62 protein-coding genes and 1 pseudogene (1 of these 63 running past the window's edge) are annotated in these 57,671 nt (G+C 41.6%); 8 read left to right on the top strand and 55 right to left on the bottom strand.

Annotated elements, in window-relative coordinates; genetic code table 11:
- From HNR44_RS09370 to HNR44_RS09350, 5 genes are all read right to left on the bottom strand, one after another.
- On the bottom strand, nt 1–1,022 hold the 5' portion of the coding sequence (locus tag HNR44_RS09370) for a zinc-binding dehydrogenase (protein WP_184403877.1). 10 nt of this gene lie to the left of the window's left edge; only the first 1,022 of its 1,032 coding nucleotides appear in the window; its start codon is at nt 1,020–1,022; the stop codon falls past the left edge of the window.
- A 36-nt stretch (nt 1,023–1,058) separates the two neighbouring features.
- Nucleotides 1,059–2,318, bottom strand: coding sequence for a galactitol-specific PTS transporter subunit IIC (locus HNR44_RS09365; protein ID WP_184403876.1), 1,260 nt, complete (start codon nt 2,316–2,318; stop codon nt 1,059–1,061).
- Between the two features lie 80 nt (nt 2,319–2,398).
- Nucleotides 2,399–2,683 carry a PTS sugar transporter subunit IIB gene (locus tag HNR44_RS09360; RefSeq protein ID WP_184403875.1) on the bottom strand — a complete coding sequence of 95 codons (285 nt, stop codon included), beginning with the start codon at nt 2,681–2,683 and terminating at the stop codon, nt 2,399–2,401.
- Nucleotides 2,684–2,685: 2 nt separating this feature from the next.
- Nucleotides 2,686–3,168 carry a PTS sugar transporter subunit IIA gene (locus HNR44_RS09355; RefSeq protein WP_184403874.1) on the bottom strand — a complete coding sequence of 161 codons (483 nt, stop codon included), beginning with the start codon at nt 3,166–3,168 and terminating at the stop codon, nt 2,686–2,688.
- 10 nt (nt 3,169–3,178) lie between these two features.
- Nucleotides 3,179–5,239, bottom strand: coding sequence for a BglG family transcription antiterminator (locus tag HNR44_RS09350; RefSeq protein ID WP_184403873.1), 2,061 nt, complete (start codon nt 5,237–5,239; stop codon nt 3,179–3,181).
- A gap of 397 nt (nt 5,240–5,636) precedes the next feature.
- Here HNR44_RS09350 and HNR44_RS09345 point away from each other — a divergent pair, with 397 nt between their 5' ends.
- Entirely contained in the window at nt 5,637–6,524 is an 888-nt protein-coding gene (locus tag HNR44_RS09345; RefSeq protein ID WP_184403872.1) for a fructose bisphosphate aldolase, read from the top strand.
- A gap of 499 nt (nt 6,525–7,023) precedes the next feature.
- Here HNR44_RS09345 and HNR44_RS09340 read toward each other — a convergent pair whose 3' ends face one another.
- The 25 genes from HNR44_RS09340 to phnG form a co-directional block, all read right to left on the bottom strand.
- Nucleotides 7,024–8,397 (bottom strand): GntP family permease, encoded by a 1,374-nt coding sequence (locus HNR44_RS09340; protein ID WP_184403871.1) that lies wholly within the window; start codon nt 8,395–8,397, stop codon nt 7,024–7,026.
- A 6-nt stretch (nt 8,398–8,403) separates the two neighbouring features.
- Nucleotides 8,404–9,423, bottom strand: a complete 1,020-nt coding sequence (gene pdxA, locus HNR44_RS09335) for a 4-hydroxythreonine-4-phosphate dehydrogenase PdxA (protein WP_184403870.1) — start codon at nt 9,421–9,423, stop codon at nt 8,404–8,406.
- Complete coding sequence (locus HNR44_RS09330; RefSeq protein ID WP_184403869.1) at nt 9,413–10,723, bottom strand: four-carbon acid sugar kinase family protein; 1,311 nt, start codon at nt 10,721–10,723, stop codon at nt 9,413–9,415. Before HNR44_RS09330 ends, pdxA begins: the two co-directional genes overlap by 11 nt.
- Complete coding sequence (locus HNR44_RS09325; protein ID WP_221434262.1) at nt 10,720–11,481, bottom strand: DeoR/GlpR family DNA-binding transcription regulator; 762 nt, start codon at nt 11,479–11,481, stop codon at nt 10,720–10,722. Before HNR44_RS09325 ends, HNR44_RS09330 begins: the two co-directional genes overlap by 4 nt.
- Before the next feature lie 1,226 nt (nt 11,482–12,707).
- The gene (locus tag HNR44_RS09320; protein WP_184403867.1) at nt 12,708–13,106 is read right to left on the bottom strand and encodes an ArsI/CadI family heavy metal resistance metalloenzyme; all 399 of its coding nucleotides are present in this window, start codon (nt 13,104–13,106) and stop codon (nt 12,708–12,710) included.
- 157 nt (nt 13,107–13,263) lie between these two features.
- On the bottom strand, nt 13,264–14,397 hold the full coding sequence (locus HNR44_RS09315; RefSeq protein ID WP_184403866.1) for a glycerophosphodiester phosphodiesterase family protein: 1,134 nt from the start codon (nt 14,395–14,397) through the stop codon (nt 13,264–13,266).
- A 133-nt stretch (nt 14,398–14,530) separates the two neighbouring features.
- Entirely contained in the window at nt 14,531–14,872 is a 342-nt protein-coding gene (locus HNR44_RS09310) for a glycerophosphodiester phosphodiesterase family protein (RefSeq protein WP_221434261.1), read from the bottom strand.
- A gap of 101 nt (nt 14,873–14,973) precedes the next feature.
- Nucleotides 14,974–15,168 (bottom strand): glycerophosphodiester phosphodiesterase family protein, encoded by a 195-nt coding sequence (locus tag HNR44_RS17840; RefSeq protein ID WP_184403864.1) that lies wholly within the window; start codon nt 15,166–15,168, stop codon nt 14,974–14,976.
- On the bottom strand, nt 15,165–15,230 hold the full coding sequence (locus tag HNR44_RS18065; RefSeq protein ID WP_221434277.1) for a hypothetical protein: 66 nt from the start codon (nt 15,228–15,230) through the stop codon (nt 15,165–15,167). Before HNR44_RS18065 ends, HNR44_RS17840 begins: the two co-directional genes overlap by 4 nt.
- Before the next feature lie 106 nt (nt 15,231–15,336).
- Entirely contained in the window at nt 15,337–16,194 is an 858-nt protein-coding gene (gene phnD, locus HNR44_RS09295; RefSeq protein WP_184403863.1) for a phosphate/phosphite/phosphonate ABC transporter substrate-binding protein, read from the bottom strand.
- A 272-nt stretch (nt 16,195–16,466) separates the two neighbouring features.
- Nucleotides 16,467–17,444 (bottom strand): phosphate/phosphite/phosphonate ABC transporter substrate-binding protein, encoded by a 978-nt coding sequence (locus HNR44_RS09290; RefSeq protein ID WP_184403862.1) that lies wholly within the window; start codon nt 17,442–17,444, stop codon nt 16,467–16,469.
- A gap of 44 nt (nt 17,445–17,488) precedes the next feature.
- Nucleotides 17,489–18,289 (bottom strand): phosphonate ABC transporter, permease protein PhnE, encoded by an 801-nt coding sequence (gene phnE, locus HNR44_RS09285; RefSeq protein WP_184403861.1) that lies wholly within the window; start codon nt 18,287–18,289, stop codon nt 17,489–17,491.
- Nucleotides 18,286–19,152 (bottom strand): phosphonate ABC transporter, permease protein PhnE, encoded by an 867-nt coding sequence (gene phnE / locus HNR44_RS09280; protein ID WP_184403860.1) that lies wholly within the window; start codon nt 19,150–19,152, stop codon nt 18,286–18,288. The genes phnE (HNR44_RS09285) and phnE (HNR44_RS09280) overlap by 4 nt, the downstream gene beginning before the upstream one ends.
- A 20-nt stretch (nt 19,153–19,172) precedes the next feature.
- A complete protein-coding gene (phnC, locus tag HNR44_RS09275; RefSeq protein WP_184403859.1) occupies nt 19,173–19,919 on the bottom strand; it encodes a phosphonate ABC transporter ATP-binding protein in 747 nt (248 codons plus the stop codon).
- 64 nt (nt 19,920–19,983) lie between these two features.
- Nucleotides 19,984–20,919: a sugar phosphate isomerase/epimerase family protein gene (locus HNR44_RS09270; RefSeq protein ID WP_184403858.1), complete on the bottom strand. Its 936-nt coding sequence runs from the start codon at nt 20,917–20,919 to the stop codon at nt 19,984–19,986.
- A gap of 5 nt (nt 20,920–20,924) precedes the next feature.
- A complete protein-coding gene (locus HNR44_RS09265) occupies nt 20,925–22,118 on the bottom strand; it encodes an alpha-D-ribose 1-methylphosphonate 5-triphosphate diphosphatase (RefSeq protein ID WP_184403857.1) in 1,194 nt (397 codons plus the stop codon).
- Between the two features lie 32 nt (nt 22,119–22,150).
- Nucleotides 22,151–22,837, bottom strand: coding sequence for a phosphonate C-P lyase system protein PhnL (locus HNR44_RS09260; protein WP_184403856.1), 687 nt, complete (start codon nt 22,835–22,837; stop codon nt 22,151–22,153).
- Nucleotides 22,838–22,881: 44 nt separating this feature from the next.
- Nucleotides 22,882–23,736 carry an ATP-binding cassette domain-containing protein gene (locus HNR44_RS09255; protein ID WP_184403855.1) on the bottom strand — a complete coding sequence of 285 codons (855 nt, stop codon included), beginning with the start codon at nt 23,734–23,736 and terminating at the stop codon, nt 22,882–22,884.
- Between the two features lies 1 nt (nt 23,737).
- Nucleotides 23,738–24,601 (bottom strand): alpha-D-ribose 1-methylphosphonate 5-phosphate C-P-lyase PhnJ, encoded by an 864-nt coding sequence (locus HNR44_RS09250; RefSeq protein ID WP_184403854.1) that lies wholly within the window; start codon nt 24,599–24,601, stop codon nt 23,738–23,740.
- A 6-nt stretch (nt 24,602–24,607) separates the two neighbouring features.
- Nucleotides 24,608–25,705 carry a carbon-phosphorus lyase complex subunit PhnI gene (locus HNR44_RS09245; protein ID WP_184403853.1) on the bottom strand — a complete coding sequence of 366 codons (1,098 nt, stop codon included), beginning with the start codon at nt 25,703–25,705 and terminating at the stop codon, nt 24,608–24,610.
- A gap of 34 nt (nt 25,706–25,739) precedes the next feature.
- On the bottom strand, nt 25,740–26,345 hold the full coding sequence (phnH, locus tag HNR44_RS09240) for a phosphonate C-P lyase system protein PhnH (protein ID WP_184403852.1): 606 nt from the start codon (nt 26,343–26,345) through the stop codon (nt 25,740–25,742).
- Between the two features lie 45 nt (nt 26,346–26,390).
- Complete coding sequence (gene phnE / locus HNR44_RS09235) at nt 26,391–27,173, bottom strand: phosphonate ABC transporter, permease protein PhnE (RefSeq protein ID WP_184403851.1); 783 nt, start codon at nt 27,171–27,173, stop codon at nt 26,391–26,393.
- Nucleotides 27,174–27,180: 7 nt separating this feature from the next.
- Nucleotides 27,181–27,975, bottom strand: a complete 795-nt coding sequence (locus HNR44_RS09230) for an ATP-binding cassette domain-containing protein (protein ID WP_184403850.1) — start codon at nt 27,973–27,975, stop codon at nt 27,181–27,183.
- A 20-nt stretch (nt 27,976–27,995) separates the two neighbouring features.
- Complete coding sequence (locus HNR44_RS09225; protein ID WP_184403849.1) at nt 27,996–28,931, bottom strand: PhnD/SsuA/transferrin family substrate-binding protein; 936 nt, start codon at nt 28,929–28,931, stop codon at nt 27,996–27,998.
- A gap of 168 nt (nt 28,932–29,099) precedes the next feature.
- Nucleotides 29,100–29,516 (bottom strand): phosphonate C-P lyase system protein PhnG, encoded by a 417-nt coding sequence (gene phnG, locus HNR44_RS09220; protein WP_184403848.1) that lies wholly within the window; start codon nt 29,514–29,516, stop codon nt 29,100–29,102.
- Between the two features lie 189 nt (nt 29,517–29,705).
- Here phnG and HNR44_RS09215 point away from each other — a divergent pair, with 189 nt between their 5' ends.
- Complete coding sequence (locus HNR44_RS09215) at nt 29,706–30,500, top strand: HAD family hydrolase (RefSeq protein ID WP_184403847.1); 795 nt, start codon at nt 29,706–29,708, stop codon at nt 30,498–30,500.
- An 83-nt stretch (nt 30,501–30,583) separates the two neighbouring features.
- A complete protein-coding gene (chrA, locus tag HNR44_RS09210) occupies nt 30,584–31,759 on the top strand; it encodes a chromate efflux transporter (RefSeq protein WP_184403846.1) in 1,176 nt (391 codons plus the stop codon).
- On the opposite strand, the pseudogene HNR44_RS09205 reads toward chrA, so the two are convergent.
- From HNR44_RS09205 to HNR44_RS09185, 5 genes and pseudogenes are all read right to left on the bottom strand, one after another.
- Nucleotides 31,756–32,627: pseudogene (locus HNR44_RS09205) on the bottom strand (SDR family oxidoreductase). The gene chrA and the pseudogene HNR44_RS09205 overlap by 4 nt on opposite strands.
- Nucleotides 32,560–32,832, bottom strand: a complete 273-nt coding sequence (locus HNR44_RS09200) for a DUF1028 domain-containing protein (RefSeq protein ID WP_184403845.1) — start codon at nt 32,830–32,832, stop codon at nt 32,560–32,562. Before HNR44_RS09200 ends, HNR44_RS09205 begins: the two are co-directional and overlap by 68 nt.
- 46 nt (nt 32,833–32,878) lie before the next feature.
- The gene (locus tag HNR44_RS18060; RefSeq protein WP_425489452.1) at nt 32,879–32,953 is read right to left on the bottom strand and encodes an SEC-C metal-binding domain-containing protein; all 75 of its coding nucleotides are present in this window, start codon (nt 32,951–32,953) and stop codon (nt 32,879–32,881) included.
- Nucleotides 32,954–33,156: 203 nt separating this feature from the next.
- On the bottom strand, nt 33,157–34,041 hold the full coding sequence (locus HNR44_RS09190) for a hypothetical protein (protein WP_184403843.1): 885 nt from the start codon (nt 34,039–34,041) through the stop codon (nt 33,157–33,159).
- Nucleotides 34,042–34,184: 143 nt separating this feature from the next.
- Nucleotides 34,185–34,373 (bottom strand): hypothetical protein, encoded by a 189-nt coding sequence (locus HNR44_RS09185; protein WP_184403842.1) that lies wholly within the window; start codon nt 34,371–34,373, stop codon nt 34,185–34,187.
- 404 nt (nt 34,374–34,777) lie between these two features.
- Here HNR44_RS09185 and HNR44_RS09180 point away from each other — a divergent pair, with 404 nt between their 5' ends.
- Nucleotides 34,778–35,647, top strand: coding sequence for a GNAT family N-acetyltransferase (locus HNR44_RS09180; RefSeq protein WP_184403841.1), 870 nt, complete (start codon nt 34,778–34,780; stop codon nt 35,645–35,647).
- 482 nt (nt 35,648–36,129) lie between these two features.
- Nucleotides 36,130–36,672 carry a sigma-70 family RNA polymerase sigma factor gene (locus tag HNR44_RS09170; protein ID WP_184403839.1) on the top strand — a complete coding sequence of 181 codons (543 nt, stop codon included), beginning with the start codon at nt 36,130–36,132 and terminating at the stop codon, nt 36,670–36,672.
- 348 nt (nt 36,673–37,020) lie between these two features.
- Here HNR44_RS09170 and HNR44_RS09165 read toward each other — a convergent pair whose 3' ends face one another.
- The 20 genes from HNR44_RS09165 to HNR44_RS09075 form a co-directional block, all read right to left on the bottom strand.
- On the bottom strand, nt 37,021–37,671 hold the full coding sequence (locus HNR44_RS09165; protein WP_184404143.1) for a TIR domain-containing protein: 651 nt from the start codon (nt 37,669–37,671) through the stop codon (nt 37,021–37,023).
- On the bottom strand, nt 37,649–38,389 hold the full coding sequence (locus tag HNR44_RS09160; RefSeq protein ID WP_184403838.1) for a hypothetical protein: 741 nt from the start codon (nt 38,387–38,389) through the stop codon (nt 37,649–37,651). Before HNR44_RS09160 ends, HNR44_RS09165 begins: the two co-directional genes overlap by 23 nt.
- Before the next feature lie 287 nt (nt 38,390–38,676).
- A complete protein-coding gene (locus tag HNR44_RS17835) occupies nt 38,677–38,805 on the bottom strand; it encodes a hypothetical protein (protein WP_281381387.1) in 129 nt (42 codons plus the stop codon).
- Between the two features lie 38 nt (nt 38,806–38,843).
- Complete coding sequence (locus HNR44_RS09155; RefSeq protein ID WP_184403837.1) at nt 38,844–39,860, bottom strand: NAD-dependent epimerase; 1,017 nt, start codon at nt 39,858–39,860, stop codon at nt 38,844–38,846.
- Nucleotides 39,861–39,874: 14 nt separating this feature from the next.
- The gene (locus tag HNR44_RS09150; RefSeq protein ID WP_184403836.1) at nt 39,875–40,540 is read right to left on the bottom strand and encodes a sugar transferase; all 666 of its coding nucleotides are present in this window, start codon (nt 40,538–40,540) and stop codon (nt 39,875–39,877) included.
- On the bottom strand, nt 40,476–41,471 hold the full coding sequence (locus HNR44_RS09145; protein ID WP_184403835.1) for an NAD(P)-binding domain-containing protein: 996 nt from the start codon (nt 41,469–41,471) through the stop codon (nt 40,476–40,478). The genes HNR44_RS09150 and HNR44_RS09145 overlap by 65 nt, the downstream gene beginning before the upstream one ends.
- Nucleotides 41,472–41,541: 70 nt before the next feature.
- Nucleotides 41,542–42,315: a glycosyltransferase family 2 protein gene (locus tag HNR44_RS09140; protein WP_184403834.1), complete on the bottom strand. Its 774-nt coding sequence runs from the start codon at nt 42,313–42,315 to the stop codon at nt 41,542–41,544.
- A 175-nt stretch (nt 42,316–42,490) separates the two neighbouring features.
- Nucleotides 42,491–43,525, bottom strand: coding sequence for a glycosyltransferase (locus HNR44_RS09135; RefSeq protein ID WP_184403833.1), 1,035 nt, complete (start codon nt 43,523–43,525; stop codon nt 42,491–42,493).
- Nucleotides 43,526–43,621: 96 nt separating this feature from the next.
- The gene (locus tag HNR44_RS09130) at nt 43,622–44,839 is read right to left on the bottom strand and encodes an O-antigen ligase family protein (RefSeq protein ID WP_184403832.1); all 1,218 of its coding nucleotides are present in this window, start codon (nt 44,837–44,839) and stop codon (nt 43,622–43,624) included.
- Between the two features lie 91 nt (nt 44,840–44,930).
- Nucleotides 44,931–45,227, bottom strand: a complete 297-nt coding sequence (locus HNR44_RS09125) for a glycosyltransferase (RefSeq protein WP_281381386.1) — start codon at nt 45,225–45,227, stop codon at nt 44,931–44,933.
- A complete protein-coding gene (locus HNR44_RS18055; RefSeq protein WP_425489451.1) occupies nt 45,228–45,434 on the bottom strand; it encodes a hypothetical protein in 207 nt (68 codons plus the stop codon). It lies immediately after the preceding gene.
- Complete coding sequence (locus tag HNR44_RS18050) at nt 45,430–45,591, bottom strand: transposase (protein WP_425489450.1); 162 nt, start codon at nt 45,589–45,591, stop codon at nt 45,430–45,432. Before HNR44_RS18050 ends, HNR44_RS18055 begins: the two co-directional genes overlap by 5 nt.
- A 301-nt stretch (nt 45,592–45,892) precedes the next feature.
- A complete protein-coding gene (locus HNR44_RS09110) occupies nt 45,893–46,105 on the bottom strand; it encodes a hypothetical protein (RefSeq protein WP_184403829.1) in 213 nt (70 codons plus the stop codon).
- Between the two features lie 195 nt (nt 46,106–46,300).
- Entirely contained in the window at nt 46,301–47,647 is a 1,347-nt protein-coding gene (locus HNR44_RS09105) for a nucleotide sugar dehydrogenase (protein ID WP_184403828.1), read from the bottom strand.
- A gap of 233 nt (nt 47,648–47,880) precedes the next feature.
- Nucleotides 47,881–48,993, bottom strand: a complete 1,113-nt coding sequence (locus HNR44_RS09100) for a glycosyltransferase (protein ID WP_184403827.1) — start codon at nt 48,991–48,993, stop codon at nt 47,881–47,883.
- A gap of 324 nt (nt 48,994–49,317) precedes the next feature.
- Nucleotides 49,318–50,604 (bottom strand): lipopolysaccharide biosynthesis protein, encoded by a 1,287-nt coding sequence (locus tag HNR44_RS09095; protein ID WP_184403826.1) that lies wholly within the window; start codon nt 50,602–50,604, stop codon nt 49,318–49,320.
- Nucleotides 50,605–50,635: 31 nt separating this feature from the next.
- On the bottom strand, nt 50,636–52,474 hold the full coding sequence (locus HNR44_RS09090; RefSeq protein WP_184403825.1) for a polysaccharide biosynthesis protein: 1,839 nt from the start codon (nt 52,472–52,474) through the stop codon (nt 50,636–50,638).
- 131 nt (nt 52,475–52,605) lie between these two features.
- Nucleotides 52,606–53,373 carry a tyrosine-protein phosphatase gene (locus HNR44_RS09085; protein WP_184403824.1) on the bottom strand — a complete coding sequence of 256 codons (768 nt, stop codon included), beginning with the start codon at nt 53,371–53,373 and terminating at the stop codon, nt 52,606–52,608.
- A gap of 82 nt (nt 53,374–53,455) precedes the next feature.
- Complete coding sequence (locus tag HNR44_RS09080) at nt 53,456–54,145, bottom strand: CpsD/CapB family tyrosine-protein kinase (protein WP_184403823.1); 690 nt, start codon at nt 54,143–54,145, stop codon at nt 53,456–53,458.
- Nucleotides 54,117–54,878: a YveK family protein gene (locus HNR44_RS09075; RefSeq protein ID WP_184403822.1), complete on the bottom strand. Its 762-nt coding sequence runs from the start codon at nt 54,876–54,878 to the stop codon at nt 54,117–54,119. The genes HNR44_RS09080 and HNR44_RS09075 overlap by 29 nt, the downstream gene beginning before the upstream one ends.
- 285 nt (nt 54,879–55,163) lie before the next feature.
- On the opposite strand from HNR44_RS09075, the gene HNR44_RS09070 reads away from it, so the two are divergent.
- The 3 genes from HNR44_RS09070 to HNR44_RS17510 form a co-directional block, all read left to right on the top strand.
- Nucleotides 55,164–56,078 carry an LCP family glycopolymer transferase gene (locus tag HNR44_RS09070; RefSeq protein WP_184403821.1) on the top strand — a complete coding sequence of 305 codons (915 nt, stop codon included), beginning with the start codon at nt 55,164–55,166 and terminating at the stop codon, nt 56,076–56,078.
- Nucleotides 56,079–56,360: 282 nt separating this feature from the next.
- Entirely contained in the window at nt 56,361–57,266 is a 906-nt protein-coding gene (locus tag HNR44_RS09065) for an LCP family glycopolymer transferase (RefSeq protein ID WP_246407221.1), read from the top strand.
- A 188-nt stretch (nt 57,267–57,454) separates the two neighbouring features.
- A partial coding sequence (locus HNR44_RS17510; RefSeq protein WP_221434258.1) for a hypothetical protein occupies nt 57,455–57,671 on the top strand: 217 nt, incomplete at its 3' end.

Genomic DNA, 57,671 nt, shown 5'->3' with positions numbered 1-57,671 from the left:
GGAGTTAGTAAGACTTTAATCGCTTCCCCGTTTTTAATCACCTGATAAGCTTCGTTCCATTGCGTTATATCAAATTCGTGTGTAACCAAGGACTTAGCATTAACGCTTCCCTCATTCATTAAAGCAAGGGACGGCTCCCAATCTGCAGGCTTTTGACTCCTACTGCCAACCAAATGAATTTCTTTTTGGATGACTTTTTCAAAATCGAATTGCACTTCAGGTGAAGCGAAAATTCCCACCTGACTGTATTGCCCTTTTTTACGTAAAAGATCAAGACCTTGTTTGGAAGCGGGAACAGCACCAGAGCATTCGAACAGAACGTCCGCACCGTACCCATCCGTCAACTTATTAACCATCTCCTTGATATCTTCTTCCTCAGTATTCACGGTATAGTCGATGCCTAACTCTTTTGCTTTGTCCAGGCGGATTTTATCATTGGATAAACCAGTTATTAAAACGGTAGCTCCACGACTTTTTGCAACCTGTGCAGTAAGAAGCCCGATCGGGCCCGGCCCAATGACTACTACAACGTCCCCTTCATGAATTTCCGTTTTTTCAACCGCATGATAGGTACATGCCAGAGGTTCAGTCATTGCCGCGGAGTGATCATCGACATTGCTTGGAATTTTATGGACGCTTTGTTTACGTGCGATTAAATACTTTGCAAAAGCTCCATCCTTCTTTGAACCTAAACCCTGGCGATGTTTACATAAATTATAATCACCATTCTTACAATATTTACATTCCCCACAAATATAGAACGTGGTTTCTGAGGTGACGCGGTCGCCCACTTTAACTTCCGAAACACCTTCCCCAACTTCAACAACTTCTCCAGAAAATTCATGGCCTAATGTAACGGGTACACCTACTTTGTAATGTCCTTCATAGGTATGAATATCCGAGCCGCAGATCCCAGCATATTTCACTTTAATCTTTACTTGATCTTTACCAACTTGCGGCTCTTCTTTATTTTGGATTTCTAGATTTCCATAATCAAGCCCCGTTTTGACTAATGCTTTCATTTGAACTCCTCCTGTTGTTTCTACCCATAAACCGGATTAGTTGAACAACTCAAAAAATCGATAGATGAACCAATTAATTAAGTTACCTCCTTGGTCAATGCTAGAAATTTGAGCTGAACCTTCTGGCATATCAAAATTGGCATCAACCGCCATTTGCGTATGAACAGCTGCAAGGTCTGTTGCCATATATAAAGATAAAGCGATCATCAGCGTTCCAACCATTACAGAGTGAATAATATTCCCCCTAGCAGCCCCTACGATAAATGCTACAATGAATGGGATGGTAGCCAAGTCCCCGAATGGCAATACAGCGTTCCCTGGTAAAATGACGGCCATCCCCACTGTAATTGGAACAAGAATAAGCGCAGTAGAAATAACCGCAGGATGCCCCAATAATACGGCTGCATCAAGCCCTATATAAATTTCTTTGTCACCAAATCGCTTAGACAACCATTCCCGTGCTGATTCAGATACAGGCATTAAACCTTCCATAAGAATTTTAACCATACGTGGCATTAACACCATAACTGCAGCCATAGCCATGCCAATTTCGATGATCTCCCCTGTAGAAAAACCTGCCAGAAAACCAATAGTTGCACCCAAAACCAGCCCTATGAACATCGACTCTCCAAAGACGCCGAATCGTTTTTGGATTGTATCGGGGTCAGCACTCCAATTTTTAACTCCTGGGATTTTTTGAAGTAAATGCACCAATGGAATAAATGGCGCATAGGAAACTGTGCTACCGGTAGCAACAGACACTCCTGGTAATTCATAAAATTCACTTACCATTGGAGCAGTCCAATCAGCGATTTTAAGTGTAATTACTTGAAATATTACCGCTGCTATTAGCGCTTGCATAATACTCCCTGAAATCGTATACACTATTGCAGCCGTGAATGTATAATGCCAAAAGTTCCAAATATCAACATTCATGGTCTTCGTTGTTTTTGTTACAAGCATTAATACGTTTACAATTAAACCTAGCGGGATAATAAAAGCTGCAACTACTGAGGCCCAAGAGATAGATGAGGCGGCTGGCCACCCTACATCGATCACGTTCAATTCAACCCCTAAATTTTCAACCATCCCCTGAGCTGCCGGGCCAAGATTATTAACTAGTAGGTCTACAACTAAAAAAATACCAACAAAAGCAACACCGATCGTTAAACCAGAACGAAATGCCTTACCTATTTTTTGTCTAAAGAATAAGCCTAATAGAAAGATGGCTACAGGTAAAATGACTGTAGCTCCTAGATCTAAAAAAGCTTGAATAAAATCCACAAACCCTTCCATGCTTCTCTCACCTCAAATCATAGTAAACCCCGATTCCTCTTCGGATAGAGAAACCGAGATTCTATTCATTTAAACAGCGTTTATTTTTGAAGTTCTTCTAAAATCTCTTTTTTTGTGTCTTCTTTTCCAATCCCTGTCAAGAAAGAACGAGCGTTAATGATTGGAAAAGGGTATTCTTTCTGGACTGATGCAGTAGTCACGAGTAAATCAGCCGTATTTACATAAGATTCGATTTCTGCAATTTTAATTTGAATTAAATCAACCTTAATATCATTTTCTTTTGCCATTTCTTCAATAGTACTGTTCACTACTGTTGATGTAGCAATTCCTGCTCCACATGCGACTAATACCTGTTTCTTTTTCATTATTATTCCTCTCCTTCAAAAGCAAATGCTAATTTGCTTTCCAATAAGTTTTTGATTTTTGTTTTATTATTTTCATTTATCAAGTATTTCAGGGTATCTTCATCTTGGAACATTTCCATGAGTTTTTGTAGAAGTGAAAGTTGTGAATGTTCTTCGTCCATTGCTAATAGAAATACTAGCTTAATGGGTATCGTTGCCTTAGGCTCTCCCATAATTCCAAAATCCACAGGTTCCTTTAGAACTGCCACACTGATTGTCTTTCGATTTACATATTCAACATCTGTGTGTGGAATAGCTACTGAAACACCCTTCGTTGGCAGTCCTGTCGCATATTCACTTTCCCTTTTTATAATTGCATCGATAAACCCCTCCTTCACGAGATTTTTTTCTATTAAGTTATTACCTATTTTTGTTAAAACCTCCTCTTTTGACTTTCCTTCTAGATCAAATAGAATAATAGATTCATCAAAATAGATATCACTCATCTTATCCACCTCATCTATGATTATCATTAGAATATAAATTTATGATTTGATGAACTTCTTTGATTGAATTAGCATGGATCAATTTATTTCGATCGTGCTCCACACTTGCAAGCTTCATTAATTGCATTAATGCATTGATATGTTGTTTTTTATCTACCGCAGCAATGATGATAATTAAATGAATGCCATGCTCAGATGTAAATTGGACTTTTTCTTTCAACCGCAACAGGCTCATTCCGACCTCATTTACCCCTTCTTCCGGAGGAGCATGTGGAATGGCAATGTTAGGACCAATCACAATATAGGGATCATGTTGATGATTGACCATTGCTTCAATATAACCTTTTGTAATGTTTCCACTTTCGATTAATGGTTGGGCACTTATCCGAATGGCTTCTTCCCAAGATTCAACATCATCTCTTAAAGTAATATGATTGGGTGTAATAAAATCAGATAAAATAAAATCGTTCTGCTCATTACGATGCTTAATGTTTGATTCCTCATCTCGATGAATGTAAGCTTGCAAATCTTCGATTAGAGCACTTTCATTTTTGATTGTTGTGTGATGATTTATGATATCTAAGATATGGTGAACATCAATATCAGACGGGATATACCCGTGCAACTCAAGCATAACTTGTTTCCTTAAACGTTGTTTTTCTTCTCGTCCAATGAAAGCTTTCGAAATAAACAATTTTTTATCTGTTTGCAAAAAAGTAGGTGAAAATACAATATCGTAATCCAATTTATAATCGAAGAATTCCCGTACTGACAGAGAATCTAAAAACACAAACTCCGGAAATAATTCTCTTAATTCAGTAAACATCAACCTAGATACCGATATACCCTGAGGACAAACAACAATGGCCTTTACCTTTTTTTCGAAACTTTCTCCTTGTTTTCTCATCCATCCGCCAATGAGCATAGTAATATACCTGGTTTCATGTTCAGGAATATCGCAGCCAATTAATTCTGCCAACGGGCTTAATGATCGTTTAACAAGATGATGTATCCCTATAAATTCTTTTCCTAACGAATTATGGATATCAATGAATTCTGTAAGCTGATACTTAATACGATAATAGGCCGGCTTAATGTGCTGAAGGAGTTTATTTAGTAGTTCTTCTCGGTATTGAAAATAAATACAGGCATTTTTTTCAAACCTTCGTAACATGTGATCAATTGCAGGTGCCAAGTTTGGGATAGCCTCATCCATTGAAGATTCAGACCAATAGACATTTGTTGATAACAGGTGTAGTGTGATGAAAAGGCGTTCCGTAACCGGAATCTCTTGAAGGTCATATAGAATTTCTTCTGTCGCCTGATATTCCTTTGTATCAGATAATTCCTCGTATGCAATAGAAAACGGATTTATTTTATTCTCTTGCTTTATTCTTCGTTTGATTAAAATAAGAATGTACGGCATCGTTTCTATCTTTTCATCCGTAAATTTTAAATATAATTTATTCTCAACGTTTTCTATTCGTTGATGAAATTCATCAACCTGTTCATTTTGAAGGCCGGTGATTTTTTGTATTCTATTTGTTCCATTATTTATCTGTAACACTTGATACGTTACTTTCATTAACAATTTACGAACCTGAAACTCCTGTCCCTCAATTAAATAACCCCAACGCCTCGTATATCGGATACTTAAATCAAAAGCAGATAAAAATGCTTGTGCTTGTTTCAAATCATTTAAAACTGTATTTTTACTAACATCCAATTCACTCGTAAAATGATGAAGTGAAAGTTCTTCTTCAGAACTTATTAGCATAATAAGAATTAGATAAATACGTTGTTCGACTGAGAGGATGTTATTCTCCACAAGTATTTTTTCTTGTCCACTGTCTAGTTTGGTGAATACAGATTGATCAATGATGAAGTAGCCTTTTCTTGTTCTCTCTATTACCGGAAGGTTGTTCGCCATAAGCCAATCATTAATTTGGCGGAAACTATAACCAAGCTGTCTACGCGTTAAGTTATACTTCTTTTCCAGCGTCATGCTGGTAATACTTGGGTTATTAACTAATTCATTTAATATTTGATGATTACGGTCACTGATTGACAATTATAGCCCCCCTTCAACATTCATAGTACCATTGCATACTCCAATTTTGTATACGTTTACATTCCGAATAAACGAACATTTCATGTACAAAATTGTGATCTACAACAGAAATACAATTTTTGGTATGTCCTCTAATTGCTTATCGGAAAAATCGCCATACTTGCCTTTGAGCTAACTAAATTGGCTCAATCCCTGCCATGATGATCAAGACTCTAGGAGCAGCCACATTCCACATACATAACCCGGTTTTGACGCTACATTTCAAATCCGCATGGGCTTCAATTTTATTTTCTAGACTATAACCTTTCCTTCATTAATGATACAATTGAGGCGAACTTTCATATATTTTTTAACCTAAGTTAAAGATTCAACTTATGACCATAAAGGAGTGGAAGGCATGCAAGAGCGTCAATTGGAACAAATGAAAAATGGACAAGGGTTTATCGCAGCGCTGGACCAGAGTGGCGGCAGCACCCCAAAAGCACTGGCCCTATACGGCATTTCGGAAGATGAATATGCAAACAAGGACGAAATGTTCGATTTAGTGCACGAGATGCGATCACGAATTATCACTTCTCCTGCTTTTGATTCCGATCATATCATCGGTGCCATCCTGTTTGAGCAAACAATGGACCGTGAAATCGAAGGAATGTACACAGGCGATTATTTGGCGGAAAAGAAAGGCGTTGTTCCTTTCTTGAAAGTGGATAAAGGACTGGACGAGGAAGCAAATGGCGTACAGCTGATGAAACCAATCTCTGATTTAGAGGACACCCTAAAGCGTGCGAATGAACGAAATATTTTCGGCACCAAGATGCGCTCCGTTATCAAAGAAGCCAACCCTGAAGGCATCAAAGCGGTCGTAGATCAGCAATTTGATATTGGTAAAAAGATTATATCTGCCGGCCTCGTTCCAATTATTGAGCCGGAAGTAGACATTAAAAGTCCAGAAAAAGAAAAATGCGAGGAACTGTTGAAGGCGGAAATTCGCAATCACCTCGATCAATTGGAACAAGGCGAGAATGTGATGTTAAAACTGACGATTCCAACCGTCGCCAACACATACAAAGAGTTGATTGAACATCCGAATGTCGTTCGTGTTGTCGCCCTTTCCGGCGGTTATGCCATTGACGAGGCGAATGAAAAGCTGAGTGAAAATCATGGACTCATCGCCAGTTTCTCCCGAGCGCTTACTCAGGATTTAAACGCCAAACAATCGGATGAAGAATTTAATAACACCCTTGAAAAAGCAGCAACATCCATTTACCGTGCTTCGATTACGTAAATGTCCTGCCTAAACACTGATTCCCGGGAGCAAAGGTACTCCCGGGACTCAGTGTATCTTGAGCGACGTCACCGTCGACCCCTATTTATCTACAGCTATTTCTCTAGCTTTTCCCTCGGTTGGTTCAATATAACCTTCGTTATACTTAACCAGCCCTTATGATGCCCCCCGGGCTACAAATTTCGCTGTCAGTATATTTGCTATGACTTGGACTGGTTCTCGTTCGTCCTGTATATACTTGGGCAAATTGACAGAATTCCATGCCATTTCTTCGCGAGACTTGGCACTGCTCGTTCTAGAGATTGAAAAAGCGAGCCACTTAGGCACGCTTTAAGTCCTCCGCCATCAGCATACATATAATAGAAGAGATCCTTTGCCGCACAACATGAACGGGCATATATTTTACGTTCACGTTCATCGTACTCATTCCATTGCTTTATCGTATTCTGACGACATTTCCCGTGAGTAAAGCCGCATTACGGCGGGCTCTTCATGGTTCCTACCCAAACAGCCCATTCAAAATTAATAACAGTGGCAGTGCCACACCCCAGGCGATCGTTGTCGGAATCGACCATATGAGGAGTTGTTCTTTTACGTTCTTGATACCGAGCATACGGTTAACAACCCAGAACATGCTGTCGTTAAAATAGGAAAAGACCATCGATCCTACCGTTGCAGCCAACGCTGCGAAGATCATGTTTACATCCATCGTGGCGACGATGGGGGCCGAAATCGAGGCGCCAGTGATCATTGCCACTGTGCCGCTTCCCTGGATGAGTCTTACCGCAGTGGCAATGAGGAACGGGATCATAATGGCGGGCAAGGCCGTTTGAGCAATTTGTTCGCCGATCATATCCCCTGTTCCACTTTCCTCCAATACAGAACCGAGAGCGCCACCCGCACCGGTAACGAGTAAAATAATGCCTGCATTTTTGATTCCCTCTTCCATCCGCTCAATGGCCTCGGATTGCCGAACATTATGGAAGAGTCCATAGATGGCAATAATTAAACCGATGGCCACGGCAATGACCGGATCGCCAAAGAATGTGATATATTCCACCGCTAATCCTTCTGCGCCGGTAGCTTCCATCGATGTGTTCATAAAAATTAGAATGATCGGAATGAGAATAGGTGCAATGGATATCAGTAAACCCGGAAGATTCTTCTTTTCTTGCATTTCGTAGTATTCGTTAAGACTTTCCATTGGTTTTTCCGGGCGAACATAATCTAATCCATCCTCGGTCGGCAATTGATAGATTTTCCTTCCAATCCACTTTCCATAAAAGACACCAGCGATGATGACGGGAATCCCAAGTACTAACCCCCAAAGCATCATCATTCCAACGTCAATCCCATAGATTCCGGCTACCCCTAACGGCCCAGGGGTGGGAGGCACCATATGGTGGGTGGCGGTTAACCCAATTCCAAGGGCAATACCGAGAGATACGACGGATTTGCCGGTTTTTGTTGACAGCGCTTTCACAATCGGCATTAAGATGACATAGGCAGAATCGACAAAGATGGGAATGGAGACAAAATATCCAGCTACCGCCATCGCCCACTCTTCTTTCTTTTTACCCAACCACTTGATGAGCGTATAGGCGATGCGCTCTGCTGCACCAGACACTTCAAGCACACGTCCCATCATCACACCAAGGCCGATAACAATACCTATTGTACCTAATGTGCCACCAAAGCCTTCTGAAATGGCCTCAATGACAGCGGAGGGAGCCATCCCTCCAACAATTCCGGTCACCGATGCTGCAATGAGCAATGCTACAAAGACATGAATTTTCGTTTTCAACACTAAAACAATGAGCAGGAAAACCGCGAGAATCAATGCGAATATCATCTGTGCTCCTGACGCTTCCATAAAGGTTCACTCCTCTTCTTGTTCAGTGTTTTGGAAATATACGGCGTATTTTGCGGATAATTTCAGGCATTCTTCCATACTGACGGCACTGGCTTTACCTGTACCTGCAATATCAAATGCGGTTCCATGGTCGACAGAAGTTCGCAGAAAAGGGAGTCCATTCGTGATCGAAATCGTGCGCTCGAAGTCGGTCATTTTCGCCGCAATATGGCCCTGATCATGGTATAAGGAAAGCACAGCATCATATTTTCCTTGCAAAGCTTGGTGAAACACGGAATCAGCCGGGACGGGTCCTACCGCAGTGATCCCTTCTTCTCGTGCTCGTTCAATTCCTGGTGTAATCTCATCGATTTCTTCCCTGCCGAAAAGCCCGTTCTCACCACTGTGGGGATTCAAGCCGGCAACGGCTATGTTGCGTGATTTAACACCGAGCTGTTGCAAAGCTTGATCGCAACGGAAGAGATAGTCTTGTACTCGGTCTGCCGTCATCTGTGCAATTGCGTCTTTTAACGAAAGATGCCTTGTCAGGAAAAAGATTCTTAAGGAGCGAACCTCGAACATCGTTAATGGATCGTTTGTGTCCGTCATAGCTGCGAGCATTTCTGTATGGCCAATATGGGGAACTTCTGCTGCCAGTAATGATTCTTTATTAATCGGGGCGGTGGCGACCACATTGATCTCACCTGCATTGGCCAATTCTACTGCCTTCTTGATGTAGTCATAAGCAGCCTGACCACATTGCGCTTGCACCTCTCCATATCGCAGTGAGGAAGTGTCTACGTTCTCCAGATTCAACACATCAATTTGCCCATACTCAAATTGAGCTTCATTTGGATGATTGATTTTGCGGAGTCTTAGATCAGAATTTGTCACTTCAATTGCTTTCTCGAGAATATCGCTCTGACCAATCACAAAAATATTCCCTAACGCTTGAATTTCTCGATTGGCCATCGCCTTAACAATAATCTCCGGGCCGATTCCCGCCGGATCTCCCATTGTTGCTGCAATGATCGTTTTATCGTGCATAGCAGTCCCCTTCTTTCTTTTTTAATTGTGCTTGTAAGTATTGCACAGACTCGTAAGCGGCTTTTTCATCCCCGGCCAGTCCGCCTTTGGTTATGATCGGTAAGTGGTCACATTGACTACCGCTTAACCTACCGTATGCCAACAGCGGCTGAATTTCCTCGATCAGCTCGATGCCTTGAGCTTTGACTGATCCACACACCGATGCAAGGACTTCACCCCCACTCAAAAATAATCCGACATTTCCATCGAAATGGTTGCTTTCCATCATGGTGGTGAAAATTTCTCCAAGTCCAGCTGCGATGCGACGTCCTAAATCATTCATTGTTCTGCCTTCTTTTTGCGCCTGTTCGTTTAAACAGCTGGGTGGTTGCTCCGGATGATTAGTGGTGATGATGACAACATCGGTATGCCAAAACTGCTCGAGAGCTACTCCCGCCACACGGGAGATTTCCTCTCCCCAGCATTCGCTGAAACTTGCCAACTTGTTCGTATCCGTATATACCGTTCGGACATCAACCTTTGTTTTTAAATATTCAAGCTGTTTGCTAGTATGATCTGTCGTGCTTCCTACGATTAAAAGCACTGGAGTGTCTCTGCTTTGTTGTTTCGCTTGCATATAATAGGAGGTGAGTGGCCCGGGATCAACCGGGATCAGTGAGTGATTTTGAATAGATGCCATCGCGCTTGCAATGGTCTCAATATCGCGGTTGCTGACCGCGTCACAACAAATCATACGTGCACCAGCTTCTATTTTTTGTTTTAAAAGCGCTTGCAAAAAATCAGGTGATTGTCCGCTTATATCGTTTAGCGAAATTGTGCTCGTTGCATGTTGACTTTGCTCCTCCAATAGCGTGCATACGTTGGCGTGTTGAATGGGCTTCACCGGATCTCTCGCTACCTCTGTTTGTTCCAGCGGTACACCATCTACGAAAAGATTGCCGTCGCAGACCGTTCGCTTTGAATCAGGAAAAGCAGGAACGATGATGGCCACAGAATCCGGGATGGTCTTAAGAATGGTATCCAATTCGACACCGATATTTCCGCGAAACGTACTGTCAATGCGTTTAGAAATGATCTCTGCTCCCCACTCGCTAAGGTAAGCGTACGATGCCTTTACTTTTACTGAGGCCTGGAAGGGTTCGACATAGCGGCTGTCCGTATTGAGAACGAGTGCGTTGTATCTCTCCTCAGGATAGACCTCCTGATTGAGAACAGTGAGTGTGCGATGACCCTGCTTCGTTAACCTTACTCCCGTCGCGTTTGCGCCCGTCAGGTCATCCGCAATCACACCTACTTTCATAAGTCTCCTCCCTCCTCCTGCATCTTAGCGACGACCATGTTGTCATGCAGATGCCTCGCGTGCGATTGTTCATCGGTGACGATACCTACTAATTCCTCGAGATGACATACATGCGCAAACGCTTTGTGGCCAATTTTACTGTAATCAGCAAGAACCCACGTTTCGTTGGCGCTGTCAATCATCAGCCGTTTAATTTTTGCTTTTTCGATGGAGGGGGCTCTTACCTGGCCGGCGGTATCTACCGAATGAACTCCAAGAAAGCATTGATCAACATATATAGATTGAAGAAGGCGCTCTGTATGGCTCCCAAACATAGCCCCCACTTCATGCTGAAGCTCGCCTCCCGTCACGATCACATCAACCGAGCTATTTACCAGTTCAGCAGCGATTAACACATCATTCGTAACTACACTTAACCCTTCCCGATCTTTTAAACAACGAGCAAGTTCCAGAGTCGTCGTGCCTGAATCCAAAATAATGGTCGAATGATCAGCAATCAACGAAGCAGCTTCCTGAGCGATCGCTTTTTTCTCAACTACATTGACGTTTTCTTTCACTTGATAAGCCGTTTCGTGCCTCAATGGCTGAGCGGCAACCGCGCCCCCATGAATTCGGATAATTTTCCCCTCTTTTTCTAAAGAGCTTAGGTCCCTCCGAACGGTCATCGTCGATACTTGAAAATGGTTGGTTAAATCAGCGATGTAGACCTTATCGTGCTTTTGAATCAATTCAACGATATGTTCTCTCCGATCATTCATATGCACATAACCACCGATTTCATGTTTGTTCCAAACATAATTTAACTAAATTTTGTTATAAATAAACAACAATGTCAATACTAATACTACATTTTTCGTATGAATGATTGCCTCAACCCTACAATCGTCACCACACCCTTCGGAAAAATGGGCGGAAGAGATGAATCTATCTTTCGTATGAATAAAACGAATTTTCTGATATAAATAAAAACACCCGCAACCTTGCTAAGTGAAAGTACTAGCGAAGTGTTACAGGGGTTCTTTAATTAGAAAAGGTTATACATTTTAAACCATGGCGGGGTTACACCAAGGGTCTTCCAATAGGATGCATCCTACAGTAATAGTCGTTCCCTTTACAGCGAAGTAGTTTAGTTACCCTGAGGTTGGACTCTCAGAGAGTAGCTACTTTTTCTTTCTATTGGAATTTGATGCTATATAATAAACGAGCGTAGACACACAGCTGCGCAGAGCATCAATGCTTCATACACAAAATGAAGGACCATTTCCCTTCTGTCCGTCAGCAACAAACGGCCACGGATACGAAGGTTGATAAATAAACGTTACCCCTGAGACTCTCCTCCTGTTGTATCTTTTAATATAATTTTCTCATAAATTTGTCGCTACCTCATCCATGTTATTTCGGATATTCAATCACAGGTAGAGACGTTCATAGTGTTTGGTTTTGCCATCGCTAAGAAAATGGGTCGTCATGTCAGCACGCTTTCCCGCGAGAAGAAACGGGGAACGGTCCAACAAATAGACACCAACCGAAACTCTTATGAGAAGTATGATCCGGATGCGGGGGGCGCGTGTCTATCAAGGACACCGGAAAAATAGCGGATGTCCATGATCCCTAAATCTTTGGCGTTTCTAGCATTCGCTGAGGAGAAAATCTTGAAAGACAAGTGGTCGCCTGATGCTGTCGTGGGTTACGCCCGTAAATGTCCAGCGTGGCAAGGGTTTTACATTCCCTCCAAAAACCAAGAATAATTTATGCCTTTATTGATGAGCACCGGAGAGAGCATTCGGTGGTGAAGATGTTGCGACATCCTCAACGTATCCAAGAGCGGCTATTACAAATGGCGAAATAACCGTGATCTTGACCCTGATTACGCGGATGATGAGAAAGAGATCCGGCAGAAAATTAAAAAGTCCTTTTATGACAGCGGGGGAACTTACGGGAGTCCTCGCGTTTACGTGTACTACATTTAAAAATGCATTGAACATTAACCTGTGCAACATTTATCATCAATTTCATCTACATCATTCTTTGTATAAAAATATTCCCACTCGTTCCCATCAGGATCCGTGACCCAAAACTTATCTTGTACGGCGTAGCAACATGTAGTATCTATTTCTTCCCGTGCAAAGAATCCAACTTTTTCAAGCCTTTCTTTATGTTTGGTCACTGCATCTTTACTCTTCAATTGCACACCTAAATGGTTAATCTGATTTCCTTCCACTTGTTCTGTTGGTGTTAATGTTAAGTTCAAATTTGGATCAGCCGTTAGGAATTTAATATAATCGTGCTTTTCCTTTTCAGGCGTAACTCCAAGCATATTTTCATAAAAGGTCTTGCTTGCCTCTAAATCTCTTACGTTTAAACCAATGTGCACGGTTGTCATAAAAACCTCTCCTCTTTAATCAATTTTTTGATTTATTGGTTTCAAAAGCTACTGACACTTCGAAAATCCAGGTTTGAACACACCACATAATGCATCCGAGAGTGGTGAGCTGATCTTAGTTGATAGATCATCTCTATTCACTTTTTCTTCATGATTCCTATTTTTCTGTCAATAAATCTGCTTGATACATAAGGCTATCATACGCAGCATCGGTTATCCATCCTTCATTTTTTTGGTAATTAAGCAAAGTCTTAAAGCCTTCCATATGATTAACAACCTTATCTTCTTCTTGATCTTCCAAATGACTGATTGCTGTTAGATGAAGGGTTAAAGCATGGACAGATTCTTCGTTTTCGAATGCGCCTTGCTCATCAAATTGTTCGACTAAGCTTTTGATATAGGACGCACTCTGAAACTCAGCCAAAACATCGTTAAATCGGTCGGGGTAATCTGTAAATAACCCTGTCACTCCCCATTCCAATGCTGTTCTCATTGCACCTTTTGAGTTCACAGTATATGGATGGATGTGTAGGTTATGACTTCTTACGGTTTGAACGTACGCTTCATTGATGTTATTAAAGTTGGGGCCGACGCCTGTCGCATACTGTTTTATTTCTTCAAGCTCCGCTTCTGTCTCCTCTCCCAAAGCCGGTTGACCAAGCAGCTGAACGAGAGGCAAAGATGGATCCATTGAACGAATCAGCTCTAAACTATCTGAAGAGAACGATTGAATAATTGTATTGTTTGAGAGATCGTAATTGTCTAGAAGTCGCAAGAGCTCCTCTTCCATACCTGGATTAAGCTCTGGTGATTTGGTCTCAATGTAATAGTTTGAGTCGGAACCGAATGCTCGAAAAATTTCTTCTAGTGTCGGTACCTCTACTCCAACATACTCGTCCTTCGATTTTTCAGGGTTAGAAGCATTGAACCATGAACCGGCATCCAATTGTTTTATTTCCTCTAACGTCATATTTTCGACTAAGCCAGTCCCATCTGTTGTCCGGTCTACACTTTCATCGTGCATGGCAATGAGCGTGCCATCCGACGTCATTTGCAAATCAATCTCAATGTAATCCCCGTTTAGCTTCTCTCCAAGTACATAAGCGGGAAGTGTATGCTCAGGCGCATGCCCAGAAGCACCACGATGAGCGACATTTACGATTTTTCCCTCCGGATAGTGAAGACTGGTTGGGGTTATTTTTTCTGTAGCCGCTCCGACGTTCGATACACTAACACATGACACTAATGCGACACTCATTAAAGCAACAGCAGATTTAAACAATTTGTTCATCGCCGATATCCACCCTTTGATGATTAAATTTTGTTACCTTGCAAGCGAGTATGTGTAATATGTCGATAAATGTCTTTCTCAAACTCAACTAGTTAAAAGCCTTAATTTATTTATACCCACTTGGGTTTCTTCATTAAGCGTAAGACATCCGTTCACTTTTAATGAAGGCAGCTTTTGCCGGATAATCCGTGATGATTGCATTCACATTCAGATCTAGAAGCTGTTTAATCTCATTGCTTTCATTTACTGTCCAAACGCGTAAATCGCCAAACATGCCTCTCAATTGATGGACATTTGACAATACACTGTTTACATCAAGATGTAAGCCTTCTAACTCCAGGGGTTGTATATAATCACCGGGATGCGAAATCTCTCGAGTAATCAGGGCAATAACTGTCGTTTCTAACCAACGCTTTAAGCCGAAGTAATGTAGGCAGATGAAACGAAGAATAGATGACTTTTCGATCTCCCCCATATTGATGGAAAAGTGCGAGCACTTTTTCTTCAATTCCTGTATAAAACACTCGATCTGTCTTCAATTTAATATTTAATTCGATATCGTATGGCCCTAGCAGTTCAAGGACCCTCTAGCAATGATGGAACGTTCTCAAGATCCCAAGATTCTTCGTAATTTCGAAAGTATGAAAAACGAGAACCGGCACTGTACTGTTTTATTTGTTCAAAGGTTAGATCTTTCACATAACCTTCTCCATTCGTCGTCCGCCCCAGCTGTTCATCATGAATGACGACAATCTCCCCATCAGCAGTCACATATGAACGTCAATTTCCAATCCATAGACATCTTCTTCAATCGCCTTTTGGAAGCTGAGCAGTGTGTTTTCCGGATAGCTTCCTCGTGCTCCAAAGTTTCTCCTCTGTTTTAATCTAATAATTCTTCAGGACTCATCCCCAGATCTCCCGATGTTTGGCGAACGATATCTAGGCTTCGTCATCAATAGGGTAGAAGCCGCTGATGCCTCGTTCCTCAAAAAACTGCTCATCCTCATAATCAAAATAAAAAGCTTCGATTTCTTCTTTAAGGTCTTCTGGAAGTCCCGCTCGATAAGCGTCAGGTCCACGCGGAATATCATCGGAAGCATTAATAATCTTGAAATCCTCCTCGCTCACTTGACCTTGATCAAGCATAGCTTCCATCACATCTGTTGCTATTGCTGCTCCATCTACATCTTCATTTATTACCGATAAAATAGAAGTATCATGACCGCCTGAAAAACTGACATTACCAAAAAAATCTTCTACTTCATCATTTGTGACGCCTATTTCATCGATAACGGCTGAGCGAGGAAAAATATGTCCTGAAGTGGATGCAGGGTCTACAAATGCAAAGTCTTGTCCTTCAAGATCAGCGAGCTCTTCAGCTTCTGAATTTTCCGGCACAATAAATGCACTTTTATAAGTAATATCGTCTTCACCTTCCGCACCGATGGCGAACACTTCAGCATCACTGCGTTCTTCTGCCAAAATATAGGCGAAGGGACCTAAGAATGCGATATCAACATGTTCATTCTCCATTCCTTCAATGATAGCGTTGTAGTCTGTCCCCATAAATACTTCTACATCAATACCCAAATTTTCTCCTAATTCTTCACCAAACGATTCTACACGCTGTGACACTTCCGTCTCTTCTTCAGAAGGGATAACGCCCATTACAAGTTCGTCAGGCCATTCATCAGCACTCTCTTCTACTTCTCCCTCAGCTTCTGCAGCTTCATTTGCTGTTTCACCATTATCAGAATCAGAAGATTCTTCTTCTGCACATGCGACCAGTACCAACATTGTTGATACGCAAAAAGGTAAAAGGACCAGTTTTTTCCGTTTAATTTTTTTAATGATTTTTCTCCTCACTATTTTTACTTTTTCAAAAATTCGTGATTCATATGGCTATAAACCTTTTAATACATGTTTGTTCGTGTGACAGCCAACAGAGTGAACCTCCTCTCATATCCTTATAGGCGCTGTCACTTTCCACTATAAACGCTAAATATTAAGGAGTTATAGAGCCAACGTAAATTATCTACTAAGTTATTTGTCCAAACTTTAATGTTCCCTTATTCCATTAGCGCTTCCGGAGACATCTCCAAAGCGTCAGATGTCTCACGTATGATATCGTAAGTACTGTCCTCTACTTCAATGAATCCTGCTTGGTTATCTCGATCCTCCAAGAAATTTTGCACTTCCGGGTCTTCATCCATTGTTAAAAATGCCTCGACTACCGCGTCTTTTAAACTTTCAGGAAGATCACTTTGAATGGTTTCCGGTCCATGAGGAATTTCATCGGTTTCATCGACAATCTGAACTTGATCAATATTTTCGTGCTCGACATCATCAACGATAAAATCGCCAACACCCGCGGCGTCCACATCTCCATTTAATAGCGCGAGCATGGCTGTATCGTGCCCTCCAGCGAAAGTCACGTTCTCAAACATAGATTCCACTTCTTCCATACTGCTGTCTAATGTATTGACCAAATGGGACATCGGAAATAAATGACCTGACGTAGAAGCTGGATCGACAAAGGCGATGTCACTCCCTTTAAGGTCCTCGACTGATTCAATGTCGCTGTCTTCCAACGTCACAATATTGGATTGATACGTCTCCTCGCCCTCAGCTTCGATCCCCATGGCAAAAGCTTCTCCACCTGAGCGCTCATTGGCAAGCACATAGGAAAATGGCCCATAATGTGCCACGTGGATATGATCATTGGCCATGGCTTCAATCATCGCGTTGTAGTCAGTACCGACGTGAAACTCAACGTCTACACCGAGTTCATCAGATAGATAGCCGGCTAACGGTTCATATTCGTCCGATAATTCCTGCTCATCTTCAGAAGGCAGTATGCCATAGACTAAAGGATCCGGCCAATCATCTTGTTCTGCTGGTCCTTCTCCTTCTTCAGCAGCGGCTTCTTCACTCGACCCTTCCGCTTCTTGGTTGTCTGATTGCTCCCCGCTTGTCTCGGATTCACAAGCTGTGCCCATTAACAAAAGACCGACCAAAGCAAAAGGACGCAAATGAAATTTTTTCACGATAAACCTCCACCTTTATCAGATTTTAATACCATCAACAAGGATTAACTGCTCGCTTTTGCATTGACTTGTATTACACGATCTTTCATGAAACGCGTCAACATCTCTACTGCCAAAATCATCCCGAATATTACGAGTGTGATTGCGAGCATTTGGTCATATGCAAGCATTCTTGATGCCCTCACAAGTTCCCAGCCAATCCCACCTGCGCCAACAACACCAAGAACGGCAGCATAACGAATGTTGATGTCAAAACGGAAGACCGACCAGGAAATAAATGTACTAAGGAGCATCGGCACAACCCCTTGCATAATGACTTGAAATTTGGAAGCCCCGGTCGCTTTGACTGCATCAAGCACACTCTCGTCAATTTCTTCGATCGATTCCGCATATATTTTCACCAACATCCCGATACTGTTAACAGCGAGAGCCAATATCCGGGGTGTTGGGCCAAGCCCAACGGCAACGATGAACAGGAGCGCCCAGATTAATGCAGGAACAGCCCTTACGAATGCCGCAAACGTTTTGACAGCGTAACTTATGGACCAATGAGGCGCTAAATTCCTGGCCGCGAACGCCGCTAGCAATATAGAAAATAGAATGCCAAACACCGTCCCCATAATGGCAACTTGCAACGACTCCACAGCTGCCCCGAAAATATCAATTGGTTCGTCTAAAGTCGGGGGAAACATCGTAGACGTAATGCCTAGCAGACCATCAAAAGATGCCAAAAAAGTTTCTGAAATGACGTCCAGTTGGAACAAACTGAAGAAAAAGAATACAGCTGCCACTGTAATGATCAGATTTTTCGTTGTTCGATTTTTTTCTTGTTTCATTTCACTCATAGTATTCTCTCCCTAATTTTTGCAGTGGTGAACTCTACGAGTAAAATCAAGGCGAAGATCATTAAGATGCCCATCGCCGCTTCTTGGTATTGAAAGAGACTGATGCTTCTTTCCAGGACAATCCCGATTCCCCCGGCGCCAACCATCCCGAGAACGGCAGCCTCACGGATGTTTAAATCAAGCTTGTATAGCGACCAACCTACGAAACCGCTCTTAAACTGCGGCCATACGCTTTGCCCCACGACTTGAAACCAGTTAGCACCTGTCGCTTTCACTGCCCCTACCTGATCCATGTCAATTTCTTCAACAATGTCGGAGAACGCTTTCCCTAAAATACCAACACCTGAGAGCGCAACGGCGACCATTCCGGCAAAAGGACCAAGGCCAATCGCTGAGACAAGAATGATCCCCCACACAAGCGCCGGTACTGCCCGCAAAAACGTAACAATAGAGCGACAGATAAAAGAAATGATGGGGTGGAACTTCATATTGCGGGCGATCAAAAAGGCTAAAATCAAAGAAATGGCCACCGAAATTACCATCCCCGCATAGCTCATATACAATGTTTCCAGTGCAGGGCCTATGAACATGGGGATGCTTGATAAATCAGGCGGGAATAAATCCGTTGCAATAAATGCAGCGATATTGCCGGCACCCGAAATCAAATAAAGAAGGGTAAACTCGGTTGCATACCATGACCAGACGACTGCCAAAAATATAATGCCCAAAATCCACGCGCGATTTTTTCGCACCATCTTCTTTCTGCGTTGCCAATCCTTGTACAGTCCAAGAAGATCTTTATTTTCCGTACGCGGCGGCAATTCCAGTGGCTGTTCTAAAGTACCTTCAACGGATCTGCTCATTCAACCTTGACCTCCTTATCCTAAGTGGTGTAAATCATTTGAGTTTTTCGTTCCGTGAGGTGCGCAGGTGGTCCATCAAAGACAATTTCCCCTGCTTTAACACCGATGATACGATCAGCGAATTCTCTGGCAAAATCAACTTGATGTAAATTCACAATTGTCGTGATTTCATCCTCTTTTGAAATTTGCTTTAAATAATTCATGACATTCCATGAGGAATTTGGATCGAGACTGGCGATCGGCTCGTCCGCCAACAAGATATCAGGATTTTGGGCAATGGCGCGGGCTATACCTACCCGTTGTTGTTGACCGCCACTTAATTCATCCGCCCGCTTGAATGCTTGGTCTTTGAGACCGACTCTTGACAAAACTTCCAAAGCATAGAATGAATCTTCCTTGCTAAAATGCCCAAATCCACCGGATAATGTGTTCATATATCCAAGCCTTCCATGCAACACATTTTGGATCACACTTGATCTTTTGACTAAATTATAACCCTGAAAAATCATCCCCATATGGCGCCGATACTGGCGTAGATCCCTCCTCTTAAAAGATAATATATTTTTACCTTGAAACAGGATTTCCCCTCCAGTAGGATCGTTGAGACGGTTGATCGAACGTAAAAGCGTGCTTTTCCCTGCGCCACTCGAACCAATGATAGAAACCAGTTCACCTTTTTTCACTGTAGATGTAATGCCTTTTAACGCTTCCGTACCATCTGAGAACACTTTCTTTACGTCACGTAATTCCAAAACAGTTTCAGCCAAAATTTTCTCCCCTTTCCATTTAATAATAAAGGACAGATATAAATCTAACGTTTTTTCTGTGTAATCATTGTGTAAATGGCATGCTGTCTTTCGATAATTTCAGTGCTATTTCACTCCACCGATCTTCATAGAGAGGGCGAAGCTCATGGATCATCATCCCGGGATAGGTATCGGGAAGCAAGTCTACTACCAGGTCAAACGGTACACTCCCTGAACCGATAGGCGCGTGCATGTCACCCCTGCCCTGGGGGATAAGTTCGTATTGGTTTTTCTCCGTCGAGAAACAAGCTTTTCCAAAGTTGTCATGAATATGAAGGTGCACGAGGTGAGGAGCCATCAACATCAGTTGTTCTTTGAAGTCAAGGTCGTATATATTCGTTGCTATGTGAAGGTGACCAACGTCTAAAGTCAACCCCACATGAGAATGATTGATCTCTCTAACTTGCTCCACAAGCAAACCGGGGTTCACCGCATAGCAATAGTCTGTACGATCAAGAAACGGACGCATATTTTCCATGCCGATAACAAGGTTGGATTTTTTTGCTTGTTCGCCGGCAGTCGTTAGGATTTGCCGCTCTTCATAAAGCATCTTTTCTTTTTCCGCAGCATTGAACACAGACCAAGAGTGAGGATGCAAAAATTGCTCTTCACCAATAAAGCGGATTGGGTGGTAAACAAGTGTGCGTACCCCGAGTTCTTCCGCGACATCTATGGAAGCAAATAAAATATCCTTTTCTACTCGCGGTTCTGTAGGACGACTGAGATTTAAATAATGTGGAAGGTGCAAGGCATATTGAAGGTCAAATTGGCGGAGTATCTCTTTATATCCGGATAGCCGTTCCCGATTCAACACGCCGTTTTTTAGAAGCTGCAACCCTTGCACGGGGAGTTCAACAGCCTGCAAACCCAGGGATTCAATTTTTTTTAGTTTCAACTGTAATGATCCCATATCAGCCACTTCGCCATAGGAAGAAATGCTTACTCCTACATCCTGAACCATTTTCATTACCCCTTTGTTGGTTGTTTTGTTGGCTGATAAGTCAATTGGCCAACAGTGAATCCTTTTAAAATCGTGCGTTCCACAGCAGGGTATACGCTGTTATCGTTGACGATCAAAATGTCCGCGTCCAAGCCAGGCTTTAAGGCGCCTGTGCTTTCAATGCTTAGTGCTTTTGCGGGATTATAGCTGATCAAATTGATAGATTCAGGGATTGAGAGAAAGCCATGTTTATACAGGTAAAAAGCCGCCTGCAGCATCGCGGGCGGATAGTAATCCGAGCAGAGAACATCTACTGCACCGCTTTTTAGTGCTTCAAGTGCTGATAAATTGTTGTTATGCGAACCTCCAAGAATGATGTTCGGAGCGCCCATGACAACGTACAATCCAGCTTCTTTTGCCGCTTGGGCAATGTCCAAAGTTATGGGAAATTCACTGATCGAAGCATGCCATCTCTTGGCTGTATCAATTTTTTCCAACGTATCATCATCGTGTGATGACAGCGGTATATTTTGACGACGAGCGATATCTGCGATTTCCCGCAAGTGTCGGTGATCTATTCTTTCTAACTCAAGGTACATATCCATCCATTGTACTGCTTCCTGTTCGGTCATCTGTTGGGTGTACATTATATAGTCTTTTAGCTCTTTCCCATTGCGGTATTGCCCTTGACCCGGCGTATGATCCGTAAATGATAGTTGATCCATCTTGCACAATTCCAACCACTCGCGTACGATCGGAATCGCTTTGACATTTGTAACCTCAAAACGGATATGTGTTTTATGGTTGATCAAACGCGAGTGTTGCTTCATTTCATTGATGTCTTCCAGAAGGTTTACAACCGTCTCGTTGCTTCTTTGTTTACCTGATTTATGTTCTCTTAAGCTTAACGAATGGTACATGGTCGTAATGCCTTGGAAAACCAATTTTTTCTCCAGTTCCATAAACGCTTGTTTCGGTGCAAATAAACTACTTGGTCTCGGTTGAATTTCCTTTTCAATCGCGTCACTGTGTGTATCGATAATCCCCGGTATAATCCAGTTGTTTCGGGCATCGATATCGTCAGGTACGAGTGAACGTACGCGGGAGTGTGGCAGAATCTCAGTGATCACTCCGTTTTCCATTTCAATGGAACCCCCGATCAACACCTCGGTTGGAGTGACAATATTACCATTAATAATCCGCCTGGAACCTGTATGCATGTTGCTTTTCTCCTTTCCTGAGTCTCACTGTACTATTGACTGGCCGTAGATGGCGTCATATCCAAAACATGATCAACGATGACGTCCATCGTCTCCCAATCATGGAAAACACCGATCATCGCGGTGCCTTCCTTCTTCATTTCCAGTAACAACTCTACAACTTTCTCTTTCATGTTTTCGTCCAATGAAGCTGTAGGTTCGTCTAGTAACAGCAGGCGTGGTTTTTTAATCAGGGATTTTGCCAAGTTGATTCTTTGTTTTTCCCCTCCGCTAAATGTTGCGGGGTACAGGGTCCATAGTTTTTCAGGGATGCCTAATCTCTGTAAAATATCCTTTGCCTGAATTCTTGCCGCTTCCATATTTTCAATCATTGGAAAAAGCTCACCTGCTACAATGTCTAAACAAGAAACGCGTGGAATGACACGCAAAAATTGACTTACATAACTAACTTCATAGGTACGTATTTCAATAATCTGTCTCTCGCTTGCTTCTGCAAGATTAATCCAGCCATAGAGCATAGAATCATACCATATATTACCTTGCGTGCATAAATACGTTCGATGCAGGCATTTTAAAATCGATGATTTTCCAATCCCGCTGGGACCGGCAATGCCTATGGATGTTGATGGTTCTAATGAAAAATGAAGGTCTTGAATCGGCGCAATGGTTTTTCCATTGCTAATCGAAAATCGTTTGTATAATCCCTCGACCTTAAGCATTCACGTTCAGCCTTTCCCATTTGAAATTTCAGTAAGGATGATGTCTACAACAATGAATGGACGAGAAGTTGCGTGTACGCATGTTGAGGATCTTCCATAATCTGATCTGTCAGTCCGTTTTCCACAATCCGCCCTTGATTCAACACTAAGGTGCGATCGGTTAGCATGCGAATAACTCCAAGATCATGAGAGATTACAATCATGGAAACCTTTAACTCCTGTTGAATCGTGCGGATCAAATCGAGTACACGTGCCTGAACGGAAAGGTCCAATCCGGTGGTAATTTCGCCCAAAAGTAATAAGGGAGGGCGATTGGCCAGCGCTTTTGAAATTTGCACACGTTGTTGCATTCCTCCACTGAATTTCCGGGGAGGTTCATTCATTCGAGCTACCGGAATTTCCACTTTCTCCAGCAACTCTTCTGCACGTTCCACCATTTGCCCCACGTGACTGTAGTCCGCAGCAATCAATTTTTCGGCAATATTCCCACCGCTGGAGTAGTCCATTCTCAAACCATGATAAGGATTTTGATCAACCATCCCCAATTCATGGTTTTGCAAATATCTTTTCGTTTGATGGGAACAATCGAAAACATTTTGCTCTCCATCTCGATAAGATGCTAAATACATCTCTCCATAGGTAGGTTCCTCATTGAAAAACAATGATTTAACCAATGTACTTTTCCCGGAGCCGCTTTCCCCGACAATGCCGAGAATTTCCCCTTGGTATAAATCAAAGTTCAAATTTCTACAAGCCCAGACCGTTCCACATTCAAGGCATCGATTTCCGTCCATATAAGGGTTTTCGGATTCACTGTCCGTTGTGCAAAAAAGGCACCCGTCCCCATACTTTTTATAAAAATTGCGGATGCTCAGCAAAGGGGATTCTACAAGGGACATGCTAACGTCCCCCTTTCTCGTCCAGCACTTTGTTGCAGTAGGCTGTATCTGAACATTGATAATGCACCTCTCCATTCGTTTCATCTGTATTTTCTTCCAGAAAAACATCAGTCGATCCACAGCGAGTGCAAGCTTTACTGTTAAAAGATTCAACTTGAAACGGGTAATCATCAAATTGAAGAGGCTCAACGTCGGTATAGGGTGGTACAGCATAAATTTTTTTCTCACGACCTGCGCCCAGTAAAGTCAAAAACGAAGATTGATGCAACTTGGGGGTATCCCAGCGGGGAATTGGGCTAGGCGCCATCAAGTAGCGTCCGTGAACCATCACAGGGTAGTCCGCATCAAATAAGGCATGGTCCCACTTGACAATGTCTTCGTATAACTCTAACCACATCGCGTTGTAATTTTTTTCTCCGTGCTGTATCCTCGTGCGTTTTTCACTCGATTCTACATTGCGCAACGGTTCCGGTTTAGGCACTTGAAGAACTAAAACTTGTTCGGGTGTCAACGGGACTTCCGGAATGCGATGACGAGACTGGATAATGGTAGCTGCTTCAGTCTGTGTAGTGACAGAGACGTTTGTCGTCTCTTGTACCAAATTTCGTATGCTGACGGCATTCACACTGTCATCGCTTCCTTGATCGATGACTTTGACACAATCGTCATCACCGATAAGCGACAAGGTAAGCTGCAAGCCTCCTGTTCCCCACCCTCTGGCAATCGGTAATTCCCTGGATGCAAAAGGAACTTGATAGCCCGGGATAGCAACCGCTTTTAATGTCTTACGGCGAATTTCCCTTTTTGAAGGTTCATCAAGAAAAGCATAATTGTATGATTGGTTGTGCTCCTGCGCTGTTTTCATTTGGCACTACTCCCCTCCGTTTTGTTTTTCCTTGGTCGCGCGTATTCGATCCAGTTTAGACTGGAAGGTCACGTAATGGGGGAGTTTCAAATGAGAAACAAATCCATTGGCTTCGATGCTGTCGATATGTTCAAGCACAAATTCTTCATCTTCGGCAGGAGCTGTGCCCCCATCGGATATGCTGCGATCCAAGATGGCCATGGAAATTGCTTTAAGTTCATTTTGTCCGAAGCAACAGCCATAACCGAGAAAAAATTCAACTTCTCCGGATTCTTCATTTGTCGCAAATTTGTTGATCGTTTCTACTTCAGTGACGAGCGTTTCTCCTACATAGACACTTTCTCCCTCCTGATATGGATGGGGAATGCACACGGGCGCATACCCGACACGTAGTTCCCCAATGGTTGGATGAACGGCCCCGTATCCTCTCATACTGCTATAAGCCAATGCCATCATCGCCCCGGTTTCCCCTCTCGCTAATGCTTGAAGTCGAGCAGACCGAGGAGCCGGACTGGTATACTTTTCCCTGGTAATGTCAAAAGGAGGTTCCGTATCGGATAAAGCAGGATTTCTTCCCAAAAGTCCCTGATCACGCAAAATGCCGGCCACTTTCGTAAACGTAAGATTTTTATCCCGCCACTCGACCCCATCGGGAAGTGATTCCTCTAATGCAGAAAGATCGTCACGACTCAAATGTTCATCCATGAGATCAAAACGAAGCAACCGATGAGTGAAATCATAGGTAGGACCTAGAACTTGGCCGCCAGGGATATCTTTGAAAGAAGAAGAAATACGACGGATGACACGCATATTTTCCATATCAAGGACATGGCTGTAATGGTTTCTTGGCAAAGTGGATCGATACGCCCGGAGTAGGAAAGCCGCTTCAAATGTATCGCCTTCCGATTGCTTCAGCGCTAGCGATGCCAGCTCAGGTGCGTACAATCCACCTTCGCTCATGATACGGTCCACAAGCAGCCGCATTTGTTTTTGGATCAAGGAAGGATCCAATGGAGGCTGTTGGGGGTCCAAACGATAGGTGTCCGCCAATTTTTTTGCTGCCTCAATAGCTTCTTGACCTCCGGTTACAGTGACATAGGCCATTCACTCTACCCCCTCGTATACAATAAATAAATCGTTACTCTCCCATTTGCTGAATATGCGTTGTCCTCGGAAGTGCACAAATATCTCCGGCGCTTGTAAAAAATACCACGTCCACACCTAATGGATATTCTTGATTCACTTTTTCCCTTAAAATTAGCCATTGCTGGTCTAAACCGGACATAGCGATTTCCACACTTTTATCGATTCCCGGACCAGTCCAACTCATACCCTCGGATTGGAATGCATCGATATGAAGAAAAATCATCGCGCCTTTCTCAGGACTGCTCAATTCTCCTGTTTGAATCGTTCCTTCCAAACTTTCTATGATATTCGTATCTGTTAGCCCCTGAAAAAAAAGGTATTCCGCATTCCCGATGGATGCTTCCTTTGAAAAGGTAGACCGCGCGATCGCTTTCGATAACTCCGGGTTTTCGTGCACATAATAACTGACTTCCTGGTCAAGCAAGGCATGAGCGATGTTTATGTAGATTTTCGTTGCAAAATATTTCTGATTAGATGCATGATAGTGTTGAATACGTTGAATCGTCCCCGGATTCGCCATTGCAGCGAGCAAGGTACGAAAAACACTTTGATCCTGTTCCATCGTGGAAGATTTAGCGATTAACCCGTTTTCAGCCATGGTTATCCTCCTTGGTTTTAAAATTAATTTAATGTTTTATCGGACCTAGGCATTCGCAATGAATTTTTTCCGGATATAGGTGGAGCATTGTTCTACAATAATAACGACGACTAAAATCAACAAAATCATCATCAAGGCTTCATCAAACTGCCGCATCGTCATGGCAACCGACAGCTCAACGCCAATTCCACCTGCACCAACCAGCCCGAGAACCACGGCACCGCGAATGGCTTTCTCCACAGCAAACAAGCTTGTTCCCACAAAGGATGGCACTCCAAGTGGAAGAATAGATCCGAAAATAACACCTGTTTGATTGGAGCCCGTCGATTGCACTGCTTCAATCGGCCCCTTTTCCATTTCTTCGATTCGTTCAGAAAAAAAGCGGCCACAGAAACCAATCGTATCCATCATGATCGTCAGCATGCCCGGGAAAGGTCCCAACCCTACCGAAATAACGAATATTAACGCCCATATTAAATCGGGAACGGTTCGAAGCAGGGATATAAAACCCTTGGCCACATAACCAATGACTGGATGGGGCGTTGTGTTTCTTGAAGCTAGCAATGCAATCGGAAGGCTAAGAAAGACCCCGAACACCGTTCCGACCAACGCGATTTGAAAGGTTTCATACATGGCTACAAGTGCTGTTTGAAATCTTTCCAAATCAGGCGGGAAAGCACCGATGATGAAATGAAACATATTTACAATGCCGGAAAAGAATCGATCGGCACTTATTTCCATAGATCCTAACCCGAGGATAAATAGAATGAGCCCGCCAATGGTGATTATTATCGTTGCAGGGGAAGGCAGCTTGAAACGTTTCGGCATATGGCGGTTATACTCCATATTCCACCAAACCTTCGTTCCATTTCGCTTTTTGTTCTTTCGGACTCATGTATAATTTCTGCAGCTCTGAACGTTGAATATGGGGAACCCCCTTGTCAATCAGGACTTCACCTTGATTCAGCCCAATAATCCGTTCTCCATATTCAAGAGCAATATCCATCTGATGAAGAATGCTTATAAACGTTAGTTGATTTTCCCTGCAGATGGAAACAAGGAGATCCATAATTTCTTTTCCAGCCTTTGGGTCTAGGCTGGCAATGGGTTCATCCGCCATAATCATCCGCGGACGCTGCATGATCATGCGCGCGATGGCTACCCTTTGTTTCTGTCCTCCCGACAATTCATCCGCACCATTGCCTGCTACGCTTTCCATCCCTACACGTTCAAGCGCATTCATCGCTTCCAATCTCAAGGTTGAGGACGCAATAGGTGCACACACTTTCCGAAATGGTTGCCGACCGAGGGCACCAAATAGAACATTTTGCAGCACACTTAGATTATGGGTTAAGTGATAATGTTGGAAAACCAATCCGATATTACGCCGAAATGTACTGCGTTCCTTTCTTTTTTTAAAACTCGCTGGTACTTTTCCACCTATCTCCAAATATCCGCCTGTTATATTTTCAAAATCTGTCATACAGCGGAATAAGGTAGACTTTCCAGACCCATTATGACCCAGAATGACAACATGTTCACCTGGACCAATGTTAAGATCCAACGCTTTAAGCGCTTCGGTTCCATTGGGGTATACTTTGGTTACTTCGCTCATAGTCACTGAAAACACGCAATACTACTCCCTTCTTTTTATTCCTCCGATAAATCAAGTCCCAACTCTTCGTAAGCGTTCCGCATACTGTCGTAATCCTCGTCAGAAGCTTCCGTAAACGTACCCTCAACATATTTATCATTTTCACCTGTTACAAGAATCGAATCCAGCAGTGCTTCATCATTTTCAAGGATGCTTTCCCGCATGTTTTCTATTAAGTCATCAGGAAGCTCCGGGCTTGCAACAAACACATCGTTCGGAAGCGTTTCTCCCTCGGCAATTATCCGAAAACCTTCGTCTTCATGCTCTTCAACCATTTCGTGGTAATCCTTAATTCCGGTAGCCAACACTTCCACATCACGATTTAGAAATGCATCAAAACGGGCATCATCCAACAGTTGAATGTCAACATCTTCATCCACGTCTATTCCTTCGTCGATAAGCATTTCACTCGGTCCTACATGCCCACTCGTTGAGCCGGGGTCTTTCATCGCGATGCTGTGGCCCTCTACATCCGCCAATGTTCCAATATCACTATCTTCATGTGCGATGAAGGCGGCATGGTACTCATCTCTTTCAATACCTGCAAGCAACTCGGTATCCGGTACAACGGACTTAATTTGCGCATACTCCGATGGTCCTGCCAGAAGAACGTCCACTTGATCATATTCCATTGCCGTTGAACCAATCGTGCGATCCGTCACTGCAAAGAACTCAATGTCCATGCCTATCGTTTCTTCCAATTCTTCCTGAAAAGGTTCAAATTGCCGCTGTAACTCTTCCATTCCTTCCACACCTGTATCGGCAAAGCGGATCTCGTCTGGCCAGTCTTCGCGATCTCCTTCTTCCTCCGTTTCCTCGGATTCCGCCTGTTGCGCAGTAGCTTCTTGGTCATCTCCTTCTTGCTCTCCCCCGCAACCTCCAAGCAGAACGACTGTCCCCAAGATTCCGATTAAGCCTTTTGGTTTTAGCACGCGTTTCCTCTCCCTTCATTTTTAACCATTGATAATGATACATAAAAATTATGAATATTATTTATATATAGTGTTAAAGATTTGTAAATAAAATCATCCCTTCGCCTATAATCACTTATGTCACTCTATAAAAACTCCTGATATGTATAAGAGGGGATGCTTGAAGGCCTACTTGGTTTCAAAGCTCACTTTCGTTTTCATTGTGTTTTCGTGATCCTTATAATGTTTAGCGGCAACCTTTTCAAGTTCTTTTTCAATAATTTGCTTCCAATGAAACGTGATGGGAAAAGCACCGGCAATGACGGCATCGATAATAGCGAGATAATAAGCGCGTTTTCCATCACCATTCATAACTGCTCCAAACCCCCATTGATCTTCAATGGATACCGTACATTCGGTGATTTCTGTTTCTCCAAGATTAAAAGCACCTCCCGAAACCGTTTCTTTTGACTGGAGCATGAGCAATGACCTCTGCGGGGGCTTCATTATATGAATGTCATATTGTTCTATAATCGGCGAAACCATATTGTGAATAACTTCCGATTCCGCATCGTTCAATGCTTGAGACCATTTGTTAACTTGCATCTTATTCCTCCTCTTTTGTTTCTTTTCAGTTCTAATCATAAAGTCAGAGTTTAAAGAAGGTTTTAATAGATTCCGTAAAGCATGATGAAGTTCTTGTAAACCCAATTTTTCATGAAATCATTACACACAGTTAATAATCACTTCATCTTCGGATGATATAGTTCATGTATGAGAGGAAGGAGGAACAACATGAATATACGTGCATTGTTCATTGATATGGATGGAACATTGCTGACGTCATCAAATGAGATTTCAAAGCGGAATGTCAAAGCGATCAACCGATTGAAAACACAGGGTGTTAAAGTTTTTCTGGCAACCGGGCGTCAATACGAGATCACAACACCTTACCATAGAATGCTTAGCTTGATGGCACCCATGATCTGTCTGAATGGTGCTGCCATTCACGATGGATTCACGGGCAGGGTTATCCGGATGAATCCGGTTGTGTTGGATGAGGCGCATTTTCATCGAGTCACGAATGAGGCTTCTTGCAATGTGATTGTGCACTCAACTGACGGTCTCTATTGCAAAAGGACATCCAAGGAAGTAGATGAGTGGACCAGGGAAGGGAAGGTGCCACCAAGGTATATCGGCGATTTGCGACATGCAGATTATCGGAGCGTGCTGAAGTACAACGTCAGGACCGGTTCTCATGGCTCTCATATGTCCCATTTGTTCAGCAATTCAGCCGACGTCATTGACTGGGAAAACGGGTTTGAAATAGTGGCTCCCGGTGTTTCCAAATGGGCAGCCATTGAAGTGCTTATTAGAGCATTTGGCATTAAACCTGAGGAAACGGCAGCCATCGGAGATGGCCCAAACGATATCCAGATGCTGCATCATGCCGGTATCAGCGCCGCCATGGGGAATGCCGGCTATGAAGTCAAAACGGCCGCGGATGTTACCACCGGTCACCATGAAGAAGATGGACTGGCAGAATTTATCGAAAAATACCTCGTTCGATCCTTTGAAAAAATAACTTGAATGTAAAAATTTCATCATATATGATTTCGATATCGTAGTTCGATATCATTTTTTGTGTCGTTTGGGGAGTGGGAGGTTTCATAATGCCTTATTTAAAACAGCTTTTAGAAATATTACTTGTTTCCACAAGACTGGGACTGACTTCATTTGGCGGTCCTATCGCCCATCTGGGATATTTTCATGAAGAATATGTTCGCCGAAGGAAATGGATGGATGAAAAAAGTTACGCTGATTTAGTCGCGTTAAGTCAGTTTTTGCCGGGGCCGGCGAGTAGTCAGGTTGGGATTGGTATCGGAGTAATGAGAGGCGGCGTTTTCGGTGGCTTTATTTCTTTTATTGGATTTACATTACCATCCGTAATTGCTCTTATCCTATTCGCATTCATCGTACAGGAGTTCGGTGTAGCAGACGCAGGGTTTATTCAGGGCTTAAAAATTGTAGCCGTTGCCGTGGTAGCCCATGCTATCCTCGGTATGGCTCAGAACTTAACACCGGATTTAACGAGAAAAACCATTGCGCTATTTGCTTTAATCGCAACATTGATGATTCCACATTTTCTTTCGCAAATTGGAGTTATCCTGGTGGCTGGATTATTAGGTTTTTTTATATTTAGAAACAACCAAAACAATGAAAAGCTATCCATGAAATTTCCAATCTCAAAAAGGTTTGGGGCAATTTCCTTAACATTATTTTTCGGACTGTTGGTCGGCCTCCCTATTTTAAGTAATGTTAGTTCAATGACTTGGATTAGCGTACTCGATAGCTTCTATCGCGCAGGTTCTTTAGTATTTGGCGGCGGGCATGTCGTCCTTCCGCTTTTGGAACGAGAGTTTGTTCCTACGGGATTAATTAGTGAAGAATCGTTTCTTGCCGGTTATGGTGCAGCCCAAGCTGTTCCGGGTCCTCTTTTTACGTTTGCTTCCTATATCGGGGCTGATATTGGTGGATGGCCAGGCGGTCTAATGGCAACAATTGCAATTTTCCTTCCCGCGTTCCTTCTCATTTTAGGAACATTGCCGTTTTGGTATTCATTGAGGGCAAACGGTAAGATTAAAGGGGCATTTATGGGGGTTAATGCAGCTGTTGTAGGGATACTCATCTCTGCATTTTACCAACCCATATGGACAAGTGCCATCCTCACCCCAATAGACTTTGCTTTAGCAGCCTTGTTGTTTTTTATGCTCGTTTATTTAAAACTTCCGCCTTGGCTCATTGTTCTTACCGGAGCCGTAGGAGGGTCTCTTATAGCTGTTTTTTAAGACGAGGTGTAATCACCACCGTTAATATGAATCTCCTGACCGTTCATGTAGGATGACTCATCCGAGGCGAGCATTACATATAGCCATGCGTGTTCCGATGGTTGGCCGGGGCGGTTGATTAAGCCGCCTTGACCAAAATCCTCAACGCCATCTTCGTCAAACGAAGACGGGATTAATAGCGTCCATACCGGCCCCGGCCCGGGAGCTACTGAATTCGCACTAATTCCTTTACCGGAAAGGCTTTGAGCGATACTGCGGATAAATGAGGTGAGCGCGCTTTTCGTTGCAGAATAATCCATAAAAATCAGATTACCACGGTAAGCATTAATAGATGAAGTGGCAATAATGGAATCACCTGCTTGCATATGCCGTACTGCAGCTTTCGTCAGATAAAATTGTGAAAAGAAATTCACCCGAAAGACTTCTTCGAACTGCGCGGACGAAATATCAAGCAGATCGACACGCACATATTGGATTACGGCATAATTCACGAGAATATTTATTTTTCCAAACTCATGAACTGTCTTCTCGACAAGCCCCTCGCAATGGGAGTCATTCTTTATATCTCCTGGGAACAGTAAACACTTGACACCCTCTGCTTCCACTATTTTTTCGTTTCTTCCGCGTCTCCATGTTCATCCAAATAGGAAATGGCCACATCAGCGCCTTCTTTGGCATAGAGAATGGCGACAGCACGACCGATTCCGCTGTCTCCTCCCGTAATCAGGGAAGCTTTGCCTTTTAATTTATTCGTCCCTTGGTAATCCGAAGGTTGCGGCGGTCTTGGCTGCATCTTCGATTCAATGCCCGGCTGCTTTTCCTGGTGCTGCCGAGGCGTGCTTCCTACCTGCATCTCTCTGGGATCCATGGCATTTCCCTCCTTCTTCTAAATATTTCAACCCATTTATTCCGATATAAGGATTGACAAATGACTGTGTTGCGATAGCGCCAACGCCGGCTTTAACAAAAGGACAAATGCTTCCAACTGCAGGAACCCTTGTTGACACTGCAACACCGAATTGCCCTTTTTTCTCGCATCTTGCAGTAATTGAAAATGTATTTAGTTTACGCATCTTACAGTACCCTCCCTGGCTTCTTGTCTTTTCAACAAACGTTTATTTAATCACTACAACACTTTTTGTGTTTTTTTCCGCTTCCACAGGGGTACGGTTCGTTACGTCCGACCTTTTCCATTTTTTCAGCCAGATTGATCTTATTGTTTCGTTTTGGCATCGCTTTTTTTCTCTCTTTTTCCACGCTTCTATGTGGTTGCTTAAAAGAAGCCACCAATGCATTTCCCCTATCGTATCTTCAATGTATGAGAAAGAGCGCCTATGCTGCAAGTTCAACTCTTTATATTAGAGTAAAGAGGGGGTGTAAGAGAGCCCCATTCACACCTAGGGAACATACTGTCCACTCAACGGAAAATAGCCATTAGCTTTAGGCGCATAAATATCTATATATTCATACTCCTCGGAAATCGTCATTTCATACGCCACTTCGGATGTCCTCCCATCCTCGTGGTATGTTATAACCACATAGGAATCAACAATAAAATCACCATTAGGCTCCTGTTCAATATCAATTTCAGGAAGCGCCGGATGGTCGAAGGTCACGCTATCGCTTATTTCTGAATAAAAAAGTTCAACTCCCTCTTTGGAAGCATCATAAGCGATCCGATAAGGATCGGTTTCCACTTGTAATTCCGTTTCCCCGTCGTCAGTTTCCCGTGCATCATCTTCTTCGATTTCTCCGAGAATGTATTCCTCAGCAATGTTGTAAAAGGTTTTTTTATGTCGTTCGGTGATATCGATATGAGAACTCAAGTCGGCGAACATTAATACCTCTAATTCCTCTGTTTCGCCAATAGCCGCATATTTTTCAAACTCATCTAATACACGGTGATAAACGGATCTGATTTCTTCAACTTCTGCGTTAGTCGTTGCAGGGAATGCTTCATCGACCATTCTCCCCTGCTCGATTTCTTCAGCGATGTCGTGTACGTTCTGATCAAAATCCGATTCGAATTCTGGATGATATGGACCTGTACCGGCAAGGTTGTGATGTTCCTCGATCATCGGATCAAATTTTTCTATATGATCATGTAAATCAATGACATGGTCTACGTTTGCCACTTCGTCATTTTGGGGAGACGCCTCATCCTGTTTTGCATCAGGTTGACTTTCTCCTTCGTTAACATCTTGATTTATAAAAAAGTTCAGAACAAACCCAATAGTAAGACCCAAAGTAAATATCAAAATATATTTCAACGTTTTATCCATTCATCCCATCCTTTATAAGTTCATGAGAAAAAGACTAACCTATCATCGTTAGTCTATCATTTAGCTCGCTGTCCAAAAGCAAAAATAAGAAGCACTCTTCACAAGAAAAGTGCTTTTACGATTCGCTTAACGGCACGATCTTCTTAATACGGATACGTGATCGCGCCTAATAACACACCAAAAATGGCAGTTCCGATACTCGCAATCATAATAATTGTGCCATGTTGATCGTCATGTTTTTTATAAAGATAGCCCATAATAACTGCTGCGGCACCAAAAAGAATCGGAATAATTAAGAGCGACATTGCAGCGAATGCCCAACCCAACACCATAAAAACCTTACCATCACCTGAATCCTGTTGAGATGTGCTTGTTTGGTTACGTACCGGAGCCTCAGACTTGAGATTATGACCACAATCAGAGCAAAACTTCTTCTCACCTTCCATTGCCGCAGTTCGAACAATACATCAGGTGTCAACCTCCATTCCATTTTTCGAACCCGTCAAACGCCCCAATCAGAACAGAAATGACCATGTTTTAATCATTCATATCCATCGTGAAAAATAAACAAAATCACCAATCATTCTGCAACGTTCTTCATCTTATTCACATTCGATATCGCTTATTCACACCATTTTTTCAAAAAATGTTAGATGTTCTTCAGCCTGTGACCGCATAATTTTTGCTCCACCCTTAAACGCCAGATATAATGAGCGCAGATAGTGAAAATAGGGGGGTGAGCCTTTTGATTCGTCAACTACACGTTGAGGATTTACCACGATTTGAAAACATGGATACAGGGATCGAAGATGACTACATCCTCGATATATTTGATCATTTAGTCACGGGGAATCATAGATTGTATGGTTTATTTGTAGATGGTCAACTCGTAAGTACAGGTGGCTATACTATTTTTGCAAACCACTACGCCATGCTAGGAAGGCTTCGGAGTGACCAATCGTTTCAAGGACGACATCTTTCCACAAAGCTCATGACTTTCGTGATCAGAAAGGCGCTTGAGCATCCGGACATTCAATGGGTTGGAGCGAACACGCAAGAACATAACACCCCTGCGCGGCGCGTGCTTGAAAAACTCAGTTTAAAGCCTCAGGCCACATTATTTAATGCCACGACCAACAATGTGACTGCCTTACATTCAGGCGGTGAACCTTGGAAGCCAATCCATGATTTACAAAGAAAGCGAGAATGGATAGAAAAGACATATATCCGGCCTTCTGCGATTTTCCCTTTGGAATGCTATTATCCTTTTCCTGCTTCTCCATCATTATTTTCAGACGAACATTTACAAAGCTGGTCTTTTTATGAAAATCAAACCCAGACGCGATTCTTCATTGCAAAAACCGATCAGAAAAAATATCATTACTTGCATGTTGTCTACCCATGGAGTGACCTTTGGACCCAAAATGGCTTATGGGAAACCGTTTCCGCTGCATACCGCACATTGCAAGCGCAAACGCGAAGCGACACCTACATATGGATTGATCTAACAAGAGAAGAAGTGAACCTCCTCCCAGAAGATCATTCATTTACGCTCCCCTCCCCCTGGCTTCTTTATGGGATGAACCGGGAAGACTCAGTGAAGTAACACCACGCGGGGTTAATCAGTCGAAAGTATACCATTTTATCAACCATTCCATCGATAAATTAAAAAGGAGCTGCGACGTCCGAACAGCTCCTTTATCTCTCTCCAAACCTAGAATCACTAACCAATAAGTCGTCGTATTTTTGATGAAGTCTTGTATTGCAAGCACAGATGGAAACGCCGGTACCGCTGCTAACAAAACCAGTAAAATGGTGATGACGTTGATAACTGGCGTCACTCTAATGGTCTATTTTCCCAAAATCACCAAACTTGACTATTGCCAAAAATTTGTTATCCATAACATTCTGCCAGTTCAGCCAGGTTCATAAGTACTAGTATTAATACAATTTAATCGATAAGACTCTATTTAAAGATAATTTTTTATTATAATTTTCTTTCAAATACCCCCTTTTTTCCTAGTTATTGCTATATTATAAGTACCTTGGGTAAAAATTTTGAACAGCGCTGTTCCGGAAGGAACATCAATGAGCATTTTTCAGTCACAATCTACTGATCCTGCTGGATTCGAGCAAATTTATCATGACTATACGCCGTTGGTTCGGGGGATGATTCGTCGACTCCGTATTCATAGTAATCACGAGGATTTTCTACAGGCTGGTTATCTCGGTCTTTGGTATGCATACAGAGATTATGATGAAGTGAAAGGATCCTTCTCTTCCTACGCGTTTATACGCGTCAGGGGCGAAATGATGACGATGTTGAGAAAAGATGTTAGACATCAAGATCGCCATGTTTGTTCAACAGAGCTAGAGTCTTTGCAAGATACCTACCTTGAATATTTGGGAACCTCAGATATGGAGGCGTTAGCTCCCTACCTCGATTACTTAACCCGTCGTGAACAGCTATGGGTGGTCGAACATGCCATCCACGATCAGGCCCCGCGCATGATCGCTGCTAAATACAACGTCTCCAACGAAACCGTTAAAGGCTGGAGAAAAAATGCACTCAAGAAACTGAGAAAGCAGTATTCTAAGCAAAATACCGACAGAGAATTTAGGGATTGCTGAACAACTCACCACAAAATGATAATGTTTCATACAGTTATAACAGCTCACAGACGCCAAAATCAAACCGTTTAGCAAACGTTTGATCGTGATCAATATCAATGTGCAAGGTTTTAAAGCAATATATGGGCATAACTCTTGCACTTAACAACGGATACAATAGCATTGAATGCCTACATGGCAAACGTTTCACGCTTTTTCAGCAGCTTCTATTTAATAGTACGCCTATTTTTCTTTCGTTATAGGATTAGGGACTCTTCTCCCCATTACCTCCTTCTATTGTGTACTTGCATGGGTTGCATAAGCCATATGGAGTTCCATAGCGGAATGTAAGCCATAAACATCTGGGTTTTACCTGAATAATGAATCAGAAAGAGAACTAAGTGAATTTCTTTGTATCTTTGGTGTATTACTCGATAGTTTTTTTGCTATTTTATAATTTAGTTCATCCCTTTTATCAAAAGCAGCATTTATATACTGATCAGAATCTTCCATAAAAGTTGAGAAGCTTGTCAAACCACAATACACTTTATAATCGTTATGATGACATGGTGATGAATCAAAGTCCTCATTTCTATTTATATCTCGATTCTTGTAAACTAATTCGGGCAAATAATAACTATGATTTTGAGGTACCCTAACATTATGATTACAGTTCAATCCACTGCAAATTCCTTCACTAAATATTTTGTTATAGAGTTCATCAGTAACAACAGCCAATAAACCATTTGGATTACTTCCCCAAAGTGATGCCTGGATTTCTGAATTGATAAAGGCCCTTTTTGCTGTTTCTTCACCTATAATTACTAACGTAACGGTAGAATCTTTTAAATAGTCATCACGAATAATTCTCATTATAGATTCTTCTGATAAGTCGGTATCAATATCCCCATCATGTACTGATGAATCTATAAAATCTTCTCCACTAAATAAATTAACAATTTGATCTTTTTCCTCTTGTTCATTTTTATGATGATAACTAATGAAAGTTTTGTGTTTCACCAATATAATCACTCTCCCATTTATTAATGTCAACTTTAATAGTTTGATTTACTTCTTGTTTGAAAAAAGTATTTATATCTTTAAATCCTTTCAAGATTTGATTGTAGTCATAGTAGTATTTTTGCAATTCCCCAATCCTCATCATATGCGCCTTTGTTCCTGTATCCTTTTCTTCATTCTCACCCTTAATTAATACTCGGTTCTCTTCAATTGTTTTTTGATACCATCGACGATAATTATTTTGGTTTAAAGTCAAAAATTCATTAAGGTACCTTATTATTTTTGAACTAAGTTCATATAATTTTTTTTGGTCTTCCTTAGTAGTATCAAGTATTGACATTTCATTTTTAAAAAACTGATAAGTGGAAAAATAGGAATCTAATGTCTCATTAAAATTATCTAATTCACCATTGATTTTATAGAGGGTTCTTTTTGTCTCTAAAAAGGCTTTCGCACTATCCAGAAAAAGCTTATCAGGTTTCCGGAACAATAAGTTAATTCCACCGATGTTCATTCGCTCCAATTGAATATACAGGTGTTTCGTTACCCAAGCAGCAAAAATAAGAGACAGCAGAGTAAAAGGTAGAAATAAAGTTATTAAAGCAGACAAGACCAACTGTAAGTTTGTTAAATATGGTAGTTCTTCAGGAATAAAAACTGGAACCATAAACGCAGATATAATTAGTATTACTACTATCGCAACAAACAATTTTTTCATCTAAACTATCATTCCTTTCGATTTGCTCAAGCCGGAGCAAATATTTAATTACAAAGAGGGAGAGGGAGATGATTATATGTGCACGATATTCACTCCTTAACTCCTCTGCATCAATGTACAGGCACTCCATAGGTATTGCAGATGTCCACCAATAGCCACTGATCGGAACGGATTTTCTCCTACCAATTTGTTCTCACTTTGTTGTTTATTTTATTTTCCTTAAGTAAGAAATTTACCTTATATACGTTGCTGGGTAGAGGACCCTTTCTCCTCTTGTATACTTACATTTACACCCGACAATACAAAGCAAAAGCATCAATGTAGAGTGTAGATGGAGATGCAGGCGGATAAATCGTATAGGCAGAACAAACAACATATCCTTTGCCGACGCAAACGCGCTGGTCAAGTACTTCCAATTGCCCCACACCCCACACCGGCGACGAGGAGGTGGTGATTAAACTCCCCCCATCTCAACTCCACTACCATAATACGCCTTATACCATGCCACAAACTGCTCAATACCTTCATCTATACTCGTGCTTGGGCTGAATCCAATCGCATTCTGCAAATCATCAATGTCCGCGTACGTGGCTTCGACATCGCCAGGCTGCATCGGCAAGAATTCCATATTTGCTTCTTTCCCGAGGTGCTTTTCAATCGTACGAATGAAGTCCATGAGTTTCACCGGTTGATTGTTACCGATGTTATAGACTTTGTAAGGAGCATGGCTCTCGCTTGCATCTTCGTAATTCGGATTTCCCACTGGTTGATGATCGAGCAGGCGAACCATTCCTTCAACAATGTCATCAATATATGTAAAATCACGCATCATCTCGCCGTTATTGAATACCTTGATGGGGTTACCTTCCATGATGTTTTTCGTAAAAGAAAAATAAGCCATATCTGGACGTCCCCATGGTCCATATACGGTGAAAAAGCGCAGCCCTGTCGTAGGGAGATTATACAGGTGGCTGTAAGAATGGGCGAGTAATTCATTGGCTTTCTTCGTGGCCGCATATAGACTGACAGGATGATTGACTTCATCAGATGTGGAGAACGGCATTTTCTTATTCGCGCCATACACTGAACTAGATGAAGCATAGATCAGGTGTTCAATCTCATTGTGACGACAGGCTTCCAGAATATTCGTGAAGCCGACAAGGTTCGCATCGACATACGCATGAGGATTTTCCAGACTATAGCGAACACCAGCCTGGGCAGCAAGATTTATGACATGCGTAAAATTCTCTTTCGAAAATAATTCCTGTAAAAAATCACGATCCGCCAAATCGCCCTCGACAAAGCGAAAATGTTCCTCATTCTTTAATCCGTCAACACGATCTTTCTTCAATTGCACATCATAGTAATCGTTAAGGTTGTCTACACCTACAACATCATATCCGTCACTTAAGAGCCTCTTGGCAAAGTGCATGCCTACAAATCCTGCTGTTCCGGTCACCAATACTTTCATATCGTTTTCCTCCTTCAGTATGCCCCTTTGCCAAAGATCGTTTGATAGATGGTAAGAAATAAAATCTTTATATCCATAAAAATGGTGCTGTTTCGAACATAATACAAGTCATATTCAATTTTTTCTCCGTGCGGGATTTCCGCTCGTCCATTTGTTTGAGCATGACCTGTTATCCCCGGTTTAACTAGTAGTCTCTGAGCCTGATAATCATTATAGCATTTAGTTATATCAACGATTTCAGGCCGTGGGCCGACAATACTCATTTGCCCAAATAGAACATTAAAGAATTGGGGAAGCTCATCCAGACTATACTTTCTGAGAAATGCCCCAACCTTTGTAATATTGGGGTTATAGGAAGTTTTAAAAACAAAATCGTCAGGCACACCATTTTCCCAATCATATTTCTTTTTCGATCCCTGTGGATCCTTAACGATCTTCATCGTACGAAACTTCCACATTCTAAACACATTTCCATTCAACCCAGTTCGTTCTTGCTTAAACAAAATAGGTCTACCATCAGAAATTAATATGAGAATTGCAACGATCAATAGGATTGGAGATATTAACACAAGGATAAAAAAACTAACGAGAATATCGAAAATCCGCTTAGCTATTTTATTTGAGGTGCTTTCTGATGGTATGGAGGCTTGATCGATCTCGTTCTGTATATTCGTTTTCATCTTTCAGCCCTCCTGTTCCGTTCGCAATTCCGATAATTTGAGTAGGGTGTTTTATTTGATCCACAATCACGTCGCCTTCCTCACCAATAATACCACCAGCTACAATATTAACTTCTAGAAATTTTCTTTTCCCCTGTACATTAGAGAAAAAGTGTTTTGTCTCAGGGAGAAGCTTGTGTAACGTGTATGGAAACCCTAACCTGACATCAACTCGAATATTTTTAACTCCGGTTTCAGTTGCTTTCTGAATAAAATCAGGTGAAAAATTATTAATACCTCCGTCTACAGCTATAGAACCTTCACCTAGTACGTCGAGGTAGTCCTCTGTTACCACGTTTTTAGCAGAAACAAACGATATCAGGATGTCTTGCTTATTCACTTCACGAACGTTTTTAACCACATGAATCGAAGATGCATGTCTAGGTAAAATATGATTTAAGCCTTTCACCGTTTCAGTTGCTTTATCAAAATTTCTTGCAATAACCGTTACCTGCGCACCCCTTTCTTGTAATCGAAGTGCTAGTTTTCCACCGATGTTCCCCAATCCAACCATCAATATATTTTTATCAAGAAAATGGTCTGCCACATGCTCGCGAACTAATAAGTCAGTCGCTTCTAGGGTGGCATCGTTCGGTTTATAGGCAATTACCTCCGACTTATTCACAACATTTTTCGCTATACGATTCAAATTCAGATCCTTTTTTAGCTCTTGATCGACAAGGATGTAATTTACCCTGCCATCTAAGCATCGTAAACAATCTTCCGCTATCTCTTCATTTGATACAAGAAAGTTTATCGCTAGAAAATGCTCTGTGTATCTTCGTGGCAATACACTAAATGAGTTAGATCGACCTGATGTTGTACTTACCATTGCTAACATGCCTAACTCTTTTTTCTTTGCAAATTCCAGCTCTTTTTCAATTTGATTCATAACATCCATAAAATGGCACAACCCTTTGTCATACTTTACTCCAATGGTTTAGAACTTAGTGATATATTTACTATATTCTTTTTAACAGAGCATTTTTCACATAATGAGAAAAATACCATGAGGATTTAAATATATTTAGACCTTCTAAATCTCGATAAATTTTCCACACCCTTTTTAGTGCTTTAAATTTATTACTGGATATAGAATTATCGACATTCCTGTAATAAGCTAGCTCTTGATTAATTCCATATGCTTTATGACCTTGTTTTAGTATACTTAACCAACAAGCAGTATCTTGCCCTGCCCTAACATCAGGCATCTTTATATCAGGGATTTTATTCTTATCTATCATTACAGTTAGACATCCAATTGCAGTATTTTTTAATAAATCTTTATATGCGATGACTGATGGGGGTTTTACATAATTATAAGTACTATTGCCATCTTCCTTGATTATTCTGTATCCAGTAAAAGTAAATCCAACATCATTTTCCTTCATAAATTGTATTTGTTCTTTTAATTTATTTTCCTCCCATAAATCATCGCTATCTAAAAAAGCCAAAAAGTCGCCTTGACTGTATTGTATTGCAGTATTTCGTGCTACAGCTGCACCACTATTTCTTTTTAATTTATAATAAGAAATCCGCGCATCATTATAGGATTGGATCAGCGATAATGTATTATCTGTTGAACAATCATCTACTATTATCAATTCCCATTTTTGATATGTTTGGTTTAATACACTGTTAATTGTTTCTTGGATAAAATCAGCCGAGTTATAAGTGGGAGTAATGATAGACACCAATGCTTCATCTTCACTCGATATATCTTCTTTAATTGCCATTATTCATCAACTCATCCTTAAGTTTATTGTTTTTGGTTGATTACAAGGAAGAGAAAACCTAAAATTCGGCTCAACACTAAAAGTTAATTGATGCATGCGATCACGTTGCAAAAAGACATCATTTGTTGCTCACAGACTTCTACGGGCTGATGAGCTAATAGATGAATTCAAAACATCAGTCTATAAGAGATAAATAATTTTTCTCATGTATTCCTGCTATGTCGTCCCATGAATAATTCTTTTTTACAAACGAAATTGCATTTTTTTTATATTTGATAATGCTTTCTTTACTTGCGATGTCTAAAATCTTAAGCGCTATTTTATCAGGATCTAAAGGCACTTCCCAACCAGCCTGATTCCTATCAACTTCTTCGGAGATATTGGTTCCAGGCGTAAGTAATGCGGGTACCCCTTTACTAAGCGCTTCTAATACAGACATAGGCAAGCCCTCAAACCTAGATGTATGAATAAATATATCAGTACTATTTAATACTTCTTCTTTTTCTGATCCATACACTGGTGCATTTAAATTTACAAGGTTGTCAATTTGGCTATGTCGTATAAATTCACTTATATACTGCTCACTCGAATTAACGCTAGGGCCGTATAAGTTTAATGTTATGTGATTAAATTCCATATCTTCCTTACGTTTTTTAAAAGCATTTAGCAAAACGTCTAAACCCTTATGATTTATGTCTAAACGCCCAATGAATGAAATGCTAGTTTTAACATTTATTTTTTCCTCTAAAGCTTCAATGGACTCCTCCTTATTTAAAACATCTATACCATTTGGGGCAACAAAATTAATTTTGTTCCATCTATTCGCTTGTTTTTGTTCTGATTCATTTAGAAGGTGTAATGCACTAGCTTTTTTAACCATATAACCAAAACCTAATAAGTTGCCGATTCTCTTTTTATATTTTTTTTGTCTAAGAGCTTCTTCAGTAAGACTACTTCTAGGGGAAATAATGTAAGGTATCCCTTTTTTACGAGCCCACTTAGTTATTTTCAGATATAGCGGTATATACACTCCATTAAATATTATTATATCCGGTGGAGCGCCAATAACTTTCTCTATATTAATTTCATTATTTAATACATATTTATTTTTGTCGATATAGAAAATATCTTTTGGATGTGTATTATCTACTCCTTCCTTGGTCGAGAATAAATATACACTGTGTCCTCTATTTTTTAATGCTTTCAACAAGCTTGGTATTGACTTATTAAAGCCTGTTATCTCATTTCCGGATATTGGAGCAAAATGAATAATGTTAATAGTAACACCTACCTCAATTTTTCATATTTAACGCTGGTTTTGCTGGTTCATTCGTAACAAGCTTTTCAGATAAATGTTGTTATCCTCTTGAAGATTGTTTTTTAGAGGAGGTTCCCTTAACAAGGGAAGTGTTATTAATCCCCACAAAAAGAAATATCGAAAATCAAAAAGTTCACCAGAGAACATTGAAACTAGTAAAATATAGAAAGGCAGAATACATATCACACTGATTTTTAGAAACCTTAACAATACTATACTCATAATGATCAACGGTAGAAACACAAAGAGTCCAATTACCCCAAGTTCTAATAACACTTCAATGATGATATTATGGGGGTAATTTCCTCCAATTTCTACTGCATAGGCGTTTAACCCGTGTCCCCAAACGGGGTTTTCACCAATTGTTGCTATCGAATTTTCCATAATTGTGTCCCGTCCGGCATAATGAAGGTCATCTATAACCAACCCTAAAAATCTACTAGTGTACACTTCTGCTAGGTAATCCCATAAAAAATATACGATAGGTAGGGACATAAAAATCGGTATTAGCAATTTATAATTTATTTTCATGAAATTTTCTTTCTTGATGTTCGCTAGCATTAAAATACCTAAACATATAAATGCACTTATCATCCCCCCTCTTGAACCGACTAAAATAATACTTATAAATAACAGCACACCAATAAGAAAATAAAATGTTTTTTTATAATACATATAAAGGTAAATAGCTGCAATGAGCCCAAAAAATAAAATACGTGTTACCACGTTTGGTCCACCAACACCTATACTCCCTCTAGAATCCCCACCTAAAACTGAGATTAGAACAGGAAGCATGTAAAATAACGACACAACCAAGAATATTTTCATAACTGTAGTGATAAGTTCGTCCATATTATTAAATAATCTAATAGACAAATAAGTTAATCCTATTAAAACAACCAAAAACATGACATGTTCTATTTTGTCAGATGCAACAGTACTGTCATTACTGTTAAAAAAAGAGAGGATCAATAGAAGCAGATATAATAGAGAAGTTATAAAAAAGAAATTCGTTAATTTATTAATTGGTTTGAACTTATCATCACTTTTACAAATAATTAACATAATCAGTATGGTAGCAAATAAAAAGACATACCTTACCTCGAGTTCAATATTAAAAATCCCCAAACGACTTAGGTCAAATTGTCCCGATAGATAAGTTAAAATCAGGAAAAATATAAGTACCTGTTTTGTATTAATTTTCATCACAAACACCATCATATTAATTGGCTTTTTGTTTACCTCAGGGGTATTACATCCCTGTATGGATAGTATAGTACATAGTTAAATCTATAAGTTAATCAAGTTCTTGAAAATATACCTTAGTGATTTTACTAATATCAAAATCATTGTGCCGATTATTAGAGTTATCACCTATTTGGATGCATTCATTTAGTATCGCGTTTGCTAACTGTTCTGGGTCACCGACATTAACTAAAATCTCATACTGAGCGTCATCCAAAATTTCCCTTGGTGCACGATTACAATTTGTAGAAATGATTGGTGTGCCTACGGCTAAAGACTCTGCTATCACCAAACCGAACCCTTCCCATTGAGAATTTAAATAGGAGTTACTGAATAACCTTTCATTCATTCAAGTAATCATAGGCTGTCTTTTGATTTTTGAACGTTCTTGCCCCAGATACATGAAAAAAATAAAAAAAGAATGCTCCCGAAGGGCTTTCGAAAGATTCATGACGAGCACTTGAAGGGAAATCACTGTTTCACTGGTGTTTCGAAGGCATGCTCTAATAAGACCGAGTCCATAGGTGAGCTTTCCTTCACCGAATTTCCCTTTAATGGCATTTCGTTCTGCGGCATCCCGCTTCTCGATATGCTTTTGCTCTTTGAATTCTTGCTTGGAGCGGGCGTCCTAGCTTGGGGCCCGTGAGACTAATCCCGCGTTCCTTGCAGTACTTTAGGTTCTCGCGGGTGAGATAAATCTTATCCGCCAACACAGCTTTGGGATAGACGCCCGTTCGTTGCACATAGGCTTCCACCGACCCGGGAGATCAGCGGCTTCGTGATACGTTATCCTACTGCCAGTTGTCGAGAAACGCCCACCCGTCTACCAGGGTCATGGACAACTTGGCGCCGAACTCCACGTTCGTATGGGCTTTTCCACGAACCATCGGCCGAACATGAGGTTGGTGAATGTAACGATCCGATCGTCAATACGGTGGGTCTTTGAATCATACATCTGCCTTGGTTGGTGATACAATTCCTAAATGACAAGTAGCTTACCATATTGTTTGTTGCTTAGTCGTTCAAACCCGGATGGACGGGACAGGATCGCCAAATGATGGAGATCCGCCCAACGTAGCCCCATTGCTTTCGAATCGCTTTCCTTACCTTTTTACGTTTCGGGCTTTTCTGCTTGGCGATGGACAGGTAGGATTGTCGAGCTTGTTTCCGATAGGTTTGTGGCTTCTTCTGGCTTCCGCAGAAAGGTTCATGCAACCCATCGATCATCGCTTCCTCCTTTTCCCGGGCTTCATTCAGAAGCTTCAAATCCGTTGCACTTTATTTCGACAAAAATAGCGAAAATCCTTGTTATAAAGGGTGTTTTTATTTATTCAGCAGCACCTAGTAGCATTACTACCTTCTCGTCAATAGTGTTATAGATACCTATAACACTGATAAATTTAATTACCGTTCCTCACCCATTTATATCAAAACTTTATTTTTTTCTTCTTTAGACCCAAGTATATAAACTTTCTCAGAATTATAGTCCTTGAAACCATTTCTTGTATCTACTATTAGATTAGAATTATATAATATTTGATCCAATTCAAAATGGCTATGGTGTGTAAACAGCACGGCGCAGTCAAAATTTATCAAATCTGAGTAATTGATATCCACTCTTTGAATAATTTCCCCCTTTTTATCTCTAAAATTATTTACATATGGATCATAAAATGATACTAGTGCTCCCGATTCGATTAACTTTTCATAAAGGTCTAGAGCTGGAGACTCCCGAACATCGTCGATATCTGGCTTGTAAGTTATTCCAAGTAATAAAATTTTAGAGCCTTTTATAGATTTTGTATGTTCATTTAAAGCAATACTTATTTTTTGATGTGTATAATCAGGCATCTTTTTATTCACTTCTTGAGCTAAGTCAATAAAGTGACTATGAAAATTTTGCTCTTTGGCTTTCCAAGAAAGATACATAGGATCAAGAGGAATGCAGTGCCCACCAATACCGGGCCCTGGCGAAAATTTCATATATCCAAAAGGTTTGCTATTTGCCGCTTCTATTGTCTCCCAAATGTCTATTTCCAATTTCTCTGACAACATTGCCATTTCATTAATGAATGCGATGTTAATACTCCTGAACGTATTTTCCAAGAGTTTACTCATCTCAGCAACTTTTGTAGTTGATACTGGCACAACTTCATCGACGAATGTCTTGTACAAGCTTATACCAAGTTCCTTACAAAAGCTTGTTATACCACCTATAACCTTAGGTGTATTACCTATACTAAATTCTTTATTTCCTGGATCGACACGTTCTGGTGAATAACATAAGAAGAAATCTTCACCCACTGATAAGCCATCTTTTTCAATTTCTTTTTTTAGAAGTTCATCAGTCGTACCTGGATAAGTAGTACTCTCCAAGGTTATCAGCAGACCAGTTTTCATATAGGGTTTTATCTGTTCTACGGAAGTTTGTATAAAAGACATATCTGGAATTTGGGATTGGTTTAATGGTGTTGGCACACAAACACATAAAGCATCTAATTCTTTTATAGCAGAAAATGTAGAGGTAACTTCTAAATTACCAGCTATTATTAGATCTTGAACTACTCTATTATCTATATCATTAATATATGAATTACCCTCATTTAAATACTGAACTTTGTCTGTGTCTATATCTATCCCAATCACTTTAAATCCAGCTTCTGCAATTGATATTGCTAATGGTAGCCCTACGTAACCTAAACCCAAAACTCCAACAATAGCGTGTTTATTATGTATTTTAGCAGATAAATCACTATAATATTTATTCACTTAAAAATGTCACTCCTTATTTCGTTAGAATAATGTGTTTAAACGATCAGAAATAGTATACAAATTATGAAGGAAGTGGCAGCAAAATCCTTGCGGCTTCTTTTAAAAAACCGATAGATAATAAGCACTTTAGGACTCTGAATTTATTATAAAGTTTCTTGGTGATTCTTTATTTCTTAGGCACTTTCCTTCAAATATACAAGAAAACCGATTATTCCCAAATATAATTTGATTTAATCACTTATTAACTCTTGATAATATGATCTAGCTATTTTTTTTATATCAAAATCATAGTGCCTGGTACTTGGTTTATTTTTTTTCGTAGCTGGATCTTCGTAATCTAATATTTCTTTTGCTATGCTCTCAGCATCAGCAACTTTTACTAATGTTCCATACTTTCCATTGTCTAAGATTTCTTTTGGTGCGCCGTTACAGTTTGTGGCAATTACTGGTGTTCCTAAAGCCAACGACTCTGCTATCACTAAACCGAATCCTTCCGACTTTGAAGTTAATATAAACAAATCACTTTCTTTTAAATATGAATATGGGTTGTCAACAAATCCTAAAAAATGTACTTTTTCAGTTATACCAAGCTCTTTAGTCATATTAACTAAATGATCGTATTCTTGGCCTTCACCTAATATTGTTAACTGACATTGTATTTGTTGCGACACTATTGCAACTGCCTTTAACAAAGTAGGGTAATCCTTCTGGGGAACTAATCTCCCAATTGATATGATATTACATTTACTTTTCTTATTTATCCAGTTTGTATCAGGTCGTTCCTTAGCTTGTCTTTGAATTAACTCAATGTCAATAGGATTATAAATTACCTTGATTTTATTTTTAAGTTTATCTTTATTGATATAACCTAATAAATCCATTTTAACTGCATCTGAGATAGCTATTATTTTATCTGCTCTAGGATAAAAAAGTTTGTAAAGAACGTTAAACATTTTTTCTTTTTTTCCAGACCATTGAGCAGACGGTGGGTTAGTTTCTCTCACAACTACTCTTGGATTACACTTTAAAAATGGTTTTATAGCCAAGAGGAGTAAGTTTGAAACTGTTAACGTCGTCATAATAACTGTCGGCTTAATTTTATTGATCTCTTTAATCATAGATCTTAATGTAATTAATAAACTAGGATTTACCTTTATTTCTTTGTTCAATATGTGCGTCCTTAAAGAATGTTTAATATCTTTTATATAAGGACCAGTGAAGTTATTTACCATTAGCGTTGTGTCAATATCTTCTATTTCACTAAATTCATTAGCTAATGATAGTATAACTCGTTCTGCTCCCCCCCCTTTTAAATGGGGAGTGATAAAAAGTATCTTTTCCATTATTTATCCTCTTCCGTTTCTTTTATTGTCCATAAGTTTTATGAAATAATCTCCTATATATCAGGTAAATGTTTACAGACAATCAAATAGTTTGAAATAACTCCTGCTTATTGCATTTAAAAGTGTTCTTTGCATAGATTTAATCCTAACGCGCGAGAGAGTGTCGTAAGCAATAGTAAGGTCCCTTGATTAAGATGAGAACGTTAAGTATTTTGTTCAATAATATCAGCGTATCTCGTTTGATTTTCTCTATAGACGTTAAGCGTTAGTCGGAAAATGGTTCATGTATTAAACTCTAATCTTAGAATATAGTTTGTAAAAGAATCATCCATCTTTAACTCTTTGATTGCCCTTCTTTTTAAGTGCAACATATGTGCTTATAGTTACTATAGGAGTGAAAACAGCCCCTAAAACACTGAAAGCTGCCACAGCAGTAAGGGCATCATAATATATTGCAGATAGGGAAATTGCTATAACCCGGGCTAAAAGCAAAACACTTTCATAAATTAGAAGATATTTCTGCCAACCAAATACCTGAATGGAAGATACCGCAGGTCTGTTTACAAACCAAAAATACATCCAAAAAATTAGCCACCTCGAATATTGGCCGGCCACATACCAATCTTCACCCAAAGCAAAATAGAATATTTGAGGGGCAAAAATGAATATAACCAAGGCGGGTATAAAGCCAATAATAGCTAAATAAAATGACGATTTTAACATATGTGTGTCTAATGGTTTGTTGTTATTGGTCAATTCTGAGGCTTTTTGATAGTAAACTTGTTTAAATGCTTCACCTACTAAGTTAGCGGGCATTTGTATTAATTTTAGAGCAAGGGTATAAAAACCTACAATAGCTGGCCCGAAAAATGCTGCTAATATAAAAGGTGTGGCATGCTGAGATACTGAATTTACTAATGCTTGCGACGAGCTAAATAAGGGGAAATCCTTGTACTTTTTAGCTATTATACTCATATGTTTAATACTAAGACTACTAGTTATAATCTTAAGATCTTCTTTTATTACTTGATAGCCTAGTGTAACTGTTGCAATTATTTGTCCTAATACTTGTCCACCCAGTAAACCAGAAGGACCCATAGATAATAATCCTCCAGAAACCTGCGTCGACACTTGTCCTGTTGACCGAATCACTTGTGAAATTGATAATCTTTGAAACTGCTTTTTTCTTGTAGACCAGTATTTTAGTGCATTATATGTTCCAAGTGAAAAAGCACCAATGGGAACTAACCAGAGCCACTGTTGCAATTCAGGGGTGTTCAAAATTTGCGCAATCTCGTAATTGAAAAATACAATCAATAAGGATAATGCAATCGTCAATAGGAGTGCAATACTTATAGATAGAACAAGTACGTTCGCAGATCCCTTGTCGTCTCTAGGCAAGACAACAGCAAGTTCGTATCTCAACGTCATTACAACAGTCACTATACCTATAATCGATGTGTATAAGCCAAGAAGTCCAAATGTCTCCGGACCATATAATCTTGTCAGAATTGGGGCTGCCGCAATTGTTAGGCCCTGAGCAATCGCTGTTCCGGACATCAATACGGTCATGTTTTTTATAAATGAACTACCTTTAATTTTCTTCCACAATTGTTTCACCGATTCTGTTATAGTTATAGCTTTAGTTAATACTTATCTCACTTCTCACTTCGGATAACAACGAGTCCGGCTGTTGATCTAAGGTAGCTATGTTTAATAAAACCTGCTTTAATCCCTCTGTCGTTTTATAATTATACGTATTAAACAGTTCTTTAAGATTGTTCATCGGAACCTCCGTGGTCCGCCCAATATGTATCTTCGGATACACCTGCTTACGATCAATCTCTTCATCCTTCAGCAATTCCTCATACATCTTCTCTCCGGGTCGCATCCCCGTGTACTCAATACCAATATCATCCTCACTAAACCCGGAAAAGCGAATTAAGTTCTTCGCCAGGTCCACGATCTTCACCGGCTCACCCATATCGAGCACAAAGATTTCACCGCCATCGGCCAAAGCTCCTGCCTGGATCACCAGCCGCGACGCTTCCGGAATCGTCATAAAGTACCGTGTCATGTCCGGGTGCGTAACCGTTACTGGACCGCCGGCTTCGATTTGCTTTTTAAACAACGGGATGACACTGCCACGACTTCCCAATACATTCCCGAAGCGTACGGCGACGAAGCGGGTGGCGCTCGTTGTGTCCAGATGTTGGACGACCATTTCCGCGATGCGTTTTGTTGCGCCCATGACGCTCGTCGGGTTAACGGCTTTGTCGCTTGAAATCATGACGAAGGTGCTGACGCCGACGGTGTCTGCGGCTTCGGCGACGTTGCGGGTGCCGATGACGTTGTTTTTGACCGCTTCTTGCGGGTTTTTCTCCATGAGCGGCACGTGTTTATGTGCGGCTGCATGGTAGACGACATCGGGCATGTATGTTTCCATGACTCCTTGCATTCTTTCTGCATGCTGGATATCTGCGATTTCGGTCTCAAATGTAATGTGTGAATACGTCTTTTGTAATTCCATATGGATGCTGTAAATGCTGTTTTCGCCGTGGCCAAGGAGTATCATTTCTGAAGGATCAAAGTTGCACAACTGGCGACAAAGTTCCGAGCCGATGGAGCCGCCTGCACCGGTAATCAGTACGGTTTTCCCCGTAATTTTATCGCCAATGCCTTCTGTATCCAATTCTACAGGATCACGTCCTAGCAGGTCTTCCACTTCCACATCGCGGATCTGTGTGACTTCCAGTTTGCCGCTAACAATGTCTTCAAGCATCGGCATGATTTGGGGTTTAATGTTCGTTTCCATACATTGGTCATAAATGCGGTTCAGGTCTTCTCTTTTTAGTGAAGGAATCGCAATCACAATGTGCTCGACGCGATAATGAGCGACGATGTGGTGAATGTCCTCAACGCTACCTGCCACGGGAACGTCCATAATTTCCAAATGCTGCTTCGTGCTTTCATCGTCGGCGTAAGCGACGGGTTTCAGTTCAGCTTCGGGGCTTCCTTTTAATTGACGGGTAAGCATGGTGCCGCCCGCTCCTGCCCCTACGATGAGTGTGCGTTTACGGTTGTTGTGCGGTTTCATATAATGATCTCGATACATCCGCCATGCGAAACGCGTGCCGCCAATCAACAAAATATGTAACATCCAAGTCACAAGCATGGTTCGTGCGTAGAACGTATCAAAGAACAGAGGCTGAACAGCTGATGCAACAAGAACCGACAACGTAACGGCATAAAAAATCCTTAATAACTCATTCGTACTCGCGTATTGCCAAGCCCCTTTATACAGTTTGAACATGGAAGCGAAGATATGGTGGGCGATGACAAGAACGATTGAAGTCGTGAACATAAGCTCCCTCGACAAACCTTGTAAGTCAAAGAGCAAGTACCCCCCGATAAATACTGCACTGAGAACAATAAGTGTATCGATGATCATGAGTACAAGTATTCTCACTTTGTAAGTCATAGGCCACCTCCTCAACGATTGATCTATGTTCGTAAAAGATCTACCTTCCCAAAATTAGGCAAAGGAACGGTTAGAATGCATCACCGTGTATGGCTCGACATTTCCCGGGAAATGTCGAGAAGTATATTTCTTTAAAATAAACCAAACACTTTCTTTTTTTTGATCATTTCGGGCTCGTCCATCATGATGTGCTTGTGATCACTAAGAAGCTCGGCATTCTCTTGGTAGAATAGGACTGCGTTTGTTCCATATTTTTTTTCGATTTCTTCGTATGCCTGCCGAAGCCGATTCGGACGTTTGATTGAACCGTGCGCGTCCGATGCCACGAAGTGGACAAGGTCGTGTTCCATTAATTGCTGGCTGAACTTTTTTATCGATCTGCCGAAGTCACCCGTGACGCTTGCAGCTGTAATTTGTGTCGCTGCCCCAGCTGTGACCATTTCATAGAGCAAGGATGGGTGTTCTCTTACTTGCCTATTGCGTTCGGGGTGCACAATAATCGGTACCACTTCTTCTTGCAAGAGGTTGTACAACACATGCGTCGTATATTTAGGGACATGATCGCTCGGCAGTTCAACGAATAAATAGCGGCCACCATCCACCAGTGTGCAAAGCTCCCCTGCTTTCAGCCCCTCAACGAGCTCCCCGTAGATACGGGTTTCTTGGCCGGGAAGAATCATTAATGGCAAGCGTTCGTCTACGATGGCATCATTCAATGCTTCTGTGCGTTCAATAATATCTTTTCTCTCATTATCGAAAGCGCCATTGCGGTGATGGGGTGTGGCAATGATGTGCGTAATCCCACCTTCTACAGCTTGCCTCACCATCTCTAGGCTTTCTTCTACATCAGGAGACCCATCATCAATATCTGGTAATATATGACTATGAATATCAATCATTGGTATCCCTCCTGACTTTTTCCAATAAAATGGATTCTAACATAGTCCTAGTAAAATGTAACGGAGTTGTTTTCATTTTTTATCAACCATAATAGTACATATAGTTGCTAGCTTTACGTTCTTGGCTATTCAACACAGCACCTAGCATTTTTGCGTTTGTATGGTTGAGCAATTCTGTTGCTTTGCGTGCATCTTCCTTTTCCGTATGTCCACTGTCCACGACTAAAACCACGCCATCACTTAGCCCCGCCACGATTTGCGCATCCGTGACCGCCAGTACCGGGGGTGTATCGATCACGATATGATCATATTCCTGACGTGCTTCCATCAAAAAATCCTTCATCTTCTGCGACCCAAGTAATTCTGATGGGTTCGGGGGCAATGGTCCACACGTCAGCACATCGAGCCCTTCTATATCTGTGGAGTGAGTCACATCCTGGAGCTCACGCTGCTTTGTAATGACGTTGGTTAATCCCACATGATTAGGGAGGCGAAATGTATAATGAACAGATGGTTTGCGCATGTCCGCATCGATCAATAACACGTTTCCCCCTTGTTGTCCCATCGTCACAGCCAAATTTGAATTCACGGTCGTTTTTCCTTCTGTCGGTCCTGATGAAGTGGTCATTATGACTTGCATATTCTCGTCGACAGATGAGAATTGAATGTTTGTGCGAATGGTCCGAAACTGCTCTGATATGGGAGAACGCGGTTGATCCCGTACCACAAGGGAGCGCTTTTTGTCATTTGATTTGTGAGATTTTCTGAACATTGTACCCCCCCCTTCTTTGCATCTGACTGCGGGGCCCTTCGCTTTTCACATCAGCTTCGTCCATTTTCGGAATCACACCTAACACGGCGAGGCCAAGTTCTTTCTCAATATCTTGTTCATTTCGAATCGTGTTATCAAGGAATTCCAGGAGAAAAGCCAAACCTAAACTTACCATTAGACCCACGACAAAAGCAATGGCCATGTTCAGTACAGGCTGCGGTGACACTGGCGTCATTTCTTCCCCGCTATTGGCACTGGAAAGAATGCTGACGTTATCAATATTCATGATTGTCTCAACTTCTTCTTGAAAGACCGCCGCGGTGGTATCAGCAAGTGTGATCGCTGTTTGCGGGTCGGGGTCCGTGACCGAAACGGAGACCACTTGCGACTCCCCTTCCGGGTTCACATCTACTTGCTCTTCCAATTGGGAATACGACCGTTCTAAACCGGTTTCTTCAATCACTAGATCAAGAATCGCCGGACTCGTAATGATGACGCTATATGTATTAATCAATTCCACATTCGTGTCAATATCGCCCACATCGAAGTTCTCTTGTTGCTGCTCCTGTCCCTGATTGACAAGCAGCTGCGTAGAAGCTTCATACTGCGGCGTCATCACAAAGAAACTAACGATCGCACTAATGCCAACAGCACCGACTGTAATGAGGACAATCATCAGCCAGCGCTTTTTCAACGTTTCCAAGATTTCCTTTAAACTAATCGTTTCTTCCATGCCTTCCTCCTGCCATCTGTCACTCAGTTACAAAAATAAAAACATGACTAAATATTTACGCCCCTGATTATACTAAAACAAAAGATCGAATACTATCGTACTTATGTATCTATTAGCCTAGGATCCAGGAAAATTAATAGTCATTTAGACTTTATTTTCTACTCAATAGTGACTGATTTCTATCATTTTTGAAAAAAATATGTACATATGAATAACAATGATTTATGGTAACATTGAGGAATCATGTCATTCAATACATAACTAGAAAATTAGAGGAGTTCATCTATGAAAAAAGCCCTGATCATTCTATCCATTATCGTTTCTGTTCTCGTCCTGAGTGTCGGGGGCTTTGCCCTTTATCTTTATTTTTCTGTCTCATCAACGGCAGATGAGATGCATGCACCGATCGAAAGGGAATCCTCCAATATGCGGGAAGAGGCCATTAACTTCGAGGAAGAAGATCCTTTCTCTTTTCTATTACTTGGTGTTGATGCCGAAGATGAAGTAGTCGGACGAACGGACACGATCATCGTTGTGACCGTTAATCCGAACGATGAGTCGATGAAAATGTTGAGCATCCCCCGTGATACGAGGACTGAGATTATTGGCCGCGGCGAGGATGACAAAATCAATCATGCCCATGCCTTTGGTGGGACGGAGATGGCGATGGACACCGTGGAAAACTTCCTGAATGTGCCGATTGATTATGTCGCAACTATTAATATGGAAGGATTCGAAGAAATGGTCGATGCCGTCGGCGGTGTCACTGTGGAAAATGACTTTAGTTTTGAACAAGACGGCTTCGAATTCGAGGAAGGCGAACTCGAGCTTACCGGTGAAGAGGCGCTCTCCTTCGTGCGTATGCGCTATGAAGATCCACAAGGGGATCACGGCCGCAACGACCGCCAGCGTGACGTGATTGAAGGAGTCTTGAGAGAAGGTGCGCACATTTCCTCGATTACGCGGATCGGTTCGATCCTTGATGTCATCGGCTCCAACGTACAAACCAACATGGAATTCGATGAGATGGTCGACATGCAAGGCTACGAATCCAGCCGCCATGACATTGAGCATCTTACCCTGAATGGTGAAGGAACAAGGATCAATGGCATCTACTATTATCTCGTCAGCGATGAGGAGATCGCGGAAGTGTCAGGAGCTTTGCGGGAACATTTGGATATGGAGGAAGGGATCGAATAGGCGTCGTCCACTCTGAGTAGTGTACGTATGAACAATTTCGACCTGGCTTGTAGCCCTCGGTATTGGGTACCGAGGGTTTTGTGTGTGCTCATTTTTTCCGAAGAGCCCAGGCCGTGGAAAGCTGTAGGGTAAAGCGCGTTATTTTACTCTTGGAAGGTTTGCCGTACTGCAACGTTGATGTTCCTCAGCACCTTGTCTGAAAAGACGGGCATAATCCAGACTGATAGGCATATGATGGGGCAATAGGACAATCTGCCGATCTCAAAAATGAGGAGTTTCCTTATGAAAAAAGCCCTGAAAATCATAGCTATCATTGTCTCCGCGCTTATGCTGATTATCGGAAGCGTCACCCTATATTTATTTTTATCCGTATCATCAACCGCAAATCATATGCATTCACCGATCGAACGTGGAGGCTCAGACATTCGCCCCGAGCAGGTTGACTTCGAGGAAGAAGACCCGCTTTCTTTTTTATTGCTTGGTTTAGATGCGGAAGAGGTGGACTACGGACGCACGGATACGATGATTGTGGTAACGGTGAATCCGAGAGACGAATCGATGAAAATACTCAGTATTCCGCGTGATTCTCACACGGAACTCGTCGGCCGCGGAATGAAAGATAAAATTAATCATGCTTACTATTATGGCGGTGAGGAAATGGCGATGGACACCGTTGAACATTTTCTCGATGTACCCATCGATTATGTCGCAACCATTAATATGGATGGCTTTGAAGAATTAGTTGATGCCGTCGGCGGCATTACCGTTTATAATAACCTTGCTTTTGAATATGCTGATGTGAATTTTCAAAGAGGAGAGCTGGAACTAAACGGCAAAGAAGCCCTTGCTTACGTACGCATGCGTCAAGATGACCCCATGGGAGACGCCGGACGGAACGACCGCCAGCGGCAAGTGATCGAAGGCGTCCTCCGTGAAGGAGCCCAAATTTCAGCCGTGGCAAGCATCGGCTCCATCCTTGATGCCATTGGCACCAACGTACAGACCAATATGGAATTTGAGGAAATGCTCGATATGCAAGACTACGAACCAAGCCGACGTAACATCGAACAACTCACGTTGAAAGGCGAACATACACAAATTGAAGGTGTATACTACTACCTCGTCGACGAGGTAGAAAAAGCCAAGGTCACAAATGTGTTGCGGGAGCATTTAGAACTGGAAGATTAGGTTACGTGTGGTGCGGATTTGGCGGGGGGAAGCCGTGATTCGGCGCGAGCTACGGGGAATTCGGCGCATTGTGCGATTATTCGGCGTTTCGGCCCGGGGATTCGGCGCATGGCACGATTATTCGGCGTTTCGCCCTGAGGATTCGGCGCAGAAACTTTTTTTCGGCGCAACGGGGGTTGGGGGCTCTATTGATAGCTTTCCGCGCCGCGGAAAGCATCCTATATGAACGCATGCCAAGGAGCACCGCCCTTCCTTGGCATACGTTTTATCCACAGCTTGCGGAGGACACTCCTTTTCGGCGGATGATCCCACTTTTTCGGCGCGGGGATGCCGTGATTCGGCGGGAGCTACGGGGAATTCGGCGTATTGTGCGGTTATTCGGCGTTTCAGCCCGGGAATTCGGCG

Source organism: Geomicrobium halophilum, assembly GCF_014207655.1.
Lineage (GTDB): Bacteria > Bacillota > Bacilli > Bacillales > Marinococcaceae > Geomicrobium > Geomicrobium halophilum.
The sequence above is the reverse complement of the archived record's forward strand: the minus strand, read 5'-3'. Positions and strand labels throughout refer to the sequence as shown.

What these genes read in the sequence shown, in the direction of transcription:
- HNR44_RS09320 (WP_184403867.1), bottom strand. Translation starts at nt 13,106, where the DNA reads ATGACAACCGTGCACATTGGTTTAAACGTAAGAGATTTAGAGGCAAGC.
- HNR44_RS09130 (WP_184403832.1), bottom strand. Translation starts at nt 44,839, where the DNA reads ATGAAAATTAATACAAAACAGGTACTTATATTTTTCCTGATTTTAACT.
- HNR44_RS09310 (WP_221434261.1), bottom strand. Translation starts at nt 14,872, where the DNA reads ATGGGGGAGATCGAAAAGTCATCTATTCTTCGTTTCATCTGCCTACAT.
- HNR44_RS09200 (WP_184403845.1), bottom strand. Translation starts at nt 32,832, where the DNA reads ATGCGTAAACTAAATACATTTTCAATTACTGCAAGATGCGAGAAAAAA.
- pdxA (WP_184403870.1), bottom strand. Translation starts at nt 9,423, where the DNA reads ATGCACGATAAAACGATCATTGCAGCAACAATGGGAGATCCGGCGGGA.
- HNR44_RS09080 (WP_184403823.1), bottom strand. Translation starts at nt 54,145, where the DNA reads ATGTTCAGAAAATCTCACAAATCAAATGACAAAAAGCGCTCCCTTGTG.
- HNR44_RS09110 (WP_184403829.1), bottom strand. Translation starts at nt 46,105, where the DNA reads ATGATCGATGGGTTGCATGAACCTTTCTGCGGAAGCCAGAAGAAGCCA.
- HNR44_RS09070 (WP_184403821.1), top strand. Translation starts at nt 55,164, where the DNA reads ATGAAAAAAGCCCTGATCATTCTATCCATTATCGTTTCTGTTCTCGTC.
- HNR44_RS09140 (WP_184403834.1), bottom strand. Translation starts at nt 42,315, where the DNA reads ATGGCAATTAAAGAAGATATATCGAGTGAAGATGAAGCATTGGTGTCT.
- HNR44_RS09265 (WP_184403857.1), bottom strand. Translation starts at nt 22,118, where the DNA reads ATGCATACAGGTTCCAGGCGGATTATTAATGGTAATATTGTCACTCCA.
- HNR44_RS09185 (WP_184403842.1), bottom strand. Translation starts at nt 34,373, where the DNA reads ATGGTGTTGGGTTGGGCATTCGCTGCAATGTCGCTCTTAATTATTCCG.
- phnG (WP_184403848.1), bottom strand. Translation starts at nt 29,516, where the DNA reads ATGCAAGTTAACAAATGGTCTCAAGCATTGAACGATGCGGAATCGGAA.
- HNR44_RS09160 (WP_184403838.1), bottom strand. Translation starts at nt 38,389, where the DNA reads ATGAAAAAATTGTTTGTTGCGATAGTAGTAATACTAATTATATCTGCG.
- HNR44_RS09075 (WP_184403822.1), bottom strand. Translation starts at nt 54,878, where the DNA reads ATGGAAGAAACGATTAGTTTAAAGGAAATCTTGGAAACGTTGAAAAAG.
- HNR44_RS09125 (WP_281381386.1), bottom strand. Translation starts at nt 45,227, where the DNA reads ATGAATGAAAGGTTATTCAGTAACTCCTATTTAAATTCTCAATGGGAA.
- HNR44_RS09155 (WP_184403837.1), bottom strand. Translation starts at nt 39,860, where the DNA reads ATGAAAGTATTGGTGACCGGAACAGCAGGATTTGTAGGCATGCACTTT.
- HNR44_RS09340 (WP_184403871.1), bottom strand. Translation starts at nt 8,397, where the DNA reads ATGGAAGCGTCAGGAGCACAGATGATATTCGCATTGATTCTCGCGGTT.
- HNR44_RS09360 (WP_184403875.1), bottom strand. Translation starts at nt 2,683, where the DNA reads ATGAAAAAGAAACAGGTATTAGTCGCATGTGGAGCAGGAATTGCTACA.
- HNR44_RS09250 (WP_184403854.1), bottom strand. Translation starts at nt 24,601, where the DNA reads ATGAAAACAGCGCAGGAGCACAACCAATCATACAATTATGCTTTTCTT.
- HNR44_RS09190 (WP_184403843.1), bottom strand. Translation starts at nt 34,041, where the DNA reads ATGGATAAAACGTTGAAATATATTTTGATATTTACTTTGGGTCTTACT.
- HNR44_RS09270 (WP_184403858.1), bottom strand. Translation starts at nt 20,919, where the DNA reads ATGGTTCAGGATGTAGGAGTAAGCATTTCTTCCTATGGCGAAGTGGCT.
- HNR44_RS09245 (WP_184403853.1), bottom strand. Translation starts at nt 25,705, where the DNA reads ATGGCCTATGTCACTGTAACCGGAGGTCAAGAAGCTATTGAGGCAGCA.
- HNR44_RS09150 (WP_184403836.1), bottom strand. Translation starts at nt 40,540, where the DNA reads ATGAAAACGAATATACAGAACGAGATCGATCAAGCCTCCATACCATCA.
- phnE (WP_184403861.1), bottom strand. Translation starts at nt 18,289, where the DNA reads ATGAGTGAAATGAAACAAGAAAAAAATCGAACAACGAAAAATCTGATC.
- HNR44_RS09365 (WP_184403876.1), bottom strand. Translation starts at nt 2,318, where the DNA reads ATGGAAGGGTTTGTGGATTTTATTCAAGCTTTTTTAGATCTAGGAGCT.
- HNR44_RS09355 (WP_184403874.1), bottom strand. Translation starts at nt 3,168, where the DNA reads ATGAGTGATATCTATTTTGATGAATCTATTATTCTATTTGATCTAGAA.
- phnD (WP_184403863.1), bottom strand. Translation starts at nt 16,194, where the DNA reads ATGTTGGTACTGGTCGCATGTGCAGAAGAAGAATCTTCTGATTCTGAT.
- HNR44_RS09325 (WP_221434262.1), bottom strand. Translation starts at nt 11,481, where the DNA reads ATGAATGATCGGAGAGAACATATCGTTGAATTGATTCAAAAGCACGAT.
- HNR44_RS09255 (WP_184403855.1), bottom strand. Translation starts at nt 23,736, where the DNA reads ATGTCCCTTGTAGAATCCCCTTTGCTGAGCATCCGCAATTTTTATAAA.
- HNR44_RS09315 (WP_184403866.1), bottom strand. Translation starts at nt 14,397, where the DNA reads ATGAACAAATTGTTTAAATCTGCTGTTGCTTTAATGAGTGTCGCATTA.
- phnE (WP_184403860.1), bottom strand. Translation starts at nt 19,152, where the DNA reads ATGAGCAGATCCGTTGAAGGTACTTTAGAACAGCCACTGGAATTGCCG.
- phnE (WP_184403851.1), bottom strand. Translation starts at nt 27,173, where the DNA reads ATGCCGAAACGTTTCAAGCTGCCTTCCCCTGCAACGATAATAATCACC.
- HNR44_RS09100 (WP_184403827.1), bottom strand. Translation starts at nt 48,993, where the DNA reads ATGGAAAAGATACTTTTTATCACTCCCCATTTAAAAGGGGGGGGAGCA.
- HNR44_RS09085 (WP_184403824.1), bottom strand. Translation starts at nt 53,373, where the DNA reads ATGATTGATATTCATAGTCATATATTACCAGATATTGATGATGGGTCT.
- HNR44_RS09215 (WP_184403847.1), top strand. Translation starts at nt 29,706, where the DNA reads ATGAATATACGTGCATTGTTCATTGATATGGATGGAACATTGCTGACG.
- chrA (WP_184403846.1), top strand. Translation starts at nt 30,584, where the DNA reads ATGCCTTATTTAAAACAGCTTTTAGAAATATTACTTGTTTCCACAAGA.
- HNR44_RS09330 (WP_184403869.1), bottom strand. Translation starts at nt 10,723, where the DNA reads ATGAAAGTAGGTGTGATTGCGGATGACCTGACGGGCGCAAACGCGACG.
- HNR44_RS09345 (WP_184403872.1), top strand. Translation starts at nt 5,637, where the DNA reads ATGCAAGAGCGTCAATTGGAACAAATGAAAAATGGACAAGGGTTTATC.
- phnH (WP_184403852.1), bottom strand. Translation starts at nt 26,345, where the DNA reads ATGGCTGAAAACGGGTTAATCGCTAAATCTTCCACGATGGAACAGGAT.
- HNR44_RS09170 (WP_184403839.1), top strand. Translation starts at nt 36,130, where the DNA reads ATGAGCATTTTTCAGTCACAATCTACTGATCCTGCTGGATTCGAGCAA.
- HNR44_RS09090 (WP_184403825.1), bottom strand. Translation starts at nt 52,474, where the DNA reads ATGACTTACAAAGTGAGAATACTTGTACTCATGATCATCGATACACTT.
- HNR44_RS09065 (WP_246407221.1), top strand. Translation starts at nt 56,361, where the DNA reads ATGAAAAAAGCCCTGAAAATCATAGCTATCATTGTCTCCGCGCTTATG.
- HNR44_RS09260 (WP_184403856.1), bottom strand. Translation starts at nt 22,837, where the DNA reads ATGCTTAAGGTCGAGGGATTATACAAACGATTTTCGATTAGCAATGGA.
- HNR44_RS09145 (WP_184403835.1), bottom strand. Translation starts at nt 41,471, where the DNA reads ATGAATCAAATTGAAAAAGAGCTGGAATTTGCAAAGAAAAAAGAGTTA.